This is a genomic window from Mycobacterium sp. NPDC050441 (genome assembly GCF_040655355.1).
GTDB lineage: Bacteria > Actinomycetota > Actinomycetes > Mycobacteriales > Mycobacteriaceae > Mycobacterium.
The window spans coordinates 280,811-332,310 of record NZ_JBFAJS010000008.1 but is presented as its reverse complement, the minus strand read 5'-3'; the positions used below and the strand labels follow the sequence as shown (position 1 = coordinate 332,310).

56 protein-coding genes and 1 tRNA gene (1 of these 57 cut by a window edge) are annotated in these 51,500 nt (G+C 66.6%); 30 read left to right on the top strand and 27 right to left on the bottom strand.

The annotated features are described in order from the left end of the window. A partial coding sequence (locus AB0I14_RS24870) for an MspA family porin (RefSeq protein WP_207544394.1) occupies positions 1–97 on the top strand: 97 nt, incomplete at its 5' end. 78 nt (positions 98–175) lie between these two features. Here the strand turns inward: AB0I14_RS24870 and mscL are convergent. The 3 genes from mscL to AB0I14_RS24855 form a co-directional block, all read right to left on the bottom strand. Beyond that, entirely contained in the window at positions 176–640 is a 465-nt protein-coding gene (mscL, locus tag AB0I14_RS24865) for a large-conductance mechanosensitive channel protein MscL (protein WP_358027275.1), read from the bottom strand. Between the two features lie 135 nt (positions 641–775). Next, the gene (locus AB0I14_RS24860; protein ID WP_358027273.1) at positions 776–1,435 is read right to left on the bottom strand and encodes an SAF domain-containing protein; all 660 of its coding nucleotides are present in this window, start codon (positions 1,433–1,435) and stop codon (positions 776–778) included. 70 nt (positions 1,436–1,505) lie between these two features. Then, positions 1,506–1,838: an FmdB family zinc ribbon protein gene (locus AB0I14_RS24855; RefSeq protein WP_358027271.1), complete on the bottom strand. Its 333-nt coding sequence runs from the start codon at positions 1,836–1,838 to the stop codon at positions 1,506–1,508. Positions 1,839–1,979: 141 nt separating this feature from the next. On the opposite strand from AB0I14_RS24855, the gene AB0I14_RS24850 reads away from it, so the two are divergent. Further along, a complete protein-coding gene (locus AB0I14_RS24850) occupies positions 1,980–2,684 on the top strand; it encodes an HNH endonuclease family protein (RefSeq protein ID WP_358027268.1) in 705 nt (234 codons plus the stop codon). Here the strand turns inward: AB0I14_RS24850 and AB0I14_RS24845 are convergent. The 4 genes from AB0I14_RS24845 to AB0I14_RS24830 all read right to left on the bottom strand — a co-directional run bounded on the left by AB0I14_RS24845 (position 2,681) and on the right by AB0I14_RS24830 (position 7,391). Continuing rightward, entirely contained in the window at positions 2,681–3,568 is an 888-nt protein-coding gene (locus AB0I14_RS24845) for a universal stress protein (protein ID WP_358027266.1), read from the bottom strand. The genes AB0I14_RS24850 and AB0I14_RS24845 overlap by 4 nt on opposite strands. Further along, positions 3,565–5,412, bottom strand: a complete 1,848-nt coding sequence (locus tag AB0I14_RS24840; protein WP_358027263.1) for an amino acid permease — start codon at positions 5,410–5,412, stop codon at positions 3,565–3,567. The genes AB0I14_RS24845 and AB0I14_RS24840 overlap by 4 nt, the downstream gene beginning before the upstream one ends. A gap of 124 nt (positions 5,413–5,536) precedes the next feature. Then, positions 5,537–6,772 (bottom strand): helix-turn-helix domain-containing protein, encoded by a 1,236-nt coding sequence (locus tag AB0I14_RS24835; RefSeq protein ID WP_358027260.1) that lies wholly within the window; start codon positions 6,770–6,772, stop codon positions 5,537–5,539. Between the two features lie 19 nt (positions 6,773–6,791). Further along, on the bottom strand, positions 6,792–7,391 hold the full coding sequence (locus AB0I14_RS24830) for a 5-formyltetrahydrofolate cyclo-ligase (RefSeq protein ID WP_358027258.1): 600 nt from the start codon (positions 7,389–7,391) through the stop codon (positions 6,792–6,794). Between the two features lie 27 nt (positions 7,392–7,418). Between AB0I14_RS24830 and AB0I14_RS24825 the strand changes: the two genes are divergently transcribed. From AB0I14_RS24825 to AB0I14_RS24800, 6 genes are all read left to right on the top strand, one after another. Continuing rightward, a complete protein-coding gene (locus AB0I14_RS24825; protein ID WP_358027255.1) occupies positions 7,419–8,348 on the top strand; it encodes a UTP--glucose-1-phosphate uridylyltransferase in 930 nt (309 codons plus the stop codon). Positions 8,349–8,413: 65 nt separating this feature from the next. Further along, positions 8,414–9,652, top strand: a complete 1,239-nt coding sequence (gene glp / locus AB0I14_RS24820) for a gephyrin-like molybdotransferase Glp (protein ID WP_358027252.1) — start codon at positions 8,414–8,416, stop codon at positions 9,650–9,652. Between the two features lie 46 nt (positions 9,653–9,698). Continuing rightward, positions 9,699–10,352, top strand: coding sequence for a GNAT family protein (locus AB0I14_RS24815; RefSeq protein WP_358027249.1), 654 nt, complete (start codon positions 9,699–9,701; stop codon positions 10,350–10,352). A 246-nt stretch (positions 10,353–10,598) separates the two neighbouring features. Beyond that, positions 10,599–11,831 carry a gephyrin-like molybdotransferase receptor GlpR gene (gene glpR, locus AB0I14_RS24810; protein WP_358027246.1) on the top strand — a complete coding sequence of 411 codons (1,233 nt, stop codon included), beginning with the start codon at positions 10,599–10,601 and terminating at the stop codon, positions 11,829–11,831. A gap of 55 nt (positions 11,832–11,886) precedes the next feature. After that, positions 11,887–11,959, top strand: a tRNA-Ala gene (locus AB0I14_RS24805). Positions 11,960–12,183: 224 nt separating this feature from the next. Further along, positions 12,184–12,654 carry an SRPBCC family protein gene (locus AB0I14_RS24800; RefSeq protein ID WP_358027243.1) on the top strand — a complete coding sequence of 157 codons (471 nt, stop codon included), beginning with the start codon at positions 12,184–12,186 and terminating at the stop codon, positions 12,652–12,654. A 19-nt stretch (positions 12,655–12,673) separates the two neighbouring features. On the opposite strand, the gene AB0I14_RS24795 is transcribed toward AB0I14_RS24800, so the two are convergent. Beyond that, positions 12,674–14,110 (bottom strand): cytochrome P450, encoded by a 1,437-nt coding sequence (locus AB0I14_RS24795; protein ID WP_358027325.1) that lies wholly within the window; start codon positions 14,108–14,110, stop codon positions 12,674–12,676. A gap of 205 nt (positions 14,111–14,315) precedes the next feature. Here AB0I14_RS24795 and AB0I14_RS24790 point away from each other — a divergent pair, with 205 nt between their 5' ends. Further along, positions 14,316–14,972, top strand: coding sequence for a TetR/AcrR family transcriptional regulator (locus AB0I14_RS24790; RefSeq protein WP_358027241.1), 657 nt, complete (start codon positions 14,316–14,318; stop codon positions 14,970–14,972). Positions 14,973–15,117: 145 nt separating this feature from the next. On the opposite strand, the gene AB0I14_RS24785 is transcribed toward AB0I14_RS24790, so the two are convergent. From AB0I14_RS24785 to AB0I14_RS24775, 3 genes are all read right to left on the bottom strand, one after another. After that, the gene (locus AB0I14_RS24785) at positions 15,118–15,942 is read right to left on the bottom strand and encodes a hypothetical protein (RefSeq protein ID WP_358027239.1); all 825 of its coding nucleotides are present in this window, start codon (positions 15,940–15,942) and stop codon (positions 15,118–15,120) included. Next, a complete protein-coding gene (locus AB0I14_RS24780; RefSeq protein WP_358027237.1) occupies positions 15,939–16,547 on the bottom strand; it encodes a TetR/AcrR family transcriptional regulator in 609 nt (202 codons plus the stop codon). Before AB0I14_RS24780 ends, AB0I14_RS24785 begins: the two co-directional genes overlap by 4 nt. A gap of 68 nt (positions 16,548–16,615) precedes the next feature. Beyond that, positions 16,616–17,533, bottom strand: coding sequence for an alpha/beta hydrolase (locus tag AB0I14_RS24775; RefSeq protein ID WP_358027234.1), 918 nt, complete (start codon positions 17,531–17,533; stop codon positions 16,616–16,618). Between the two features lie 138 nt (positions 17,534–17,671). Here AB0I14_RS24775 and AB0I14_RS24770 point away from each other — a divergent pair, with 138 nt between their 5' ends. Further along, a complete protein-coding gene (locus AB0I14_RS24770) occupies positions 17,672–18,541 on the top strand; it encodes a helix-turn-helix transcriptional regulator (RefSeq protein WP_358027230.1) in 870 nt (289 codons plus the stop codon). Positions 18,542–18,612: 71 nt separating this feature from the next. Then, positions 18,613–19,236, top strand: coding sequence for a TetR/AcrR family transcriptional regulator (locus AB0I14_RS24765; protein ID WP_358027227.1), 624 nt, complete (start codon positions 18,613–18,615; stop codon positions 19,234–19,236). A 15-nt stretch (positions 19,237–19,251) separates the two neighbouring features. Here the strand turns inward: AB0I14_RS24765 and AB0I14_RS24760 are convergent, their stop codons facing one another. Next, positions 19,252–20,064, bottom strand: coding sequence for an enoyl-CoA hydratase/isomerase family protein (locus tag AB0I14_RS24760; protein WP_358027225.1), 813 nt, complete (start codon positions 20,062–20,064; stop codon positions 19,252–19,254). 165 nt (positions 20,065–20,229) lie between these two features. Here AB0I14_RS24760 and AB0I14_RS24755 point away from each other — a divergent pair, with 165 nt between their 5' ends. The 3 genes from AB0I14_RS24755 (at position 20,230) to AB0I14_RS24745 (ending at position 21,933) form a co-directional block, all read left to right on the top strand. Then, positions 20,230–20,967, top strand: coding sequence for an SDR family oxidoreductase (locus AB0I14_RS24755; protein WP_358027223.1), 738 nt, complete (start codon positions 20,230–20,232; stop codon positions 20,965–20,967). Positions 20,968–21,166: 199 nt separating this feature from the next. Next, positions 21,167–21,382, top strand: coding sequence for a hypothetical protein (locus AB0I14_RS24750; protein WP_358027220.1), 216 nt, complete (start codon positions 21,167–21,169; stop codon positions 21,380–21,382). After that, positions 21,379–21,933 carry a hypothetical protein gene (locus tag AB0I14_RS24745; RefSeq protein WP_358027218.1) on the top strand — a complete coding sequence of 185 codons (555 nt, stop codon included), beginning with the start codon at positions 21,379–21,381 and terminating at the stop codon, positions 21,931–21,933. Before AB0I14_RS24750 ends, AB0I14_RS24745 begins: the two co-directional genes overlap by 4 nt. 12 nt (positions 21,934–21,945) lie before the next feature. Here the strand turns inward: AB0I14_RS24745 and AB0I14_RS24740 are convergent, their stop codons facing one another. Then, positions 21,946–23,403, bottom strand: coding sequence for an aldehyde dehydrogenase family protein (locus AB0I14_RS24740; protein ID WP_358027216.1), 1,458 nt, complete (start codon positions 23,401–23,403; stop codon positions 21,946–21,948). Between the two features lie 143 nt (positions 23,404–23,546). Between AB0I14_RS24740 and AB0I14_RS24735 the strand changes: the two genes are divergently transcribed. From AB0I14_RS24735 to AB0I14_RS24720, 4 genes are read left to right on the top strand one after another with little or no spacing between them, the layout of a single operon-like run. Beyond that, on the top strand, positions 23,547–23,954 hold the full coding sequence (locus AB0I14_RS24735) for a helix-turn-helix domain-containing protein (RefSeq protein WP_358027214.1): 408 nt from the start codon (positions 23,547–23,549) through the stop codon (positions 23,952–23,954). After that, positions 23,951–24,742, top strand: coding sequence for a molybdate ABC transporter substrate-binding protein (gene modA, locus AB0I14_RS24730; RefSeq protein WP_358027211.1), 792 nt, complete (start codon positions 23,951–23,953; stop codon positions 24,740–24,742). The genes AB0I14_RS24735 and modA overlap by 4 nt, the downstream gene beginning before the upstream one ends. 33 nt (positions 24,743–24,775) lie before the next feature. Next, a complete protein-coding gene (locus AB0I14_RS24725) occupies positions 24,776–25,777 on the top strand; it encodes a GNAT family N-acetyltransferase (protein WP_358027208.1) in 1,002 nt (333 codons plus the stop codon). A gap of 11 nt (positions 25,778–25,788) precedes the next feature. Beyond that, positions 25,789–26,640, top strand: coding sequence for a shikimate 5-dehydrogenase (locus tag AB0I14_RS24720; protein ID WP_358027322.1), 852 nt, complete (start codon positions 25,789–25,791; stop codon positions 26,638–26,640). Here AB0I14_RS24720 and AB0I14_RS24715 read toward each other — a convergent pair. Continuing rightward, a complete protein-coding gene (locus AB0I14_RS24715) occupies positions 26,630–27,322 on the bottom strand; it encodes an LpqN/LpqT family lipoprotein (RefSeq protein ID WP_358027205.1) in 693 nt (230 codons plus the stop codon). The genes AB0I14_RS24720 and AB0I14_RS24715 overlap by 11 nt on opposite strands. A 148-nt stretch (positions 27,323–27,470) precedes the next feature. Further along, positions 27,471–27,722, bottom strand: a complete 252-nt coding sequence (locus tag AB0I14_RS24710) for a hypothetical protein (RefSeq protein WP_358027203.1) — start codon at positions 27,720–27,722, stop codon at positions 27,471–27,473. 98 nt (positions 27,723–27,820) lie between these two features. On the opposite strand from AB0I14_RS24710, the gene AB0I14_RS24705 reads away from it, so the two are divergent. Then, positions 27,821–28,588: a DUF5642 family protein gene (locus AB0I14_RS24705; protein ID WP_358027200.1), complete on the top strand. Its 768-nt coding sequence runs from the start codon at positions 27,821–27,823 to the stop codon at positions 28,586–28,588. Between the two features lie 47 nt (positions 28,589–28,635). Next, on the top strand, positions 28,636–29,310 hold the full coding sequence (locus AB0I14_RS24700) for a DUF5642 family protein (RefSeq protein ID WP_358027198.1): 675 nt from the start codon (positions 28,636–28,638) through the stop codon (positions 29,308–29,310). A 9-nt stretch (positions 29,311–29,319) separates the two neighbouring features. On the opposite strand, the gene AB0I14_RS24695 is transcribed toward AB0I14_RS24700, so the two are convergent. Then, entirely contained in the window at positions 29,320–29,916 is a 597-nt protein-coding gene (locus AB0I14_RS24695; RefSeq protein ID WP_358027195.1) for an alpha-ketoglutarate-dependent dioxygenase AlkB, read from the bottom strand. Between the two features lie 34 nt (positions 29,917–29,950). Continuing rightward, entirely contained in the window at positions 29,951–30,382 is a 432-nt protein-coding gene (gene soxR, locus AB0I14_RS24690; RefSeq protein ID WP_358027192.1) for a redox-sensitive transcriptional activator SoxR, read from the bottom strand. Positions 30,383–30,415: 33 nt separating this feature from the next. On the opposite strand from soxR, the gene arcA reads away from it, so the two are divergent. Next, positions 30,416–31,621 (top strand): arginine deiminase, encoded by a 1,206-nt coding sequence (gene arcA, locus AB0I14_RS24685; RefSeq protein WP_358027189.1) that lies wholly within the window; start codon positions 30,416–30,418, stop codon positions 31,619–31,621. A gap of 69 nt (positions 31,622–31,690) precedes the next feature. Here the strand turns inward: arcA and AB0I14_RS24680 are convergent, their stop codons facing one another. After that, positions 31,691–32,530: a hypothetical protein gene (locus AB0I14_RS24680; RefSeq protein WP_358027186.1), complete on the bottom strand. Its 840-nt coding sequence runs from the start codon at positions 32,528–32,530 to the stop codon at positions 31,691–31,693. Between the two features lie 126 nt (positions 32,531–32,656). Further along, positions 32,657–34,207, bottom strand: a complete 1,551-nt coding sequence (locus AB0I14_RS24675) for a phospholipid carrier-dependent glycosyltransferase (RefSeq protein ID WP_358027184.1) — start codon at positions 34,205–34,207, stop codon at positions 32,657–32,659. A 24-nt stretch (positions 34,208–34,231) separates the two neighbouring features. Here AB0I14_RS24675 and rsmI point away from each other — a divergent pair, with 24 nt between their 5' ends. After that, positions 34,232–35,068 carry a 16S rRNA (cytidine(1402)-2'-O)-methyltransferase gene (gene rsmI / locus AB0I14_RS24670; RefSeq protein ID WP_358027182.1) on the top strand — a complete coding sequence of 279 codons (837 nt, stop codon included), beginning with the start codon at positions 34,232–34,234 and terminating at the stop codon, positions 35,066–35,068. On the opposite strand, the gene AB0I14_RS24665 is transcribed toward rsmI, so the two are convergent. From AB0I14_RS24665 to metG, 5 genes are all read right to left on the bottom strand, one after another. Continuing rightward, positions 35,038–36,270, bottom strand: a complete 1,233-nt coding sequence (locus tag AB0I14_RS24665) for an aminodeoxychorismate synthase component I (RefSeq protein ID WP_358027179.1) — start codon at positions 36,268–36,270, stop codon at positions 35,038–35,040. The two genes, rsmI and AB0I14_RS24665, sit on opposite strands and share 31 nt — an antisense overlap. A 20-nt stretch (positions 36,271–36,290) precedes the next feature. After that, positions 36,291–37,217 (bottom strand): RNA polymerase sigma factor SigJ, encoded by a 927-nt coding sequence (gene sigJ / locus AB0I14_RS24660; RefSeq protein WP_358027176.1) that lies wholly within the window; start codon positions 37,215–37,217, stop codon positions 36,291–36,293. Continuing rightward, positions 37,214–38,407, bottom strand: a complete 1,194-nt coding sequence (locus tag AB0I14_RS24655) for an FAD-dependent oxidoreductase (protein WP_358027174.1) — start codon at positions 38,405–38,407, stop codon at positions 37,214–37,216. The genes sigJ and AB0I14_RS24655 overlap by 4 nt, the downstream gene beginning before the upstream one ends. Before the next feature lie 104 nt (positions 38,408–38,511). Beyond that, complete coding sequence (gene gdhA / locus AB0I14_RS24650) at positions 38,512–39,861, bottom strand: NADP-specific glutamate dehydrogenase (RefSeq protein WP_358027171.1); 1,350 nt, start codon at positions 39,859–39,861, stop codon at positions 38,512–38,514. A 1-nt stretch (position 39,862) separates the two neighbouring features. Continuing rightward, a complete protein-coding gene (metG, locus tag AB0I14_RS24645) occupies positions 39,863–41,410 on the bottom strand; it encodes a methionine--tRNA ligase (RefSeq protein ID WP_358027168.1) in 1,548 nt (515 codons plus the stop codon). A gap of 24 nt (positions 41,411–41,434) precedes the next feature. Between metG and AB0I14_RS24640 the strand changes: the two genes are divergently transcribed. The 3 genes from AB0I14_RS24640 (at position 41,435) to rsmA (ending at position 44,419) form a co-directional block, all read left to right on the top strand. Then, complete coding sequence (locus tag AB0I14_RS24640) at positions 41,435–42,289, top strand: TatD family hydrolase (protein ID WP_358027165.1); 855 nt, start codon at positions 41,435–41,437, stop codon at positions 42,287–42,289. A gap of 82 nt (positions 42,290–42,371) precedes the next feature. Further along, positions 42,372–43,499 carry a transglycosylase family protein gene (locus tag AB0I14_RS24635; protein WP_358027162.1) on the top strand — a complete coding sequence of 376 codons (1,128 nt, stop codon included), beginning with the start codon at positions 42,372–42,374 and terminating at the stop codon, positions 43,497–43,499. Next, on the top strand, positions 43,496–44,419 hold the full coding sequence (gene rsmA / locus AB0I14_RS24630) for a 16S rRNA (adenine(1518)-N(6)/adenine(1519)-N(6))-dimethyltransferase RsmA (RefSeq protein ID WP_358027320.1): 924 nt from the start codon (positions 43,496–43,498) through the stop codon (positions 44,417–44,419). Before AB0I14_RS24635 ends, rsmA begins: the two co-directional genes overlap by 4 nt. Positions 44,420–44,476: 57 nt before the next feature. Here the strand turns inward: rsmA and AB0I14_RS24625 are convergent, their stop codons facing one another. Then, the gene (locus tag AB0I14_RS24625; protein ID WP_358027159.1) at positions 44,477–45,343 is read right to left on the bottom strand and encodes a serine/threonine-protein kinase; all 867 of its coding nucleotides are present in this window, start codon (positions 45,341–45,343) and stop codon (positions 44,477–44,479) included. Positions 45,344–45,398: 55 nt separating this feature from the next. On the opposite strand from AB0I14_RS24625, the gene AB0I14_RS24620 reads away from it, so the two are divergent. The 3 genes from AB0I14_RS24620 (at position 45,399) to AB0I14_RS24610 (ending at position 49,120) form a co-directional block, all read left to right on the top strand. Continuing rightward, entirely contained in the window at positions 45,399–46,367 is a 969-nt protein-coding gene (locus AB0I14_RS24620; RefSeq protein WP_358027157.1) for a 4-(cytidine 5'-diphospho)-2-C-methyl-D-erythritol kinase, read from the top strand. A 434-nt stretch (positions 46,368–46,801) separates the two neighbouring features. Continuing rightward, on the top strand, positions 46,802–48,436 hold the full coding sequence (locus AB0I14_RS24615; protein ID WP_358027154.1) for a fatty acyl-AMP ligase: 1,635 nt from the start codon (positions 46,802–46,804) through the stop codon (positions 48,434–48,436). A 252-nt stretch (positions 48,437–48,688) separates the two neighbouring features. After that, positions 48,689–49,120 carry a DUF4189 domain-containing protein gene (locus tag AB0I14_RS24610; protein ID WP_358027151.1) on the top strand — a complete coding sequence of 144 codons (432 nt, stop codon included), beginning with the start codon at positions 48,689–48,691 and terminating at the stop codon, positions 49,118–49,120. Between the two features lie 375 nt (positions 49,121–49,495). Here the strand turns inward: AB0I14_RS24610 and AB0I14_RS24605 are convergent, their stop codons facing one another. Further along, positions 49,496–49,630 carry a hypothetical protein gene (locus tag AB0I14_RS24605; RefSeq protein WP_358027148.1) on the bottom strand — a complete coding sequence of 45 codons (135 nt, stop codon included), beginning with the start codon at positions 49,628–49,630 and terminating at the stop codon, positions 49,496–49,498. Continuing rightward, positions 49,630–50,157: a DUF6611 family protein gene (locus tag AB0I14_RS24600; protein ID WP_358027145.1), complete on the bottom strand. Its 528-nt coding sequence runs from the start codon at positions 50,155–50,157 to the stop codon at positions 49,630–49,632. The genes AB0I14_RS24605 and AB0I14_RS24600 overlap by 1 nt, the downstream gene beginning before the upstream one ends. Before the next feature lie 108 nt (positions 50,158–50,265). Between AB0I14_RS24600 and AB0I14_RS24595 the strand changes: the two genes are divergently transcribed. Next, positions 50,266–51,300, top strand: coding sequence for a 4Fe-4S binding protein (locus AB0I14_RS24595; protein ID WP_358027142.1), 1,035 nt, complete (start codon positions 50,266–50,268; stop codon positions 51,298–51,300). A gap of 69 nt (positions 51,301–51,369) precedes the next feature. Continuing rightward, positions 51,370–51,500, top strand: the 5' end (the start) of a protein-coding gene (locus AB0I14_RS24590; RefSeq protein ID WP_358027139.1) for a hypothetical protein. The gene runs 955 nt beyond the window's last position; only the first 131 of its 1,086 coding nucleotides appear in the window; its start codon is at positions 51,370–51,372; its stop codon lies off the right edge, out of view.

Sequence of the window (51,500 nt, the reverse complement as noted above, 5' to 3'; positions counted from 1 at the left end):
TGCGGCCGGTGGTGTGTTGCTGCGTCCGTTCGCCCGCCTGATCGCCTCGACCGGTGACAGCGTCACCACCTACGGCGAGCCCTGGAATATGAACTAGGCACCATGAACGCCACGTTCTAGGTCCGACAAAAAGCAGCCCCTGGAGAAATCCAGGGGCTGCTTTTGCGTACGGCGCCTACTTGTCGCGGTCGGCGCTCGTGTACTTGGCGGTGTCGGGGCTCGGGCCGGTGCCGGGGCCGGTGACGTGCTTGCCGGCGGAGCCGTTCTCGGACAGCAGATCGCGGATCTCGGTCAGGAGGCTCAACTCGGTGTCCTGGGCCTGTTCCACCTCGCCGCGCTCACGCAGCTTCTTGTACGGCAGGACGATGACGAAGTAGATGACGGCGGCCACCAGGATGAAGTTGATGAACGCCGACAGGACGGCGTTGAAGTCGATGAACGTCTCGGGATCGCCGCCCAGTGAGATCTTGAGGACGCCGTACTCCTGGCCGGGGCCGGCGCCGATACGGTCGATCAGCGGCTGCACCACCTTTTCGGTGAACGCCGTGACCAACCCGGTGAAGGCGGCGCCGATGACCACAGCAACCGCAAGATCAATGACGTTGCCGCGAGACAGAAACTCTTTGAAGCCCTTCAACATGCGGGGACCCTTCCTGCAGTGTGGTGTTTTCGGTGCGACAAGCAAACAGTAACCGAGTTGGCCGAACGGCTGGGTGATTGTGGGTCAACAACTTCGCAACGCGCGAATCATATTGTCCGGCAGGGGAACCCGGGTTCAGTGGATCGTCAGCGTGACGGCCTGCACCAGGCTGGTGGCCGCGACCTCGTTGGCTGAGCGGGCCGGCAGCGCCACCAGCGCCACCCGGTCGCTGCCCACCCCGGCTCCGCGTGCCTTCTCTGAAACGAGCACCACCACGGCCCCGGAGGCCAGCACGACCGGCCGGGCCGGACCCTTGTCGGACTGGTCGGCTGTCACCGTCAGCACGTCGACCACGTCGCCAGGGCGGATCAGATCCAGCAGCGCGGTGTCGTTGAGTTTCACCGGCACGATGCGGGCATCCGGGCCCGCTGCCGTTTCGGCCAGCCGCGACCCGAGCAGTCGGACATCGGTGATCACCTCGCCACGACGGGCCGGGGCGGTCAGCGTCGCGCCGATCACCGGTGCCACGTCGCGCTGGGCGCCGTCGGGCAGGGTGGCGGTGCTGCGGCGTTCCAGGCGGACGTCGTCGGCGGTCAACGCGACGCCGGGAGACAGGTCATGCGCCGCGACTGCGATCTCGGTGTAGTCACCGTGTGGATCGGAGCGCAGGGCCGTCACGGCCGCGAGAAGCACCAACCCGGCTGCGGCAGCGCGGCGTGCGGCCACCGTGCGGGTCCAATCGGGCCGGGCAGCCGTCAGCCGACGCCAGGGCGGCGGGTTGAGTGATTGGGCCATGGCGCCACGCTAGGCGCGCGAAGGCCGGGTGAGAACGGCGTATTTGCCGTCCTGTGGATAACTTCCGGAGCTAGCTCGAGGCGGCCGCGGCGGGGGCGGCGCTGGAGCTGCTCGACGAGGAACTGCCCGACGAAGCTGAGGAAGACGACGACGAGTCGGAGGACGAGCTCGAAGAGCTGCTTTCCGAGCTCTTGGCGGGCGAGCCGTTGGACGCGCTCTTGCCCGATTCGCGGTTGTCGGTGCGGTAGAAGCCGCTGCCCTTGAACACCACGCCCACCGAGCCAAAGAGCTTGCGCAGCTTGCCGGAGCACTTGGGGCAGGTGGTCAGCGCATCATCGCTGAAGGCCTGCACCGCGTCGAACCGATTGCCGCACTCAGTGCATGCGTAGGAATAGGTAGGCACGAAAACCCTCCGAGTTGGTCAAACTTGTTAGCACTCTACCGGCTCAAGTGCTAGAACCGCTACGTGGGCCATGTCATTCCCGCGGGCCGCCGGCGCCGGCGCTCCGGAAGGCTAGCGGTACTGCTCGTCGTGGCGGTAATCGTGGCGGTAATCGTGGCGGTGCTGGCCGTGCTCGTGGTGGCCCGGATGCGTGCGGAATCCCCGGCCGGGGATTCCGCCGCGCACCCGTCCGCGCCCCCGACCACCGGTCCGAGGCCGGCGCCGGCGCAGCGGACCCCCGGCTACGACCGGGCCCGCACGTTGTTGGCGGGTCTGCCGGTCAAGGGCTGGGATCGCGACACCGACTACGCCCGGTCCCGCTTCGGTGAGGCCTGGAGTGACGACGTGAACGTCGAGTTCGGCCACAACGGCTGCAACACCCGCGACGACATCCTGCGCCGCGACCTGGCTCAGCTGACCGTCCGCCCCGGCACCTGCTACGCCGCCACCGGTGTCCTGCACGACCCCTACACCGGTGTCGAGATCGCGTTCACCCGCGGGCCCGACACCTCCAGCACGGTGCAGATCGACCATCTCGTGTCCCTGTCGGACGCCTGGTACAAGGGGGCGCGTACCTGGGACCCGCAGCGGCGCAGGGACTTCGCGAACGATCCGCGCAACCTGATCGCGGTTGCCGCGCAACCCAACTTCGACAAGGCATTCCGCGACGCGGCCAGTTGGCTGCCGCCCAATGTGGCCTTCCGCTGTGAGTTCGTGGGCCGCCAGGTCGAGGTGAAAGCCGCCTACCAGCTGTGGGTCTCGGCGAAAGAGCAGCGCGCCATGGCGGCGGTGCTGGACAACTGCTAGCCGCGCCGGTAGCTCGGCGCGATCATCACGGGTACCGGCGAACGGCGCAGGATCTTGCCCGCTGCCGAGCCGAGGAACACCTGGGCGCTCGGGGCGGCCGCACCCGAACCCAGCACCAGCATGTCGCCTGCGTCCCACCCGACGCTCTGCACCGCCGTATTCCAATCGTGACCCGCGCCCACCACCACATCGACGTCGGGAACGGTCATCCGGTCACGAATAGCCTTGAGCTGCTTGGTGATCTCGGCGATGGTTCGCCTGGACCACTGCTGCACCACCAACTCCTCGGCCGAGGATTCGATGGTTCCGGCGAACGCCGCGGTGTTGCGGACCGTGAACGAGACGATGCGTAGCTTGGCCGACCATGACGCCGCCAGTTCGGCGGTAGCGGGGATGAGTCCGTTGACGTCGGCCTCCCCGCCGTAGGCCGCGGTGAGTCGGCTGATGCGCCCGTCATTCTGGGCGTACCCGCGCGGCGCGAACGCCACCGGCACCCGGGCGGTGTGCACCAGACGCTCGGTCACGCTACCGAGTGCGACCCGGCCGAGCATGCCCGACGAGGACGAGCCGACGGACACCATGGTCGCCCGGTGGGCGTCGGCAAGCTCGATCAAACCCGTTGGTATCGAGGTGGATTCGTGTACCACCGGGGTGACGTCGAGATCGATGGGTAGGACGGCGACCGCGCGCTGCAACGCCTGGGTGGCCTGCGCGCGAACGTAGGCCAGGTACTCGCCCTCGACCATGTCGTCGCGTGCCGCCCATGACCGTTCCACCACCGCTGCGGCGATCACCGGCTCGCCTGTGGTGCGGGCGATCTGGATCGCCAGGTTCAGCGGTGCGCTGCTGTGCCGGCTCGCGCTGAACGCTGCCAGAATGGTCACGACGCGTGCTCCTGGGTACGCACTCTCGAGACCACGTGGGTCACCGGGATCTGATATTCGGAGCGGGCCCGGTCGACGACATCGAAACGATGCCACACCGAATCCTCCGGCGGCAGAGTTGAAATCACGATCTGGTCGGGCCGGAACGCCTCGACGGCATGGGCCAGGGCCCGCAGCGGACGGTAGTCACCCAACTCGCCGTCGGCCTGCAACTGCTCTGAGCGCAGCGTGTTCAGCGTCTGATCGAGGCGACGCTGGGCCGCTCGGGTGGTGGCCTCGGAGATGTCGAGCGGGCCGTGGGTGGCGGCCACCCCGGTGTCGATCGGACTGGCCGGCACCACCACCTGATAGACGGCGTCGCGGTCCGCGCCGATGCGGCGCAACTCGTCGAGCAGTTCATTGGATTCGACGGTCTCGTTGGCCAGCACCAACACTCGGTGCGGATGGGCGGCCCCGGCCGCCGGGGCGACCCCGGCCACCTCGGGCCGGTGGCCGATGAACCACCGGTTGGCCAGGAACAGCAGGATCACCACCGCCCACGACGCCACGCTCAAGGTCAGGGCCTTCCGGTTATCCCCGCCCTGCACATACATCTGGATCAGGATCGCGAAGATGGCCACAGCGGTGAGTATCGACAGCACCGGGAACAACCACATCTTCACCTTGAGCTGGTCCGGGGAACTGCGGTAGCGCAGCACGATCTGCGAGATGCAGATGAGCAGGTAGACGAACAGGATCACCGCACCGCTGGAATTCAGCAGGAACGCGAAGATGGTCTCCGGCCAGAACGCTGCGGCGATCACGCACAGGAAACCGATGACCGAGGAGGTCAGGATCGCCGGCGCCGGGACGCCGCGGCGGGTCACCGCGACCAACTGTGGCGGCGCCTCGCGCCGGGCGGCCAGCACGAACAGCATGCGCGACGCGGTGTACATCCCCGAGTTCAGACAGCTCAGCACCGCGGTGAGCACCACCGCATTCATGATGTGATCGGCGTAGGGGATCCCCATTTCGGTGAACACCGAGACGAACGGCGACGCGACATTGCCCGCGGCGTCCTTCTTGAAGTGATCCCACGGCAGGATCGTCGTGATCAGGAATGACGAGCCGACGAAGAAGATCGCGATGCGCATGATGACCGAGTTGGCGGCCTTGGCCACCGCCCGCTCGGGATCCGCGGACTCGGCGGCGGCGATGGTGGCGATCTCCGCACCGACCATCGAGAAGATCACCGTCACCACGCCGACGGTGACGGCCATTGCGCCCATCGGGAAGAACCCGCCGTGAGAGGTCAGGTTCGAGAAGTCCATGTCCTTGTTCGGCCACAGCCCGAAGACGAAGAGCGCGCCCAAACCGATGAACGCCAGGATCGCCGCCACCTTGATGCCGGCGAACCAGTACTCGAATTCACCGAAGGACGACACCGAGAACAGATTCGTCGCCGTCATCGCGATCAACAGGAGCAGTGCCGTCAGCCAGATGGGTACGTCCACCCAGAACTGGATGATCTTGGCGCCCGCGATGGCTTCGAAGCCGACGACGATCACCCAGAAATACCAGTACAACCAGCCGACCGAGAACCCCGCCCAGTTGCCCAGCGAGTTGCGCGCGTAATCGGCGAACGATCCGGTCGACGGATTGGCCACCGCCATCTCCGCCAGCATCCGCATCACCATGATGACCAGGACCCCGGCCAGCGCATAGGTGATGAACGAGCCGGGCCCGGTAGCACCGATCACCACCCCGGAGCCGACGAACAGTCCGGCGCCGATCACGCCGCCGATGGCGATCATCGTCAACTGTCGCTGACTGAGCGCCTTCTTCAATGCGGGTGTTTCACCCATTTGCGCACCGACTCCTCCGTGATGTGTGACTCAGGTCACAAGCGGCCAGAAGAAACGCTATGCCCGGGGGCCGGTTGATGGAGCCGAAATAGGTTCGAAACTGTAGGAAACTGAGCCGGCTCGTTCAGACAGTTGTCGAATCGGGGCGGTACACCCCGGCCAGACGAGCCAGGCGCAAGCTCAGCATCAGATCGAAACGGATCCCGCCGTCGCTGAGATCGCTGCCGACAGCCTCGGTGAGCTTCTCCAGCCGGTAGTACAGCGTGGACCGATGGAGGTACATGTCCTCGGAGGTGCGTCGCACGTCGCCGCCGTTGGCCAGGTATGTCTCCAGCGTGCGGAGGAGGTCTTCGCGACCCTGCTCGATCAGGCTGACGATGCCGGGGTGGACCAGCTCTCCGAGCCGGTCCGGGCCGTAGGCCTGGCCCAGCAACGCCAGGGTGCGCCACGAGCCGAGTGTGGACCAGTCGGTGACCTGGGCGTTGCCCGCACCGACCCCGGCCAGCGTCAGCGCCAGGGTTGCCTGGCGAAACCCAAGGGCTGCTTGCGTTATCGGCAGGGCAACGCCGGAGACGCCGATGGCCGGTCGTGTTCCGTAGCTGGCCCGGACGGCCCCGACCACGGCTTCGGCGGTCGCGGCCGACTCCGCGTCGGGACGCGACACCGCGAGGATCGTGGTCGGCGATCCGGCCAGGGTGTACCACTGCCGCGTCCGGTCGGTTGCCGTCAACCGCAGACGCAGCGCCATGCTCTGATCGACCGGATCGACCGCGCCGTCAGCGTCGGGCTCGAACCTGAAGACCTGGACCACGTCGTGCGGCTCGGCCATCGCCCTGGCGTGCAGTTCGCCGACGACCGCCTGTGCCTGCCCAGGCTCGTCGACGGCAATCAGCCGCATCAAAAGGCCTTGCCGCGCTGACTCTTCGGCGCGCAGTGCCGCGTTGCGGCGGTCGAGGATGGCCAGCAAGTCGGCACCCGCTCTCTCGGCCAGCTGCTGACCGTGCTCGGACAGCGCGGCCTCGGGGGCGATGATCCACAGGTAGCCGAACCGCTCGGACGCCGATCGCACAGGCACGCAGAACCGCGGCATCAGGCCGTATTGCGGTAACGCCGGGGTCCACACCGCCGAGTCGGCCGAGCCGATCCCGAATTCGAACAGCGCCTCCTTGACCTCCGCGCGGGTCTCGCGCTGCAGCACGCTGTGGACCCGCACGTCATCGAGTTCGCCGAGCTGACGGCTGTGCGTGATCGGGGTCAGCTCCTCGTCATCCAGGAGCACGGCCCGATCCAGGGTTTGGGCCAGGACATCGACGATCAGCTGCATGCGGACACCGAAGTCAGCGCTCACCGGATCGGACACCTGACGATTCTGGACCAGCTCAACGCTGCAACGTCACGATTCCGCCCGACGGCGTCAGGCCATGCGTCATCCGCACGTCGTGAGGGTCGGCGGGCAACGCGTCGACCAACTCGTCGTCACGCACCACCGCGACCAGTCGCGCGTCTGGCGAGGCGTAGATCAGGCTGCGGTCGTAAAAGCCGGCACCCCGGCCCAGCCGGTTCCCGTTGCGGTCGACGGCCAGGGCGGGCACCAGCACCACCTCGGCGTCTGCGATCGATCCGGCGGGCAACCACGGCGGCGGAGGCTCGCGCAGACCGAACTCGGCGGCCACCAACGTGCCCGGCTCATAGGCGCCCCACTGCATCGGCATTGCGCGGCCGTCCGCGTCGTTGCGGGCAACCGGAAGTAGCACGCGCACACCGAGTTCCAACAGGGCGTCCAGGAGGGCCGGTGACCCCGGTTCGGAGCCCACCGGAACGTAGGCGCACACGGTCTGCCCGCCACGGACGAGGGCGGGCAGCCAGTGGCAAAGTGCCTGCGTCTCGCGGTCGCGGCGGTCGGCCGGTACGGCCCGTCTTGCACGTAGAACGCCAGCTCGCAACTCGGTCTTGGTCGGCGGGGTCACGCCCTCCACCATTTCAGAACGGACGTTAGTGTGTGAACGATGAGCACGTCTCACAAGGCGCCTGAGGTGCCGTTTCCCTACACGGCCGTGGTCCCGGCGGCCGGTCTGGGTACGCGGTTCCTGCCTGCGACCAAGACGGTCCCCAAGGAATTGCTGCCGGTGGTCGACACCCCGGGCATCGAACTGGTCGCGGCGGAGGCTGCCGAGGCCGGTGCCGAGCGGTTGATCATCATCACCTCGGAAGGCAAAGACGGCGTCGTCGCGCATTTCGTCGAGGACCTGGTGCTCGAGGGCACGCTGGAGGCTCGCGGCAAGAAGACGATGCTGGAGAAGGTCCGTCGCGCCCCGGCGCTGATCAAGGTCGAGTCTGTGGTGCAGGCCGAGCCGCTGGGCCTGGGACATGCCGTCGGTTGCGTCGAGGCCGCGCTGGCTCCGGACGAGGATGCCATCGCCGTCCTGCTGCCCGATGACCTGGTGCTGCCCACCGGCGTCCTGGAGACCATGTCCAAGGTGCGGGCCAAGCGCGGCGGTTCCGTGTTGTGCGCCATCGAGGTGCCCGGCGACGAGATCAGTGCCTACGGCGTCTTCGACGTCGAGACCGTGCCCGACGCGGCCAACCCGAACGTGCTGCGGGTCAAGGGCATGGTGGAAAAGCCCAAGCCCGACGATGCGCCGTCCCCGTACGCCGCGGCCGGCCGCTACCTTCTCGACCGGGCGATCTTCGATGCGCTGCGTCGCGTTTCACGCGGGGTGGGCGGGGAGATTCAGCTGACCGACGCCATCGCGCTGCTCATCGAAGAGGGCCACCCGGTACATGTGGTTGTGCACCGCGGAGCCCGACACGACCTGGGAAATCCCGGCGGCTACCTGAAGGCTGCGGTTGACTTTGCGTTGGAACGTGACGACTACGGCCCCGAATTGCGGCGGTGGTTGGTCGAACGATTGGGTCTGACCGGACCGGAGGGCTAGCAACGCGTCGGGTCGTACGCCGCGCGTTGTCCGGTAGGCGGGGCCCGTAGATAGGAAGGCGTGTTGTGCGTTCGGTCGAGGAACAGCAGGCTCGGGTAGCGGCTGCCGCGGTGGCGCCCCGGCCGGTGCGAGTGGCCATCGCCGAGTCACAGGGCCTGATGTGTGCCGAAGAGGTCGTGACGGAACGGCCGATGCCGGGATTCGATCAGGCCGCGATCGACGGCTACGCGGTGCGCAGCGTCGACGTGTTGTCTGTGGGCGACGGTGCCGGTGAGGTCAGCCTGCCGGTGATGGGCGCGATCGAAGCCGGGGCGCGGACCCCGAGCCGCTTGCAGCCCCGGCAGGCTGCGCGCGTGCAGACCGGCGCGCCGATGCCGACACTGGCTGACGCGGTATTGCCGTTGCGGTGGACCGACGGTGGCGAGAGCCGGGTCAAAATCCTGCGCAGCGTGCGCTCGGGCGCCTACGTCCGGCGCACCGGTGACGATGTGCAACCGGGTGACGTCGCGGTGCGGGCCGGCACCATCATCGGTCCGGCTCAGGTCGGTCTGCTCGCCGCGGTCGGACGGGACCGCGTGCTGGTGCACCCACGGCCCAGGCTGTCGGTGATGTGCGTGGGCGGCGAACTCGTCGACGTATCCCGCACACCGGGAACCGGGCAGGTGTACGACGTGAACTCCTACGCACTGGCTGCGGCCGGCCGGGATGCGGGCGCGGAGGTCAACCGCGTCGGCATCATCAGCACCGACCCGCGGGAGCTGCGGGAAACCGTTGAGGGCCAAGTCAATCGCAATGAGATCGTGGTCATCGCCGGGGCAGTGGGCGGGGCCGCCGCGGAATCGGTACGCACCGTGCTCTCCGAACTCGGCGAGATGGAGGTGGCCCGGATCGCGATGCACCCCGGGTCGGTGCAGGGCTTCGGGCAGCTCGGCCGCGACCGCGTTCCGGTCTTCCTGCTGCCCGCGAACCCGGTCAGCGCGCTGGTGGTGTTCGAGGTGATGGTGCGCCCGCTGATCCGGCTCTCGCTCGGCAAGCGGCAGCCGATGCGGCGCGTGGTGAAGGCCCGCACGCTGGCGCCGATCAGTTCGGTGGCGGGGCGCACGGGATACCTGCGCGGGCAGTTGATGCGCGACCAGGACACCGGCGAATACCTGGTGCAGGCGCTGGGCGGGGCGCCCGGGGCGTCGACGCATTTGCTGGCCACTCTCGCCGAGGCGAACTGTCTGGTGGTGATTCCGAGCGAGGTCGACGAGGTCCGCACCGGAGAAACCGTGGATGTGGCATTCCTGGCTCAACGCGGCTGATAAGACTTCATTCGATGAATGACGGTGTGACGAATCGACTGTGTGGATGAGCCTGCTGCGGTCCAGTGCCTTTCACCCGGGTTGGCCCGGTCCGATCGGGCCGTTACGGGTGCAGGCCGGCGTCGTGCGACTACGTCCGGTGCGGCTGCGCGACGCCGCGGTGTGGAGCCGGATCCGGCTGGCCGACCAGGCTCACCTGGAGCCCTGGGAGCCGGTCAGCGGTGTGGATTGGCGTGTCCGCCATGGAGTTTCGTCATGGCCCGCGATCTGCTCGGGTTTGCGCAGCGAGGCCCGGCGTGGACGGATGCTGCCATATGTGATCGAGCTCGACGGGGAGTTCGCCGGCCAGCTCACGATCGGCAACGTCACCCACGGCGCACTGCGATCAGCCTGGATCGGTTACTGGGTGGCCAGTGACAAGACCGGCGGCGGGGTGGCGACGGGTGCGCTGGCGCTGGGGCTCGACCACTGCTTCACCGGGGTGCAGTTGCACCGGGTCGAGGCCACGGTGCGGCCGGAGAACGCCGCGAGCCGGGCCGTGCTGGCACGGGTGGGGTTCCGCGAGGAAGGCCTGCTGCGCCGCTATCTCGAGGTCGACGGTGCCTGGCGGGACCATCTCCTGGTGGCGGTCACGTTGGAGGAGCTGAAACATTCGGCGTCCCAAGCTCTGGTTTCAGCCGGACGGGCCAATTGGTGCTGAGCTGTCCGGCGCGGATTTCCGGCGGCGACGCGCCGCGTTGAAATTGCGTCCCCGATCGGCGATTTCGCCGGATTCGCAGCCCTGGAAGCAATCTCGACGAAAACCGGCCTACGAACTGTTACCAATGTGACACGTGTGACTGATGGTGCTTGTATCGATCGAATTACAGGTGTGTAATTGTGTCGGCGCGCCATCCATGGATGCGCTGGTCACAGACCTAGCCTGAAGGGGAAAGGAGCAGGCGTCATGCCAAGCATCCCCCAGTCACTGCTGTGGATTTCCCTAGTCGTTCTCTGGCTTTTCGTGTTGGTTCCGATGTTGATCAGCAAGCGCGACTCGGTGCGTCGCACCAGCGACGTCGCCCTGGCGACTCGAGTGCTCAACAGCGGCCGCAACGCACAACGGTTACGACGCGGCCCGGCCGCCGGGCATCACAGCGATCCGCACTGGCAGCACACAGCCGACCACCTCGACGAGAAGCTCGATGAAGACTTCGAAGAGGATGAAGAGCCCGCCGAAGTGCGCGTGCACACCACCGTGCAGCGCACCGTGGTGGTGGCCGCGGTGCGCGTCGAAACTTCCGAGCCCGACTATCTCGATGTCGACATCGTCGACGAGGATTCCGGCGCGCTGCCGGTCGGTGCGATGGCCGAGGCCGTCGCACCCGCCGTCGCACCCGCCGCCGCGCCTGAGGAAGTGCCCGAGCCCGAGCCCGAGCTTGAGTTGGAGTTCGAGACCGAGCCTGAGCCGGAAGCGGAGCCAGAACCCGAACCCGTCGCGGTCGAGGAGCCGGCCGAGCCCGTTACCCCCGTCCAGGCCGTCGAGTCCGAGATGCAAACCGACCGGATCGCACTGGATCTCGACGAGGCCGAGGTCGACGAGACCGAGCAAGCCGAGGAACTGGAGGACGTCGAGGACCCCGACGATCTCACCGACGCCGAGTACGAGTACGTCGACGACTCATCGGGTCTGGAGCCCGAGGCAGAGGACGAGCCGGTCGAAACGGAATCGGCCGAGCCGCCCGTGGCGTCGCTGAGCGCCACACGGCAGCGCCGGTTCGAGTCCAAGACCTCCGCAGAGGTCAGTGCCCGCAAGTTCCGGTTCCGCAAGCGCGTGCTCGCGGTGCTGGCGGTCACGCTGCTGTTCTCGGCGGGCGCTGCCTTCCTGGTGACGCCGTCGGCCTGGTGGGTGTGTGGCGGCGCCGGCACGCTGACCGTGCTGTACCTGGCCTATCTGCGTCGCCAGACCCGCATCGAGGAACAGCTGCGGCGTCGTCGTGCGCAACGGCTGGCGCGGTCCCGGCTGGGCGTGGAGAGCACCGACGACCACAAGCTTGACGTGGTGCCCGCCCGGCTGCGGCGGCCCGGTGCGGTGGTGCTCGACATCGACGACGAGGACCCGATCTTCGAGCACCTGGCGTATGCGTCGTACGCATCGATGTCCCGCGAATACGACCTACCGCGCGCCGCCGGGCAGTAAGGCGGCCGGTTTCCGGTTACCGGCCGGGGACTGGTAGCCTTTGCTTCCGGTATCAGGGGCTATAGCGCAGTTGGTAGCGCGTCTCGTTCGCATCGAGAAGGTCAGGGGTTCGATTCCCCTTAGCTCCACAAAATTTGAATAGGACAGACCCGCCGGAGACGGCGGGTCTTTCTCTTATCTGGAGAACGCACCGGTGTAGTACGTCGGTAGTAGTTCGGAGGGCGGACGAGACGTGTCCGATGCCGCACTTCGCCAACGGTTAGGAAACCGGGTAATTGGCTAATCCGTCAGCGAGGATGAACGATCACATACTGGTCGTCGAACAGCGAATGCGAATCGAAGGACACACACCATGACCGTCAGCATCGTTGACGCGGGTCCGAATCAGGTCGGCCGCTCGGTGGAGGTCAATGCCCCTGCGGCCGAACTTTTCGCCATGATCGCCGACCCGCGTCGTCACCACGAGATCGACGACTCGGGCACCGTCGGAGACAACGTGAAGTGTCCAGACGACATCGCTCCGGGTGCGAAGTTCACGACCGGGATGCGGATGTACGGGGTGCCCTACCGGATCACCAGTGTCGTCACCGCGGTAAGACCCGACGAACTCTTTGAATGGCGACATCCGTTGGGGCATCGTTGGCGCTGGGAGTTCACCGCACTCACCCCCACCCTCACGCGCGTGACAGAGACATTCGACTACCGCGACACCGGGCCTATCAAGGACACGCTGAAGTACTACGAGCGAATGGGCTTCGCCAAGGGCAACGCGAAGGGTATCGAGTCCACGTTGACCAAGTTGCACGACCGCTACGCGACTTGATCCGCGTCGAAGGCGTTGCTTACGTCAGCGCGCGCGATCGCAGGGTGATCGGTAGGTCATCGGCCGGCGTCGGCCCGGTGCCCCAGGTCAGCTGGGGTCGGTAGTTGCCGGGCACGCTCCATTCGAACCGTCTCAGCATCTGGTGCATGGTGGTCTTGACCGTCATGTCGGCGAACTGCTGGCCGATGCACTTGTGTGCACCGCCGCCGAACGGAGCGAAGACGTAGCGGCTCACCGCGGCGCGCGACTCGGAATTGTTCACGAACCGTTCCGGATTGAACGTGTCCGGGTCGGGCCACCAGTCGGAAAGTCGCATGGAGGCATAGACATTGATGGCCACCTGGGTCTTGCGCGGGACGAAATGGCCGAGGATCTCGGTGTCGCGGACGGTTTGACGGAAGAGTGCCCCCGCAGGCGCGTACATCCGGAGGATCTCCTTGAACGCGGCGTCGAGCAGGGGATAGGCGTCCAGGTCCAGGACCGTGGGGGTGTCATTGGGCCGGGTGATCGCTTCATCACGAAGCGCGTCCTGCCACTGCCGGTTTCGGCCCAGCTCGTAGGTGAGCATCGACAGTGCGATGGCAGTCGTGTCGTGTGCAGCCATCAGCAGGAAGATCATGTGGTTCACGATGTCGGTCGGCGTGAACCGGGCACCGTCTTCGTCCTCGCTTCGGCACAGCATCGAGAACAGGTCTGCGCCGTCGCCGCGCTGACGGTCGGGAACCTGGTCGGCGAAGTAGCGTTCGAGCCGCTCCCGTGCACGTAGTCCTTTGGCCCACACGCCGCCCGGTACATCTGCCCGCACCAGGGCCTGCCCGCCGCGGACTGTGGCGCGGAAATCCGCCGACAGTTGATCGGATTCGGGGCCGAGGTGGGTGCCGACGAACACCTCAGCGGCCTGTTCGAGCAGTAGATGCTTGATGGATGGGTAGAACGGAAAACCTTCCGTTGACGGCCAATTGCCCAACGTGCGATCGATACTGGGCCGCATCAGGTCCAGATATCCGTCCAACGCGCTACGGGTGAACGCCTGTTGCATGATTCGGCGGTGGTCACGGTGTTCGTCGAAGTCCAGCAACATGATTCCGCGGTGGAAGAACGGTCCGATGACCGGTGCCCAGCCGCGAGTGCTGGAGAACACCTTGTCCCGGTTGATCCATGCGGCCTCCAACGCGTCCGGGCCCATCAGGCCGACAACGCGGAACCCGACGCCCCCGGCCCATGACACCGGGCCGTATCGCTCGTACCGATCCCGGGCGAAGGCCAGTGGGTCGGCCAGCGAGCTCAACACGTGCCCGAGGAACGGGAAACCATAGTTGCCCATGACCGGCTTGAGATTCGATCCCGGGGGCGGCGTGGCCAGAGGGTGCTCACGACTCGGAAACCGTGAGGTGACGGCCGCGCCGAATGCTTGGAGGCGGTGCGTGTTCGCCGGGGAGGTGAGGCAAGTGGCCAATGTTGTCACCCGCCGATCCGATTCAGATAGTCGCGGCGACGGTTTTCGTCGAAATGGCCGGCAACACCGACGCTTTGGTCACGTCCTTTGGGGGGCAGGCATCGGGAGTCTTTGTGTCTGCAGTGCTCATGGGCGCCTCTTTCGAATATTTGGTACGGAATCGTGCCTAATATCTGGTACGAAACCGTGCCAGAATGTGTTGGTGGTGTCAACGACCAATCGCGCTTACGGTGGCCAGTCGGCGGAGGTTCGCCGCCGGCAGCGGCGCGAGCGTCTGCTGGATGTGGCGATGGATGTGATGGCCCGCAACGAATGGCGCGGAGTGACGCTCGAGAAGCTCTGCGTTGCGGCCAGTCTCAACAAGAGGTACTTCTACGAGAGCTTTGCCGATCTCGACGCCTTGTCAGCCGCGGTCGTGGACGACATCGCCGAGGGCGTACGCACCGCAGCTGTTGCCGCAGCGGGTGTAGAGGCGCACCAGTCGTTGGAAGTCCAAGCGTTGGCGAGTGTCTCGGCCGCGGTGCGGGCCCTCGTCGACGACCCGCGTCGCGCCCGCGTCCTACTCGGTGGGATGGCAGCGTCGCCCGAGCTCGATGCGCACCGCACCACGGTCATGCACCGGCTGACCGACGTGCTCATAGACCACGGGCGCACAGTGCACGGCGTCGAGTTGGAGAAAGATCCGTTGGCCAAGGTCGCGCCGGCGTTCATTGTCGGCGGGACGGCGGATGCGATCCTGGAATTCGTCAATGGCGGCGTCGGCCTGTCCCTCGACGACTTCATCGCTCAGCTCGCCACGCTGTGGTTGATCACTGGAAACGGGGCCGCACAGGTGGCGCGTGCCAGGATTTCTCCGTCTTAGCGCCTCGCGCGGAAGCCCTGCCTGCTACCGACACGGTCTCTCTATCAGGCCCTGCGGCGAATGCGTCGCTTATCGACGCAAAATCGTGAATCTGTCTCGAAAACCTGGACATTCGCCACGGGCTGCTGGATGGGCAGTCTCTACCTCAAGGGTGCGTGACGAGATACGTCTCGTTGTCCAGACCTGCGGTCAGTTCCTCGACATCGAAGGGGCGATCGAGGCGCGCGTGCAACGCCTTGGGGTCGATCAGCAGGCTGATCTCGGCGGTCTGGCGGGCGAAAAACCGTCCGATGAGCGGGTATGCCCGGCGCATGACCGCCCGTTCGGCCGATGTGCAGCGGGACGCGCAGTAGCCGACATGGCCGATCTCATCGGTGAGGATCTCGCTGTAGAGCAGTTCGATCCGTTCGGCGACTTCGGGCTCGTCTGCGAAGAGTTCGGCGCCGGCGCGGCGAAGTTCGTCAAACATGATGCAGCCCGCCATCTCTGCGGCCCCGACGAACATGAAACCCAGCCGCTCGGGGAGGAACACGCCTGTCTTGACGAACTGGCGCATCACGAATGGTGGCGGGACGACCTGGAATGTCAGGTCGAAGACGTCGAGCGCGTATGCCAGCAGCCGGGTGTGGTAGTGCTCTTCGAGTTCGAGGTAGACGTTCTCGGGCGGCAGATTCTCGTCGCTGTTGCGCCCGTAGGTTTCGCCGAGCCCCACTCCGAACCGTTCAGCCTGATTGAGTTTGGCGGTCGCCAGCAGAAACAGCATCTTGCGGTCCAGACCGGGTTCGGGCTGTCGGCGGCGAAGATTGCGAAGGAAGACCGTCCGGTCGGCGGGTTGGGCTGAGCGGACGGGATCTTCCTCCAGTTCGACGAAGAACCGCTCCCGATTCGCCAACCGCCTGTTGAGCAGGTCGGCTTCGCCGTCACGCTTGGCCAGGAAATCCCGGTAGCCCTCGATGCCTGTGCGATTCATCGGTTCTCCATCCCTTTGACAATCGTTGTGACATAACGGTTCAGCAGTGCGGCGTCGAATATCCCGGTGGCGAGTAGGGCGAATAGCCCGGTAAGGAAGAACGTCGCGAGTTCGTTCGCATTTCGGTCGGCAGACACCCGCCCTGCGGCTTGCGACCGGCCGATCACCCCGACCAGAAACTCTGCGAGCGGGTGCAGCGCCAGTTCGTCTTCGACCGGGCGGGTCGAGGTGAAATGCAGGCCGAGCATGTCCCGGAAAACCACTCCGCCCAAACGACGTTCGGCGCTGAGGACGCGTCGGACGACTTGCGTGAGTACCGACTGCAGATCGCCCTTGGCGTTGTCGAGCTCGCGCACGATCCGGGTTTCCTCGTCGCGCTCCGCCTCGATGAGAACGTGCTCCTTTGTTGGGAAATGGAAATAGAACGTTCCCCTCGCCACGCCGGCCGCTGCCGCGATGGCGCTGACATCGGCGGCGGCCAACCCGCGGTGCGAAATCTCTGCCAGCGCAGCCTCGAACAGGCGTGCTCGGGTTTCGACCCGACGCGCCTCCCGGACGCCCCCGGCCGGTGCTTCAGTCCCGGACGGTGCGGGTCGCGAAGGCATGGCGGCAACCGTACGCCCAATTGCTGACGGTCGTCAATGACGAGTGTCAGCGAAATTGAGCTCCGGGATCACTTGACGTGTTTGTCGAACCATTCGATCGGAACCTCGGGGTGCACGCCGAAGTAGTTGTAGCCGTCGAACCGGCGGTCGGTGCCGGCGATCCAGTGCAAGTCCTTTTCCTCGACAGGGATGGCGTCGAAGATGTCCTGGACGTCCTGCGGGCGCGTCATGACATCGTCGTGGACCTGGGCCACCAGCGTCGGCACGGTCACTGCTTTCACGTGCTCCAGAGGTGACTGCTCGGCGAGGTGGAATCCGGTGCGCTCGTGGACGGCCTTGTCGAACTTGGCGTATCCGTCCTCCATGCCGATGCCTTTGACGAACTCCTCGACGATGTAGTTGCCGGATACGGGTTGCAGCATGACCATGGCCTGGATCTCGGAGAACTCCTCCGGGTGCTTGGACCAGGCGACGGCCGTCGAATCTGCGCCCAGGCACACCGACAGCAGCGCCTTGTTCATGTTCTTGGTGTCCGGGCGGGCCGCCGCGTAGCGCAGCGATCCGATGACGTCGCGGTACTCGGTCAGCCCGATACCGGCGATACCGCCGTTGCCCTGTCCGCTCATGCCGTGATTGCGGATGTCGTAGGTCAGGACGTTGTAGCCCGCGTCGTGCAGGGCTTTGTACTCCGGCAGGAAGTTCACCTCGAAGCCGCCCAGGCCACCGAACTCGGGCAGGTGGCCGGGGTAGCCGTAGCGGTTGCCGGGCAGGAAGTGGTTGTGGATGATCAGCCGGTCGGAGTCGGCAGGGATGAACCAACCCTCAAGTGGCACACCGTCCATCGACGGAAACGTCACGTCCTCGTACTGCAGGCCCACCTCGTCGGGTCGACGGAGCACGGGGGCCCTCCGGCCCGCGGTCGTGCCGGTGGTCCACAATTCGACGAAACCGTCGAATGCGTCCTGCGCTGCGTTGTTGTCAGACATCTCGGTAGCCTCGTTTCGCTGTTCGAATCTCTGTCTGTCCCCGACGCTACGAGCTTGCTGAGGCGTAGGGGAGACGCTGTTTATAGGGGGTACTGGCAACCCCTGCCTACCGGTGGGGTTCTTCCCTACTGTGGGGGAATGGACATCGCGAAGGACATCAGGGAATTCCTGATGAGCCGTCGCGCCAAGATCACCCCTGAGCAGGTGGGGCTGAGCCCCGGCATGCGACGCCGGGTGCCGGGCTTGCGGCGCGAGGAGGTCGCCCAACTGGCCGGGGTGAGCACCGAGTACTACACACAGATCGAGCGTGGCAACGTCGCCGGTGTCTCCGACGAGGTTCTGCAGGCCGTCAGCAGGGCCCTGCGGCTCTCCGACGACGAGGCGGCCCACTTCTTCAACCTTGCCCGCGCCGCCGCCGGAACCCGCACGCCGACGCGAATCAAACGCGCCACGGTGAAAAAACTGCCCGAAGGTGTCCAGGCGCTGATCGACAGCATGACCAACTCGCCGGCGATCGTGATGGACGGCAACCTCGACATCCTGGCCGCCAATCCGCTGGGGCGCACCCTGTATTCACCCCTGTTCGACCGATCGATCGGGCCGCCGAACTTCGCGAGGTTCATCTTCTTCGATTCTTCTGCGGCACAGGTATTCCCAGAATGGGAGCGCAGCGCCGACGAAGCGGTGGCCCTGCTGCAAGCCGAGGCCGCCCGCGATCCCCATTCGGCGGCCATCACACAGATCGTCGGGGAACTCGCCACCCAGAGCATCGAGTTCCGCACCCGCTGGGCGGCCCACAACGTGACCGGGCATCGGCACGGCGTCAAGAAGTTCGGTCATCCCGAGTTCGGCGACCTCACGCTCACCTACAACGTCTTCGAGGTCACCGCGGCACCGGGACTTTCCCTGGTCGGGTACACGGCAGAACCGAACAGCCCGTCCGCACAAGCGTTGAGCATCATGGCGAGTTGGAGCGTCACCAGCCCCGCGCGGTCGAACGAACCTTGATCACCTCCATCGTCGACCAGTTCTGAGCCTTTTCGTCCATGCGGTCGAGTAGCCGACCGTGCCTGGCTAGGATGGGGGCCGTGGAGGATCAGGCTGCGGGCTCCAGTCGAGTGGCGCGCCGCCGTGACCGACGCAAGGCCGAGATCGTCAAGACGGCCACCCGAATCCTGACCGAGTCCGGCTACCAGGGCATGAGCCTGGAAGAAGTCGCCGAGCAGACCGACATCGCCAAGGCCACGCTCTACCACTACTTTCCGTCCAAGGATGCCCTGGTTGCCGCCGCACTCGAGACCCTCACCGAGGAAGTGCTGCAGCGGCTCGCGGCCCGCGAAGAGGCCCTCGGAAAGGTCGGTGCCCGTGAGCACCTGGCGGCCCTGATCGATGAACAGATCCGCATCCTCACCGAGACCGCGCCCGAGGTGGCCGCGGTGTTCTCCTGGCCGCGTGGCTGGCCGGAGGTGTTCGACGAGCCGATGAAGAACATGCGGCGCCGCCACGACGCGGTATTCCGCCGGGTGGTGGACCGCGGTGTCGCCGGTGGTGAATTCACCTGTCCCGACGTCAATGTCGCTATGCAGTGCCTGCACGGCATCCTCAACCAGTCCTCGGTGTGGATCGGACCCGGGATACACGACGACGACCGCGCTGAACTACGCGCGGCGATCGTCGACCGTGCGTTATGCCTCTTCGGCTGATACCCGGCCGCCGTATCACCCGTCCTGCGTCGGCTGCGCGGACGGGAAACGGGGCGGACGCTTTTCGCGCAGTGCGGTGTAGCCCTCCACCACGTCCGGCCCGAGGAAGGTCAACATCTCGTAGGCCGCGGACTGGTCGAAGATCGGTCCCGCGTTGCGCAACCAGTTGTTGAGCGCACGCTTGGTCAGTCGGATCGCCTGTTGGGCGCCGGTGGCCAGGTTGTCGGCGATCCGCAGTGCCTCGTCCAGAACCTCCTCGCGTGGAAGGGCTTTGGCGACCATCCCGATCCGCTCGGCCTCAGTGCCGCCGATCATCTCACCGGTCATCAGGTAGTACTTCGCCTTCGCGTTCCCGGCCAGCAGCGGCCAGATGATGGCGGCATGGTCGCCTGCGGCCACCCCAAGTTTGACGTGTCCGTCGCCGATCTTGGCGTCCTCGGCGATGATCGCGACGTCGGCGAGCAGGGCGGCCACCGCGCCGGCCCCGACCGCGACACCGTTGATCGCGGACACGATCGGCTTGTCGCAGTTGATCATGTTGTAGACCAGGTCGCTCATTTCGCCGAGCATGTGTGACACCCGGTCGTAGTCGCCGGCCATCCGCTCCACCATGGCCAGATCGCCGCCCGCGCTGAAAGCCTTTCCTGCCCCGGTGATCACCGCGACCCGGGTCTGCGGGTCGGCTGCCACGTCCTTCCAGATGTTGGCCAGCTCGGTGTGCATGCCCTCATCGGCGGCGTTGTACTTCTCCGGCCGGTTCAGCGTGATGAGTAGGACGCCGTTGTCCCGGCGGGTCAGTGTCAGCTGTTGGTAGGCGGAGAAATCCATGGGGAGCTGTCCCTTCTATCTGCACGCCAGGCGCGCACCCAATTCAACCGAAGCTACGGTTTTTCGACCATATAAGTCAATTACCGACCGAATGGTTGATTTTCCTCACCACGCGGCCGATAGTGGCCGTAGCGTCCACATCACCGCAGATCGGGAGGTCAGATAGTGCGATTCGACAACAAAGTCGCCGTTGTCACGGGTGCAGCCTCGGGGATCGGTCGGGCCATCGCGATCGCGCTGGCACAGGGCGGCGCCGTCGTCGCCGCCGTCGACCGCGATGAAGAGGGCCTCGCCCAGACAGTCCAGAACTGCGCGAACGCCACCGCGCACGTGGTCGATCTGGCCGATCCGAAGGAGGTGAGCACACTGCGCGACGACGTCGTGGCCGCGCACGGACCGCCTGCCGTCATCGTCAATGCCGCGGGCTTCGACAGGGTCGAGCCGTTCATGTCCAACGACGACGCTCTGTGGCAATCCTTGGTCGCGGTGAACTTTCTCGGGCCGGTCCGGCTCACCCACGCCTTCCTCGAAACCGTCCTCGCCGAGGGAAGCACGGCAAAGATTGTCAACATAGCCAGCGATGCAGGGCGGGTGGGCAGTCTGGGGGAGACGGTGTACGCCGGCACCAAGGGCGGCGTGATCGCCTTCACCAAGTCGCTCGCGCGCGAGATGGCCCGTCATCAGATCAACGTCAACTGTGTTTGCCCTGGACCGACCGACACCCCGCTGTTCGATTCGCTTCCCGACAAGGTCCGTGACGGGCTGATCAGAGCCATCCCGTTCCGCAGGGTAGCCAAACCCGAGGAGGTCGCCAACGCTGTGCTCTTCTTCGCTTCCGACGATGCCAGCTTCATTACTGGCCAAGTCCTTAGTGTCAGTGGAGGCTTGACGATGGCCGGTTGATGGCCAACCGGTGACCGCCAGACGTCGAACCCGCCCTTGGTCGACGCCAGTTTGCAATGGCATACTTGCTCAGCCCCTGGGCTCAATCCAGCCAGTTCGGTTAGCCTCGGGGAGCAGATTGGCCAGTTGGGGGATTGCTATGGCAAACGATCTGAGAGTGGACCCGGGGGCGCTTCGTGCGGGGGCCACTAGCAGCGAGATGATCGCTACCGAATTGGGGGTGCCGCCTGCCCGTCCCGATGCCGGGGGCTACCCGAGCAGTACCGGTGTCGTCGCGATGGATGGTGCGGTGATCACTGCGCGAACCTCCCAGTCGAGTCGCGTGAGCGTGCAGGCGGGGGATCTGTCTGCGGCCGCGCTGCGCTACGACGCGGTCGATGAGCAACACGCCGGAGGCCTGGCGGAGTTGATGTGAATGATCCGTCCGCCACCGGCCAGTCTGGTGGAGCCCTGACTCGTTCTCAATTAGAGGGTTGGGACACAACGTATCTGGCGGAAGCTGCGGCCCGATGGCGGCAGTTGGCCGCCGAGTCGGAGGCGCTGTTCGAGTGGCATCGGCAGAACGTGTGTGCGCCCGGTGGTGCCGAGTGGTCCGGCGATGCCAGCGAAGCCGCGGGGGAGCGGGTCAGCGCGGATGCTGTAGTGGTCCGCAGACAGGGCGACATTCAGCGTGAGGCTTCAGAGATCGCCGAGAACGGCTGCCGGGACATCAGTCTGGCCGTGGGCCAGGTGCTCGACGCCATCACCGCCGCCGAGGACGACGGCTTCCAGGTGGCCGAGGATCTGAAGGTGCGCGATACCCGGCGCATCGACGTGACGACCATGGCGACGCGCTACACGGCGTCGCGGGAGCATGCCGAGGACATCCGGTGGTACTGCGAGCGGCTCATGCAGGCCGAGATCTACCTGGGGCAGCGGCTCGAGGGTAAGGCCCTCGAGCTCGCGGCCGTCCGGTTCTCGGTGTGACGGGTTCGCCCGCTACAGCTGCGCCCAGATTGTCTTGGTCTTGAGGTAGCCGTCGATCCCCTCATAGCCGAACTCGTGTCCCCACCCGGACTGCTTGTAGCCGCCGAAGGGCACGTTGTGGTCAAAGACCAACTGGCAGTTGAGTGTTACCGTGCCGGCCTGCAGTCGCTTACCCAGATTGTGGGCGCGCGCGAGGTTGGAGGTCCAGGCGGTGGCGGCCAGGCCGTAGGTGGTGTCGTTGGCCAGCGCCACGGCCTCGTCGTCATCGTCGAACGGCAGGATGGTGACCACCGGCCCGAAGATCTCTTCCTTGTAGAGCCGGCTGGTGGCCGGGTCGACATTGGTCAGCACGGTCGGCTTCACGAAGTAACCCTTGCGGTCGAGTCGGTATCCGCCGGTGACGATTTCGACGCCGTCGCGCTTTCCCTCGTCGATGTAGCCCATCACGCGCTCGAGTTGCTTGGCGCTGATCAAGGGGCTGATCATGGCCCCCTCATCCTTGGGGCCGCCTAGCTGCAGATTGTCGGCGATCATGGCGATGCCCTCGACCACGCGCTCATACACGCTGCGCTCCACGAAGATTCGTGACCCGCACACGCACCCCTGTCCGGAATGTACGAAGATGCCCATTGCGGCCATCATGATCGCCATGTCCAGGTCGGCGTCGGCGTAGATCAGCACCGGCGACTTACCGCCGAGTTCGAGCATGACCTTCTTGAGGTTGCCCGCCGCGGCGCCCACGATGGCCTTCCCGACCTCGGTGGAACCGGTGAAGGCCACCTTCTCGACGTCGGGGTGGGCGGTGATCGCGGCGCCCGCGGTGGCGCCGTATCCGGTGAGGAAGTTGGTGACCCCCTCGGGTACACCGGCCTCGTGGATCAACCGCTCCAGCAGGATCGCCGAAAGTGGTGTTTCCTCAGCGGGTTTCACGATGCTGCTGCAGCCGGCCGCCAGCGCGGGCGCCACCTTGGCCGACGCGTTGAACAGTGGGCCGTTCCAGGGGAAGATCAGGCCCACCACGCCGTAGGGCTCTTTGACGGTGTAGGCGTGCATGTTGGCGTACGTGCTGTTGACGCCGCCTTCCATCTGCACCTGGTAGGCGGTGCCGTTGAGCTTGGTACACCAGCCCGCGTAGTACCGGAAGAACTCCGCGCAGGTCGAGACGATCATCTCGGCCTGCATCGGGGGCATGCCGGCATCCAGCGACTCCAGTTCGGCGAACGCCGATGCGTGCTCGTCCATGAGATCGGCGATCTTCCACATGATCTTGGCGCGTTGGCGGGCCGGCATGTCGGTCCACACGCCGGACTGATAAGTCGCCTTCGCCCGCGCGACCGCTTCGTTCACCGCTTCCGGGCCGCAATCACGGAACTCGGTGATCTGCTCCTCGGTCGCCGGATCGATGACCGGAATGACCTCGCCCGTACCGGGCCGGTTGCGGATGTCGTCCAGAACTGTCTGCAGCGCCATGCGGTTCCCTTCGTCGTCACAAATGCTGAGCATCTGCTTAGCATTCGAAGGGGAGGCGGTCAAGACCGCACCTGCGGTTCAACTGCCGCAATCTCTCTGTATTTGCGGTTGTTGGTGGCCGGTGGTGTCGATACGCTGACGCGGTGCCAGACATCCGGGTCCGCGACGCCGCCGAACTGCTCGGGGTCAGTGATGACACCGTTCGACGCTGGATCGACGACGGATCCCTACCGGCCCATCTCGACGGCTCCGGCCGCAAGGTGATCGACGGGGCGGCATTGGCGGCGTTCGCGCGGGCCAACGCCGCTGCGGCGCCGAAGGATCCGCTCGGCATCGGAAGCTCGGCGCGCAACCGATTCACCGGGCTGGTCACCAACGTCATCGTCGACGAGGTGATGGCGCAGGTCGAGATGCAGTGCGGGCCGTTCACCGTGGTGTCGCTGATGAGCAGCCAGTCGGTGCGCGATCTCGGCCTGGCCCCCGGCAGCATCGCCGTCGCCGTGGTCAAGGCCACGACCGTCATCGTGGAAACCCCGAAAGGAAAGTCATGACCCGAGCCCGGATGTTCGCCCTGGCACTGACCGCGGTCGCAGCGACCGCCCTGATCGGCGGCTGCAATTCGGACAAGGAGTCCGCCCCCGCGTCTCCCCCCGGCGCTGCCGCAGGCGGCTCCATCACCGTGTTCGCCGCCGCGTCGCTGAAATCGGCGTTCACCGAGATCGGCGAGCAGTTCAAGACCGACAACCCGGGCGCCTCGGTCGAGTTCTCGTTCGCGGGATCCTCGGATCTGGTCACCCAGCTCACCCAGGGTGCCGGTGCCGACGTATTCGCCTCCGCCGATACCCGGAACATGGACAAGGCGGTGGCCGCCGACCTCGTCGAGGGTGCCCCCGCCAACTTCGCCACCAATACCCTGACCATTGCCGTCGCCCCGGGAAACCCCAAGGGCATCAAGTTTTTCGCCGATCTGGCCAAACCCGGAACCAGCGTCGTGGTGTGCGCCCCGCCGGTGCCGTGCGGCGGCGCCACCGAAAAGGTCGAGAAGGCCACCGGGGTCACGCTGTCCCCGGTGAGTGAGGAAACCTCGGTCACCGACGTGCTCGGTAAGGTGACCAGCGGGCAGGCCGACGCGGGCCTGGTCTACGTCACCGACGCTGCCGGAGCCGGGGACAAGGTCAGCAGCGTGGCATTCCCCGAGGCAGCGCAGGCAGTCAACACCTACCCGATCGCCGTGCTCAAACAGTCCAAGCAGGCCGACCTGGCGCACCGTTTCGTCGACCTGGTCAAGGGTGAGGCCGGCCAAAAGGCGCTCGCCAAGGCTGGATTCGCCAAGCCCTGACCGAGCCCGCGGCGGCGCCGTAGCCTTGGGAGCGTGGCCGATCTGACCGAGATCAGGGCCGACGACCTGGCGGCGCTGGAATTCTTCGCCGGATGCCGGCCGTCTGTACTGGCGCCGTTGACCGCCCTGCTGCGGCCGCTGTCGGTCGCGCCGGGGCAGGTGCTGATCCGGCAGGGTGATCCGGCTCTGACGTTCATGCTGATCGCCTCCGGGCGCACCCAGGTGGTCCATGACGGGCCCGACGGTCAGGCCGTCGTCGCCGATCTGGAGCCGGGTCTGATCATCGGTGAGATCGCGCTGCTGCGCGATGCGTCGCGCACGGCCACGGTCACGGCTCTCGAATCGGTCACTGGCTGGGTCGGTGACCGCGACGCGTTCGAGGTCATCCTGCACCTGCCGGGAATGTTCGACCGCCTGGTGCGCATCGCCCGCCAGCGGTTGGCCGGGTTCATCACGCCCATCCCGGTGCAGGTCCGCAGCGGTGACTGGTTCTATCTGCGGCCGGTGCTGCCCGGCGATGTCGAGCGCACCATGAACGGGCCGGTGGAGTTCTCCAGTGAAACCCTCTACCGGCGTTTCCAATCCGTGCGTAAGCCGACGAAGGCCCTGTTGGAGTATCTCTTCGAGGTTGACTACGCCGATCATTTCGTCTGGGTGATGACCGAGGGTGCGGTGGGCCCCGTCGTCGCCGACGCCCGCGTGGTCCGCGAGGGCCACGATGCCACGACAGCCGAGGTGGCATTCACCGTCGGCGACGACTATCAGGGCCGCGGTATCGGAACCTTTCTGATGGATGCCCTGGTGGTATCCGCGGATTACCTTGGAATTCAACGTTTTACCGCACGGGTGTTGAGTGACAATTACGCGATGCGGCGCATCCTGGACCGGCTCGGTGCGGTATGGGAGCGTGAGGATCTGGGTGTGGTGCTCACTGACGTCCCGGTGCCTCCCGTCGACACGCTCAGCCTGGAACCTGAACTGGCGGCGAAGATCAAGGACGCGACCCGGCAGGTGATCAGGGCGGTGAGCCAGTGAGCCAGACCCTCCTGACGGCCGGTGGCCGGAGGCCACCATTGAATAAAGACACGACCGTGTGCATCTCCCTGGCGGCGCGGCCCAGCAACATCGGCACCCGGTTCCACAACTACCTGTACGACGAACTCGGCCTGGATTTCCTCTACAAGGCTTTCACCACAACCGATATCGCCGCGGCGATCGGTGGCGTGCGGGCCTTGGGCATTCGAGGTTGTTCGGTGTCGATGCCGTTCAAGAAGGCCGTCATGGACCTCGTCGACGAGGTCGAACCGTCAGCCCTGGCCATCGATGCGGTCAACACGATCGTCAACGACCTGTCGGTGCCAGGCGGTCGTTTGGTTGCCTCCAACACCGATTACCTTGCCGTGCAACAACTCGTCGAGCGGTTGAACCCGGACGACGCGGTGCTGATCCGGGGCAGTGGCGGCATGGCCAAGGCGGTCGGTGCGGCATTGCGGGACAAAGGGTTTCGCAGCGGCACGGTCGTAGCGCGCAACGCCGACACCGGACGTGCGCTGGCCGAGACGCTCGGCTACGGCTATGCGCCCGAGGTCGGCGCACTGACGGCACCCATCCTGGTCAACGTCACCCCGATCGGGATGGCCGACGGACCCGACGGGCATCGCAGTGCATTCGAACCGGCCACCATCGCGGCAGCCGGCGCTGTCGTCGACGTCGTGGCGATGCCGGCCGAAACCCCGTTGATCATCGCGGCCCGGGCGGCCGGCGTGCCGGTCATCACCGGCGCCGAGGTGATCGCGCTGCAGGCCGCCGAACAGTTCGAGCGTTACACGGGAGTGCGGCCGACGCCGCAGCAGGTGGCCGCGGCGTCAGCCTTCTCCCGGCAGGTGTCTACGGTGTGATGACCGTCTGGTCGTCGATCGCCGAGGTGGCATCCATCAGCGGACCCATCTGATCCTCGGTGCCATCTGCGTTGAACTGCAACACAAACAGCCCGTCGGACCCGGGGATCACCACGGTCTTCTGGGCGATCAGCCGGGTGGCGCCATCCTTCACGTAGGTCGCACCGATCTGGTACGCATCGAATCCGCTCAGCTGTCCCGCGGAGCCGTCGCCCTGGTTCTGGTAGCCCGGCAGGTTCCTGATCTCGTTCGGTGCGTACTCCAAGATCTTGGCGGGGTCGACGTCGCCGGTCAGCTTGGACATCAGCGCGATGATCGACGGCGGATCTGCTTCGAACGCCGGATCGGTGGATACGATTGCGGCCCAGGCCCATTCGGGAGCCGACGAGGTCGCATCCGTCCAGCCGTCGGGAATCGGCAGGTCCAATGTTGGTGTGCCCGGATCGCCCCGGTGCACCGGGGTTTCGGTGATGTTGTTGTCGCGGATGTAGTCCACGATCGTGTACTTGTGCCCGGCCGTGGGCGTGTCGTTGGCCTTTGTCGTGGTCGGTTCGCTGCTGGCGCTGGCCCCGGTCGCCTCGGTGGCGGTACCGGATATCGTCTTGTCGCCGCAGCCGGCCAGGGTGACCCCGAGTGCGACGGCAGCGATGGCGATTCCGCCGGCCCTCATTGAGGTGGTCATCGGTCTCCAATCGGTTGGACGCCCCCGGCGAGGCGCAACTGATCTGCACGATAAACGCTTTCCTGGGCATTAGCTGGCAGAAGCCGCAGTCCTGGGACGCCATATTTTGCACAGTGAAACGTCCGGTGTTGTCGCCGGGCGGTCGGGCTCAGCAATTGGCGGACAGATACACCGTCTGCCGCAGAATCTGCGCCGGCCGTACCGATGAGACGGTGCACCGATCGAGTGCGGCCGTACCGGCCCGGTAGATGATGACGTCGAAACCCTGGCGTTCCAGTTCGTCGGCAGTGTCCTGCGCGGACCCGACCCCTGACGGAGCGGCCTGGGTCGGGGCGGGAAAACCCAGGGCCAGGGCCGACAGCGCGCCGCCGGCCAACACAGCTCCAGTCAATCCGTACACCTGTTCTGCCCCTTGTCTTTGTGGACGCTCTGTTGGTGTGAACCAGCCCTGCCACGATTAAATTCCGCTGTATCGCAACACTTGTCGTGCTTGCGGCCATGAAAAACAAGTTGACAAAGAGCGCCGCGACCGTCCTCGACAGCAAACCCGGGCTGTGGTATCAACACGCCGTGCGCCTTTTCGACGTCGCGACGGTTCTCCTGGTGTGCACCCTGGCCTGCGGGGTGGCATGCGGGCCGCGGCCGGCACCGGAACCGACGCCGGCGTCGTCAGGGCCTGAGACCACCGGCAGTGCGACCACGGTGAATCCGGCCCGCATCGACCGGGTGCGCGAGGACCTGCCGCCCGGCTACGAGGTGGTGGCCATCGACCCGCGTGCGACCCCGGTGTCGCTGTGGGGATTCGGGCCGGACTGGACGGCCGACCCGGCGGAGTGCGCCACGGCGGCCGCCCCCGGAACCGAACCGGGGCGGGGTTGGTCGGCCTCGGGTCCGGGCGGCATCGTGTACGCGGCGGTCGCGAAGGTGAAAGCGGAGGCGGGCGTGCCCGAACCGGGTCCCGACGCGCCGTGCGAACAGTGGAGGGTGTCGGGTGGGCACTCCACCGGGACCGTGACGAGGGCGGCGGCTCCGGTGGTCGAGGGCGCGGTGACCGCGGGGATGTCCACAGCCGTCACCACGGTCGTCGAAGGCGGCACCGAAACCAGATCTCACGCCGACACATTCACCGCCGATCTGCATTCTGAGGACGCCGACTACCACCTGTTCATCACCGTCGTCACCGATCCCGGCTCACCCAATCCCGCGCTCGACCCCGCGTTCACCTCCGATCTCCTGGTGAAATCGGTTTCGGCGTTGCGTGGCTGAGTCGGTCGTCCCGGGTATGTCGACGGGCCCAGGTATGTTGACTTGCGATGTCGAACCGCAACGTCTTACTCGCCGCCGCGGGCGTCCTTGCCTGCGCCACCGGATTGGTCGCCTGCGGTCAATCGGACCAGTCGACGTCCGCCGACGCGGACATCGCCAACATCGCCAAGGTGCGCTCCGGCTTCGGGCCGGAGTTCAAGGTCACCGACGTCCCCCCGGCCGGGATCGACCCGAAAAAGCTGGCGCCGCACAAAATGCCGCCCGGGGTGAAGGTCGAACCCGCCGATTGCGCGAAGTTCGCCGAGGGGCAGTCCCTGCCGGAGGGGCTGAAAGGCAACATGGCCGCCATCACGGCCGAAGGTGCGGGTAACCGGTTCATCGTGCTGGCCGTGGAGACCTCTGAGCCGGTCCCGCTGAACGACCCGGGCGACGCGTGCAAGCAGGTGAAGTTCCTGGGCCCCGGCATGCGCGGGCAGGTGGATGTGGTCGAGGCGCCGCAGATCGACGGGGCCAGGACGATCGGCACCCATCGCATCGTGCAGACCGTCATGGGCGGCCAGCCGCGTACCGGAGAGTTGTACAACTACGTCGCCAGTTTCGACACGTTCATGGTGATCGTCACGGCCAACCCGCTGGTGGCGCCGGACAAGCCCGTGTCGCCGGTGGACGACAAGCGGGCCCGCGACCTGCTCGGCAGTGCGGTCGCCGCGGTACGGGGCTAGTTCGGCGCCTCAGCGCACGTCGTGCGGGCGGAACTGGATGCTGATGCGCGGCCCGACCAGGCTGGTGGTCTTCGGTATCGAATGCTCCCAGGTGCGTTGACACGAGCCGCCCATGACCAGCAGGTCGCCGTGGCGGTGCTGTAGCCGCAGCGCGTGACCGCCGCCGCGTGGGCGCAGCGCGAAAACCCTTGTGGCGCCGAGGCCGATGATGGCCACCATGGTGTCCTGGGTGCGGCTGCGGCCGATGGTGTCGCCGTGCCAGGCGACGCTGTCGTTGCCGTCGCGGTACAGACACAGGCCCGCGGTGGTGAACGGTTCGCCGAGCTCACCGCCGAAGGTGTCGTTGAGCTTGCGGCGGATCTGCTTGAGCCGGGGGTGTGGCACCGGGTCGTTGATGAGGTGGTGGAAGCTGACCAGCCGGGGCACCGCCACCACGCGGTCATACATCTCGCGCTCCTCGGATCGCCACGGAATCCCGTCCATCAACTCCTCGAACAGCGAGTCGGCATCGGGCAACCAGCCCGAGCGCAGTTCCACCCAGGCGTCGTTGCCGAGCCGCCGACGTTCAGCGTGCTCGAACAGTGAGCCTTGCAACGCCAGCTCCATGCGCGCGAGTGTATCGCACAGACGTTCGACTGCGTTAGAGGCGGGAGGCTCCCGGACCACGTTCGGCGAGGACGTCGCCGGGGTTGGTCAGCATGCACGTCTTGAGGCTCAGGCAGCCGCAGCCGATGCAGCCGGTCAGGTTGTCGCGCAACCGTTGTAGATGCAGGATGCGGTCATCGAGGTCCTGGCGCCAACCGGCCGACAGCTTGGCCCAGTCCTTGCTGCTCGGAACCCGGTCGGCGGGCAGGCCGGCCAGTGCCTCGCGGATGCGGGCCAGCGGAATGCCCAAGCGTTGCGACATCCGGATGAAGGCCACGCGGCGCAGCGTCTCGCGGGCATAGCGCCGCTGGTTGCCAGAGGTGCGGCGACTGGCGATCAGGCCCTCGCGCTCATAGAAGTGCAGGGCGGACACCGCCACGCCACTGCGCAGCGACATCTCGCCGGGAGTTAGCTCGTGCGTCTCCATACACCTCAACCATAGTTGAGTTAACGTCATGGGGTGGAGACTGCCGGGTTCGGTTCCAACTCTGAGGTCGGCACGCTGCGCGCCGTGATCCTGCACCGGCCGGGCCCGGAGCTGCAGCGACTGACGCCGCGCAACAACGACGCCCTGCTGTTCGACGGCCTGCCCTGGGTGGCCAAGGCGCAACGTGAGCACGACGCCTTCGCTCAGGTGCTGCGTTCCCGCGGCGTCGAGGTGTTGCTCCTGGCCGATCTGCTGACCGAGGCGCTGGACAGCGGTGCGGCGCGTATGCACGGCATCTCCGCTGCCGTCGACGCGCGACGGTTGGGTGTGCCACTGGCCCAGGAACTTTCGTCCCATCTGCGTACCCTGCCGCCGACCGACCTGGCGCACATCCTGATGGCCGGTATGACCTTCAACGAGGTGCCCTTTCACGGCGCCGAACTGTCCCTCGTGCGTCTCATGCATCACGGCGGCGATTTCGTGATCGAGCCGCTGCCCAATCTTCTGTTCACCCGGGATTCGTCGTTCTGGATCGGCCCGCGGGTGGCCATCACCTCGCTTGCCCTGCCGGCCCGGGTGCGTGAGACCTCGCTGACCGACCTGATCTACGCGCACCATCCGCGGTTCCTCGGGGTCCGGCGGGCGTACGAATCGCGATCGGCGCCCGTCGAGGGCGGCGACGTGCTGCTGCTGGGACCCGGTGTGGTGGCGGTGGGAGTGGGGGAGCGGACCACGCCGGCCGGTGCCGAAGCGTTGGCGCGCAGCCTGTTCGACGACAACCTGGCCCACACTGTGCTCGCGGTGCCGATCCGGCAGGAGCGCGCCCAGATGCACCTGGACACCGTGTGCACGATGGTCGACGTCGACGCGGTGGTGATGTACCCCAACATCGTGGACTCGTTGTCGGCGTTCACCATTCACCGCACCGAGGCCGGGATCCGGATCGATGACGAAGTGCCTTTCGTGCAGGCGGCCGCCGATGCGATGGGGATCGAGCAGCTACGGGTGATCGACACCGGGCTCGACCCGGTGACCGCCGAACGCGAGCAATGGGACGATGGCAACAACACCCTGGCTTTGGAGCCGGGGGTGGTGGTGGCCTACGAGCGCAACGCCGAAACCAATGCACGGCTGGTGGATTCGGGAATCGAGGTGCTGCCGATCGAGGCTTCGGAGCTGGGCACGGGCCGCGGTGGGCCCCGCTGCATGTCGTGCCCGGCGGCGCGGGACCTGCTCTAGAGTTCATTGGCGGCGGTTTGACGCCATCCTTTCGTCGAGATTGCGTCCAGGGCTGTGGTCGGTGCGTTTTCACGACCCTGCGCGCAATTTCAACGCGTTGCGCACGCGATGCAGGATGAATGCCTTGCGGTGTTCGGCCACCACGTGAATGTCGATCCATCCCTGCCGTTCGATCAGCTCGTTTCGACCGATGTCGTGGACATACCGCGGACGGTCGGTGGCATGGTGTTTGCCGTCGTAGTCGAGGCCCACCATGGCGTCGTCATAACCCATGTCCAGGAATGCCTCGCTGAAACCGTCGGTCACCCGGATCTGAGTGCGGGGCCGCGGCAGGCCGTCGTCGATGAGGACGAGCCGAAGCCAGGATTCTCTTGGCGATTGCGCTCCGGAGTCCATGAGGTCGAGCGCGATCTCTGCTCGGCGCAGGCCCCGGGCCCGTGGGTGGCGATCGGCAAGCAGCAGCGCATCGGCCGCCTTGACATCCGTGGCGCGGGCAAGTGAGTCGAGATTCGGAACGGCCAAGTCCCGGTGCAGATGGCGTGCCAGATCCAATGCCGTCCGAGCCGGCGCCGTCACCGGTAGACCGGCTACGACCGCGATCTCGTCGGAGTCGATTCGCTCGTTGCGGACGACGATGCCATCGGGCGGGCGACCGTTACGCCAGATCATCTCGACCGGCACGGTGTCGGGAACCCACAAAGCGCCGTGCAGCGCGGCAGCGGCTCGACCGGCGATCACGCCGTTGCGGCCTGACCACAGCCAGGCTCCAATGACTCTGTGCCGCAGCGCCAATGGTGCCGATTTCGGGACATAGACATCGGGAAAAATCGACTCGTAGCTCCACCGCAACTTGCTACGCGTCAATGCGCCACGCCTGAGCATCTCACTGCCGATGAAGACTTCGCGCATGCCGTGATGCTGGGACGTTGGACCGACAAATCCAGCCGTCATTCGTGAAATTGCACTCAGGGCTGTGGATAACTCGAATTCACGACCTTCAGCGCAATTTCAACGTGCCGCTCGGCGCAAACCGCGCTACCGCCAGGAAGGCAACCAGATCTCCAGATTCCAGGTCGACTGTGAAATCGGAATGCCCGTCAGGACCGGGTACAGCCAGGCGAAGTTCGCGATCACCAACGCCACGTAGAAGCACACCACCAGCAGCCCCAACGTTCGACGCTCGGGGTTCTGCTTGGGCTGATACAGGATGTCGCCGAGGATCAGCGCGATCGCCAATATCAGGAACGGCGCCATCACCGTGGCGTAGAAGAAGTACATCTGCCGGTCGATGTCGAGGAACCAGGGCAGGAAACCGGCCGAGTACCCGACCAGAACCACGCCGTAGCGCCAGTCCCGTCGCACCACGGCCCGCCACAGGGCCCACCCGAGCACCGGCACTGCGATGAACCACATCGCCGGAGTGCCCACCAGCATCACGGCTTTCACGCAGGACTGCGTGCCGCAGCCGGCCACATCGTGGTTGTCGATCGCGTAGAGCACCGGCCGCAACGACATCGGCCAGGTCCAGGGCTTGGATTCCCAGGGGTGGTGGTTGCCGTCGGCGTTGGTCAGCCCGGCGTGGAAATGGTAGGCGGCATAGGTGTAATGCCAGAGCGAGCGCAGCGCGTCGGGCAGCGGGATGATGCTGTTCTCGCCGATGGACTGGCCGGCCTCGTACCGGTTGATGCCGGTCTCGGAGGCGAACCACGGCCCGTAGGACGCCAGGTACACCGCGATCGGGATCAGCCCGAACACGTACGCGGCCGGCCCTAGGTCGCGGCGCAGCATGCCCCGCCACGGCGCCTGCACGTGGTACTGCTTGCGCGCGATCGCGTCGAGCACGAGCGTCATGACGCCGAAGAACGCCACGAAGTACAGGCCGGACCACTTCGTCGCGCAGGCCAGACCGAGCAGCACGGCTGCACCGAACCGCCACCACCGCACACCCAGCCGCGGACCCCAGGGAGTCTCGGCGATCCGGCCCTCCATGAACGCGTTGTGCATGCGATGACGCACGTCGTCGCGGTCCACCATCAGGCAGGCGAATGCCGCCACCACGAACACCACCAGGAACACGTCCAGCAGCGCCGTGCGGGCCGAGACGAAGCTGACCCCGTCGGCGATCAGCAGGAGCCCGGCGATACCGCCCACGAGGGTGGAGCGGCTGATCCGGCGCGCGATCCGCACCACCAGCAGCACGATCACCACACCGCACAGCGCCCCGGAGAACCGCCAGCCCAGCCCGTTGTAGCCGAACAGCGCCTCGCCGATCGAGATCAGCTGCTTGCCGACGGGCGGGTGCACCACGAGCCCGTAGCCCGGGTTGTCCTCGATCCCGTGGTTGTGGAGCATCTGCCAGGCCTGCGGCGCGTAGTGCTTCTCGTCGAAGACCGGGGTGCCGGCATCCGTCGGCGAGCCAAGATTCAGGAACCGGCTTATCGCGGCCAGGCCGGTGATGACTGCCGTCATCAACCAGCCCTGCAGCCGGTCCGTCGGGCCGAAATCCGGGGCCGGAATCAGCGGCGCGGGGCTGATCAGAGGGGCCGAGCGACCAGCCGTCGGCGTTTCGGTGGCGGTGGCGGTCACGCAAGCGATCGTAGGCTGTCGGTCGTGACACCCGGCAAACTACTGATCGGCGCCACGCCGCTGGGTCGGCCCGACGACGCGTCAACACGACTGGTTGAGGCGTTGACGACGGCGGACATCGTGGCGGCCGAAGACACCCGGCGCGTGCGTGCGCTGGCCCAGTCGCTGGGCGTGCAACCGTCCGGCCGGATCCTGAGCTTCTTCGACCAGAACGAGGCGAGCCGCGTGCCCGGTCTGGTCTCCGAGATCGCGGCGGGAGCGACGGTACTCGTGGTCAGCGACGCCGGCATGCCGCTGATCAACGATCCCGGCTACCGCCTGGTGGCGGCCTGCGCCGAGGCGGATCTGCCGGTCACCTGCCTACCGGGCCCCTCGGCGGTGACGACGGCGCTGGCGGTGTCCGGGCTGGCCTCGGACCGGTTCTGCTTCGAGGGGTTCGCGCCGCGCAAACACGGGGCCCGGCTGGCCTGGCTGCAGACCCTGGCCGCCGAACCGCGCACCAGCGTGTTCTTCGAATCCCCGCGCCGGTTGCCCGAGACCCTGCGCGACGCGGTCGAGGTGCTGGGCCCGTCGCGTCGGGCCGTGGTGTGCCGGGAGCTGACCAAGACCCACGAGGAGGTCCGCCGCGGCAGCCTGGCCGAGCTTGCGGAGTGGGCTGCCGACGGCGTGCTGGGGGAGATCACCGTGGTGCTGGCCGGGGGCACCCCGACCGTCGAACTGCCCGCCCTGGTTGCCGAGGTCGAGGAGCTCGTCGCCGATGGGGCTCGCGTCAAGGATGCCTGCGCCCAGGTGATCGCCGCGAACCCTGGGGCACCGTCCCGGCGGGAGCTCTACGACGCCGTGCTGCGCGCCCGGGACTGAACGATCGATGCTGCCTTGTGCAGGCATTCATCCCATTCCGCGTCGACGTCGGAATCTGCGGTGATGCCGCCGCCTACACCGAGGACCGCCGAACCGTCGGCACCGAACTCCACGGTGCGGATCGCGACGTTGAGCTCGCAGCCCGCCACGGGTGACGCCAAACCGACTGTCCCGCAATATACTCCGCGCCGCGCGGGCTCCCACTGCTGTAGCAGCCGGCGGGCTCGCAGTTTGGGGGTGCCGGTGACCGAGGCCGGCGGGAAGGTGGCGTCCAGCAGGGCACTCGTCGGCAGGTGCGCGGGAACTTCGGCGGTGACGGTCGAGACCAGGTGCCATACCCCGGGCGCCGGATGTATCGCGAGCAGCTCGGGCACCGTCACGCTGCCCGTGGTCGCCACCCGTCCCAGGTCGTTGCGGACCAGATCGACGATCATGACGTTCTCGGCGACATCCTTGACCGAGGCCAGCAGATCCGCTGGATCGGCCGAGCGCGGCAGCGTGCCCTTGATCGGGCTGGAGGCCACCGCGGTACCGGCCCGGCGCAGGAACAACTCCGGTGACAGGGAGGCCACCGCGCCCCAGTCCCCGGCCACATAGGCGGCTCGCGCGGGTGCGGTCCGGGCCACCGCCTCGGTGAAGAAGTCGATCGGCTCGCCGTCGAGGTGGCCGGTGAAGCGGGTGCACACGCAGGCCTGGTACACCTCGCCCGCGGCGATGGCTTCCAGGCAGGCCAGCACGCCGCGGCGGTGATCGTCGCGATCCGGTGCCGTCCAGGCGATGGCGCAGGCGTGCGGTGTTGCCGGGCGTAGGGCCGTGAGCCACGTGGGAAGTGCTGCGCCGCTGAGGCTTTCGAACCACCAGATGTCCTCGGAGTCCTGGCGCAGCACGCAGTCCGACCAGCCGCCGGCGGCCACCGGGATGCGCGGCGGGGTGCCGTCGGCTCCTGGATCCGGGTAGGAGAGGTAGCCGAACCACCCGCCCCCGACAGTGCCGGCCGGCCCCGAAGCGTCTTGTGCCACCTCGAATGCGGCCTCCGGGGCAACGGGGGTGACCGCCACCGACGGTGCGATCACCGCGCGTGAGGAGAACCAGTCACCGATCAGCGCGGCGGGGGGCGCCAGACCCGCGGCCCGGGCAGCCGCGGCGATGCCACACAGCACCGCCGGGGCATCGCCCAGCGCGCCGAGCCGCTCGATCCGCATGCCACCAGCGTGGCAGAACGTCAGCGGCTGATCACCCGCGGGATGTCGATGCCGGCGAGCTTGTCCGGATTGCGCATCGCGTAGAAGTGGGTGATCTTGCCGTCGATGACCTCCACGGTGATCACGCCTTCGAAATTGTCTTCGAGGTACAGCTTGAACGCAGGGGCGTTGTTGTACGTCGTGGGCTCGAACCGGCCGCCCTTCACGGTGAACCGCATGAGGCCCATCACCAGCTTGGCCACCGATTGTGCCCCGGACACCGGCCGGCGTGCGGCGCTGCGCTTGCCGTCGCTGTCGGCCGTCCACACCACATCCGGCGCGAGCAGTTCCAGTAATACGTTCATGTCGCCGGTGGCCGCCGCGGTGAAGAACCGCTGCGTCACCTCCGTAGACATCTGCTGGTCGACGGGATCGAACCGCTTGCGTCGCGATTGCACATGGTTGCGAGCGCGGTGCGCCATCTGACGTACCGCGCTCGCGGATTTGTCGATCGCCGTGGCGATCTCGTCGTGGCTGAATCCGAACACCTCGCGCAACACGAACACTGCGCGCTCGTCCGGGGTCAGTGTCTCGAGCACCACCAGCATGGCCATCGAAACCGACTCGGCCAGCACCACATCCGCTGAGGGGTCGCCGGCCTCTCCGAAACCGCCGGCCGTCAACAGCAGCGGTTCGGGCAGCCACGGGCCCACGTAATCCTCGCGGCGCCGCGACTGGGCGCGGAGGGCATTGAGCGCTTGGCGGGTGACGAGCTGGGCCAGGAACGCCTTGGTATCGCGGACCGTGTCCAGATCCACCTCGGCCCAGCGCAGGTAACTCTCCTGCAAGACGTCATCGGATTCCGTTGCCGTCCCGAGGATCTCGTAGGCAATGGTGAACAACAACGGCCTCAGCAGGGTGAACCGTTCGGCGTGTTCGTTCGAGTTACCTGCGCCAGGGGTGTTCATCGGACCAGTGTCTCCTGCTGTGCCTCGGCCAGCTGGCGCGCCCGGTTGCCACCCTTGAACCAGAAGTACGAGCCCGGCTTCACGCCCTCCTTGCGCAGGAACGTCAGCGTCGCCCGGCAGACCTGCTCCTTGAAGAAGGCGCCGGACCGGCCACCGATGAACACCCGGCGCGGGCTGTCGTCCGAGTGGCACAGCTGCACCGTCCCGGCGTTGCGGCCGACGCTCACGCACTGCCCGGCGAAGGCCTGGTTGATCACCTCGGGCTCGGCGCCCGCGATGCGGGCCAGCACGGTGTTGGCCGCCTGGACACCCAACGGGCCTGCCGACTGGCAGCTCATCCGCAGCGGAACCCCCGACGGTGAGGCCGCGTCGCCGGCCGCCACGATGTGCACGTCGTCGACGCTGGTCAGGGTTTCGTCGGTGAGCAACCGGCCCAGCTCGTCGGTCCGCAGGCGGCTCGCGGCGGCCAGGCCAGGGACCCCGAACCCGGTGGTCCACACCGTCACCGCGCTGGGCAGGCGGTTGCCGTCGGCCAGCGTGATGGCATCGGCTTCGACCCCGGTCACCAGGATCTCGGGTCCGTCGATGATCGAGACGCCGAGCTTGGTCAGCGCCTTGACGATCGAGCGACGGGCGCGGGCACCCACCGAGGCGCCGACCACATCGGTGACGAGCGTGACCTTGCGGCCCGCCTCGGCGAGCTCGCTGGCCGCCTCGATGCCGGTCAGCCCGCCGCCGACCACGACCACCGGTGCGGACAGCGGCACGTCCTGCAGCCGGGCGCGCAGGCGCCGGGCCTGCTCCAATTCCGAAAGCGGATAAGCGAATTCCGCGGCGCCGGGCACCGAGGCGGGCACCCCGCCGGTGCTGCCGACGGCGTAGACCAGATAGTCGTAGTCGAGCACCTCGCCGGACGTCAGCTGTACCTGACGGATGTCGGCGTCGATGTACTCGGCGCCGTCGACCAGCAGCCGCACCCCGTCGCCCAACAGCGTGTCGTAGGCCGCGGTGGCGTCGTGGTTGCCGGCCGCCAGCTGGTGCAGGCGGATCCGTTCGACGAACTCGGGCCGCGGATTGACCAGCGTGACAGCCACTCCCGGTGTGCCCTGCAGTCGGTTGGCCGCCAGCACTCCGGCGTAACCACCGCCGATCACGACCACTCGGGTGTTCTGCGCAGTTCTTTCGGTCATGGGAGCGTCTCCTGTTCTCAAAGGCTTGTGCCCTCAAGACACCGCGCAACGCGGGTTTGTGACAGGACTCCGGGTGATGTGACCTACATCACCCGGAGGTGTCGCTAGACCAGGCCCAGGGCCAGCATCGCGTCGGCGACCCGGATGAAGCCGGCGATGTTGGCGCCGGCCACGTAGTTGCCCGGCTGGCCGTACTCGTCGGCCGTGGTCAGGCACCGGTCGTGGATGCGCCGCATGATCTCGGCCAGCCGCGCCTCGGTGTCGTTGAAATTCCACGAGTCCCGCGAGGCGTTCTGCTGCATCTCCAGCGCGCTGGTGGCCACACCGCCGGCGTTGGCGGCCTTGCCCGGGGCGAAGCGCACCCCGGCCTCCTCGAAGTACTTCACCGCGTCAGGCGTACACGGCATGTTGGCGCCCTCGGCCACGATCTGGCAGCCGGATTTGATCAGCATGGTCGCGTCTTCGCCGGACACCTCGTTCTGGGTGGCGCAGGGCAGCGCGATGTCGCACGGCACTTCCCAGACGCTGCGGCCGGTCACCACATGTGCGGCGCCGCCACGGGCCTCGGCGTAGTCCTCGATGCGGCCCCGGCGCAGTTCCTTGACCTCCTTGAGCAGGTCGAGGTCGATGCCCTTGTCGTCGCGCACGTAGCCACCGGAGTCCGAGCAGGCCACCACGGTGCCGCCCAGCGCGTGCACTTTTTCGATCGCGTAGATCGCCACGTTGCCCGAACCGGACACGATCACCTGCTTGCCCTCGAAGGACTGCCCGGTGGAGCGCAGGATCTCGTCGACGAAGAACACCGTGCCGTAGCCGGTGGCCTCGGTGCGGACCTGTGACCCGCCCCAGGTCAGGCCCTTGCCGGTGAGCACGCCGGACTCGTAGCGGTTGGTGATCCGCTTGTACTGGCCGAACAGGTAACCGATTTCACGCATGCCGACGCCGATGTCGCCGGCCGGAACATCGGTGTACTCGCCGATGTGGCGGTACAGCTCGGTCATGAAGGACTGACAGAACCGCATCACCTCGGCGTCCGAGCGGCCCTTGGGATCGAAGTCCGATCCGCCCTTGCCGCCACCGATCGGCAGGCCGGTGAGCGAGTTCTTGAAGATCTGCTCGAACCCGAGGAACTTCACGATGCCGAGGTAGACGGACGGGTGGAACCGCAGCCCGCCCTTGAACGGTCCGAGCGCCGAGTTGAATTCGACGCGGAAGCCGCGGTTGATCTGCGCGGTGCCGGAATCGTCGAGCCAGGGCACCCGGAAGATGATCTGCCGCTCGGGCTCACACAGCCGGCGGATGATGGCCCCGTCGGCGTAGTCGGGGTGCTTGGCCACCACTGGCCCGAGGCTGGTCAGCACCTCGTAGACGGCTTGGTGGAATTCCTTCTCGCCGGCGTTGCGCTGCGCAACTTCCTCGTAGATCGCCTGCAGTCTCTCGTGTAGTACAGCCATCTCAGTCCATCTGGTAACGGGGGAAAACCCCTGTGGGCGCGGGCAATTCGGTGCCTGGCTTGAGCCGGGTCCCGATGGAGTCGAAGTCGCGTGCGTCGGTCGACTGGCCCAGCAGGTCGAGCAGCTTGGCCATCGAGTCCGGCATCACCGGCTGCGTCAACAGCGCCGCGATCCGCACTACCTCGAGCGTCGTGTAGAGCACCGTACCGAACCGTTGTTGGTCGGCAGGCGCTTCGGACTTTCGCAGCACCCACGGCTCCTGGGCGGAGAAGTAGCGGTTCGCCGCGCCGAGTACCGACCAGATCGATTCAAGTGCGAGATGCATCGCAGGCACATCGTAGTGCGCGCGTACCTGGTCGAGCAGGCCGTCGGCCGCTTTCAGCATCGCGGTGTCGTCGTCGTTGAACGATCCCGGATCGGGCACCACGCCGTCGAGGTTCTTGGCCACCATCGACAGTGAGCGCTGCGCCAGGTTGCCCAGCTCGTTGGCCAGGTCGGCGTTGATCCGCCCGATGATGGCTTCCTCGCTGTAGCTGCCGTCCTGGCCGAAGGACACCTCACGCAGGAAGAAGTAGCGCAGCTGGTCGAGGCCGAAGGTGTCGACGAGCGCGATCGGGTCGACTACGTTGCCGACCGACTTGCTCATCTTCTCGCCCTTGACGTTGATGAAGCCGTGCGCGAAGACCCGCTCGGGCAGCGCGATCCCGGCCGACATCAGGAACGCCGGCCAGTACACGCTGTGGAACCGGATGATGTCCTTGCCGATCATGTGCAGGTTCGTAGGCCAGTACTTTTGGAAGGTCTGCGACGCCTCGTCCGGAAATCCCACTCCGGTCAGGTAGTTGGTCAGCGCGTCCACCCACACGTACATCACGTGATCGGGGTGGTCGGGGACCGGCACACCCCAGTCGAACGTGGTCCGCGAGATGGACAGATCCTTCAAGCCGCCCGAGACGAAGCTGACGATCTCGTTGCGGCGCACGTCGGGGCCGATGAACTCGGGGTGGGCCTGGTAGTGCGCCAGCAGCCGCTCGGCGTAGGACGACAACCGGAAGAAGTAGGTCTGCTCCTCGGTCCAGGTGACCGGCGTGCCCGTCTCGATCGCGGTGCGGGTGCCGTCGGGGCCCTCGGTGGTCTCGTCCTCGGCGAAGAACCGCTCGTCGCGGATCGAGTACCAACCGGAGTAGGTGCCCAGATAGATGTCCCCGGCCTCGTTCATGCGCCGCCAGATCTCCTTGGACGCCTCATAGTGGTCGGCGTCGGAGGTGCGGATGAACCGGTCGAAGGAGATGTTGAGTTTCTCCTGCAGCCGCTGGAACACATCTGAGTTGCGGTCGGCCAGCTCGGCCGCCGAGATGCCCTCGGCGGCGGCCGTCTCGGCCATCTTCTGGCCGTGCACATCGGTGCCGGTCAGGTAGCGCACGTCGAAGCCGTCGAGGCGCTTGAACCGGGCGATCGCATCGGTGGCGATGTACTCGTAGGCGTGCCCGATGTGCGGCGCACCGTTGGGATACGCGATGGCCGTAGTTATGTAGAAAGGCTCACTCATTTGGTCCCACCTTATTGTGTTGCGGTGGGTTCCAAACGCTCAGCCAGGGAGAAGCCGCCGGCACCGGAGCCGTTGGCTCCGCTGGTGGATGCACACACGCACCTCGACGCCTGCGGCGCGCAGACCGCTGAGGATGTCCGCGCGATCATGGATCGCGCGGCCGCCGTCGGCGTGGGCCAGGCGGTCACCATCGCCGACGACCTGGACTCGGCACGCTGGGTGATCACGGCCGTCGAAGCCGATCAGCGGGTCTACGGGGCGGTGGCGTTGCATCCCACCCGGGCCAATGCGCTCACCGACGCGGCCAGGGGCGAGTTGGAGCGGCTGGCGGTCCATCCCCGCGTGGTGGCGGTGGGGGAGACCGGGATGGACCTGTACTGGCCGGGCCGGTTGGACGGCTGCGCGACGCCGGCCGAGCAGCGCGAGGGCTTCGCGTGGCACATCGACCTGGCCAAGCGCACGGGCAAACCGTTGATGATCCACAACCGGGACGCCGACGCCGAAGTGCTCGACGTGCTGCGCGCGGAAGGGGCGCCCGAGACAGTGATCTTCCACTGTTTTTCGTCGGGACCGGAGATGGCTCACACTTGCGTCGAGGCCGGCTGGGTGCTGAGCCTTTCCGGCACAGTCAGCTTCCGCAATGCCACTGAGCTGCGGGAAGCCGCCCGGTTGATCCCGCCCGGTCAGCTGCTGGTCGAGACCGACGCGCCGTTTCTGACCCCGCATCCGTTCCGCGGAGCGCCGAACGAGCCGTACTGCCTGCCATACACTGTGCGGGCACTCGCAGAGTTGCTGGACCGGCCCGCCCAGGAGGTCGCGTCCGAGACCGCAGCCACTGCGGCGCGGGTGTACGGACTTAACGGGAGTTGCCCGCTGTAGGCCTTTTCGTTACCGTCTTGTGATCAAAGCTCAACCGCCGGCGGTGAACTGTGCCGTCCGAACCGGGGAGAAAAGCGAAAACGTGGACGCGCTCAACAAAATTCATGAATCCCGATCTCCGCTGCTGCGCGGCGTGGTGGGGGCCCTGCTGGTCACGCTGACTGCGGCCGGGGGCTACGCCGTCGGATCGCACAAGACCGTCACGCTGAGCGTCGACGGCGCGCCGATGACCGTGACGACGATGAAGTCGCGGGTGATCGATGTGGTCGAGGAGAACGGTTTCTCGGTCGGCGATCGCGATGATCTTTACCCCTCGGCCGACGAGTCCGTGCACCAGGCCGACACCATCGTTCTGCGCCGCAGCCGGCCCCTGGAGTTGTCGTTGGACGGCAATGACAGCAAGCAGGTGTGGACCACCGCCTCGACCGTGGACGAGGCCCTGGCGCAGCTGAAGATGACCGACAAGGCGCCGGCCGCTGCCTCCCGCGGCAGCAGGGTTCCGCTGGGCGGCATGGCGCTGCCCGTGGTGAGTGCCAAGACCGTCCGGATCGAGGACGGCGGCGCGGTGCAGACGGTGCATCTGGCCGCCCCGAACGTGGCCGGTCTGCTGGCCGCGGCGGGCAACCCGCTTGAGCAGAACGACACGGTCGTTCCGGCCGCATCGACCCCGGTCACCGAGGGTATGCAGGTTCAGGTGACCCGCATGCGCATCGAGAAGGTCACCGAGCGGGTGGCGCTGGAGCCGGGCCATCAGCGCATCGAAGACGCCTCCATGAACATGAGCCGCCAGGTCGTCGAGGAGCCCGGCGCCCCGGGTACCCAGGACGTGACCTACGCGGTGGCCAAGGTGAACGGTGTGGAGACCGGCAGGCTGCCAGTAGCCAATGTCGTGATCAACCCGGCGCGCGACGGCGTGCTGCGGGTCGGAGCAAAGCCGGGCACCGAAGTTCCGCCGGTTACCAACGGTGGTGCCTGGGACGCACTTTCGCAGTGCGAAGCGGGAGGTAACTGGGCGATTAACACAGGTAACGGATTTTTTGGTGGCGTCCAATTCGACCAGAACACCTGGGAGCGACAGGGTGGTCTGCGGTATGCTCCGAGAGCCGATCTGGCGACTAGAGAAGAGCAGATTGCGATTGCTACGGTGACGCAGGCCCGGCAGGGTTGGGGAGCTTGGCCAGTGTGTAGTGGGAGGATTGGGGCGCGCTGACTATTCGACTGCTCGGGCGGACCGAGATACGACGCTTGGCGAAAGAAATCGACTTTCGACCACGCAAGGCCTTTGGCCAGAACTTCGTTCATGATGCCAACACCGTTCGGCGCATCGTGTCGGCCTCCGGGATTCACCGGAACGACCATGTGCTCGAAGTCGGACCCGGTCTCGGGTCGCTGACACTGCCCCTGTTGGACCGCGGTGCCAGGGGGACCGCAGTGGAGATCGACCCGGTGCTGGCCAAGCAATTGCCGGCCACCGTCGCCGATCATTCCCACAGCGAGATCAACCGGCTCACGGTGATCAACCAGGACATCCTGACGCTGATGCCGTCTGATCTGACCGATCAGCCGACCGCGCTCGTGGCGAACCTGCCGTACAACGTGGCGGTGCCCGCACTGCTGCACCTGTTGGCCGAGTTCCCGTCGATCCGGACGGTGATGGTCATGGTGCAGGCCGAGGTGGCCGAGCGCCTGGCGGCCGAACCCGGTGGCAAGGACTACGGCGTGCCCAGTGCCAAGGCGCGTTTCTACGGAAATGTGCGCAGGCACGGCATGGTGTCGCCCACGGTGTTCTGGCCGATCCCGCGGGTGTACTCCGGGCTGGTCCGCATCGACCGGCACGAGACATCGCCGTGGCCGACGGACGCCGAATTCCGCAATGAGGTGTTCAAGCTCATCGACATCGGGTTCGCGCAGCGGCGCAAGACCTCTCGTAACGCGTTCGCGGACTGGGCGGGTTCGGGCAACGAGTCGGCCGAGCGGCTGCTGGCCGCCAGCATCGACCCGTCGCGCCGTGGCGAGACGCTCGGCATCGCCGACTTCGTCCGGCTCCTGCAGCGGGCCAAGGAAGCCGAGGGTGAGGCTGCGGCCGAAGTCGAGGCTGCGGCCGAAGTCGAGGCGGCACAGCAGGCCTAGGGTTTGTCCCCGATGTGAAGAAGATCGCGAGATTGTTCGATAATCTCGCGGTCTTTTTCACGTTGGGAGCGTGAGCGTCTGGGTGATCAGGCCGACGAACTCCGAACATGAGTCGTGTCGCCGGTCCGGGTCCTTCGCCATCGCCCTGGCGATGATCGAGTCCGCCGAAGGTGGAATCCAACTGCACCGCTGCGATATTCGTGGCGGTCGGCTGTACAGCTGGTGATCGATCAGGGCTATCGCGGTATCGGCGGAGAACGGCGGCGATCCGGTCAGCAGCTCAACCATCGTGCAGGCCAGTGCGTACTGGTCCGTCGCCGCCAGCGGGGTCCGGCCGCTGAGTAGCTCGGGTGCCGAATAGGGCAGTGACGCTTGGATATCCGGGTGTGGTCGGGTTGCCTGGCGGGTGATGCGCCGGGCCGGGTCGAGGCTCATCCGGGCATGCCGGTCCTGGGAAAGCTTGGCGGCCACGTCCGCGGCCATCGAGTGGGCCACCCCGAAGTCGATCAGCACCGCTCTCGAAAATGGTTGATCGACAAGGATATTGGCGGGTTTGACGTCGCAGTGCACGATGCCGAGACGGTGGGCGTGATCGAGTGCCCCGGAGATCTGGGTCAGTGCGGTGAGCCGCTCGGGGATGCCGGGCAGGTTGTTCACCGTGCCGCCATCGAGGAACTCCATCGCCAGCCAGCCCGGGCCCGCCGCGTACACCGTGACGATGTTCGGATGGGTGAGCTGACGGGCGAAGTCGAACTCGCGTTGCAGCCGGGCCAGCTGTGCGGGTCGGCGGTGCTGATCATCGAGAATCTTGAGCGCGACGATGGCCCCGTCGGGGTCGCTTGCCTGATACACGACGGCTGAGCCGCCGTTCCCCACGACTTTCGTCGTGGTGTATCCCGCTATTTCCACCTCGGGTGAGGTCACCGTCTCAGCCTAAGTTCACCGACAACCGAGGGTGGGCGGCGATAGTGTCGTGGCCGTGTCAGCTTCCGACGGCAGAACCGCGTCCGAATGGGTCCCCACCGGTTCGGTGACCGTGCGCGTCCCCGGCAAGGTGAACCTGTACCTGGCCGTCGGTGATGTGCGCGATGACGGCTACCACGACCTCACCACGGTGTTCCATGCCGTGTCGTTGCTGGACGAGGTGACGGTGCGCAATGCCGACATGCTGTCGCTGACGGTCGAGGGTGAGGGCGTGGAGTCGGTGCCCACCGACGAGCGCAATCTGGCCTGGCGCGCCGCCGAACTGCTGGCCGAGCATGTGGGCCGGTCGCCGGACGTGGCGATCAGCCTCGACAAGTCGATCCCGGTGGCCGGTGGCATGGCCGGGGGTAGCGCCGACGCGGCGGCAGTGCTGGTGGCCATGAACACGCTGTGGGAGCTCGGGGTGCCCAGGCGCGATCTGCACGCGTTGGCGGCTCGGCTGGGCAGTGACGTCCCGTTCGCGCTGCACGGCGGTACCGCGCTGGGTACCGGCCGCGGTGAGGAGCTGGCCACGGTGCTGGCCCGCAACACCTTCCACTGGGTGCTCGCGTTCGCGCACAAGGGCCTGTCCACCCCGAAGGTGTTCGGCGAGCTGGATCGGCTGCGCGCGGACACCTCGACGGGAAGCCCGCCGCGGGCCGAGGAGCCCGAGCCCGTACTGGCCGCGCTGGCTTCCGGTGATCCGGCCGAACTGGCCGGGCTGCTGGCCAATGACCTGCAGCCGGCCGCGCTGAGCCTGTACCCGGATCTGCGCCGGACGTTGCGTGCCGGCGTGGAGGCCGGCGCCCTGGCCGGCATCGTGTCCGGTTCGGGCCCGACGTGTGCGTTCCTGTGCTCGTCGTCGACGTCTGCGGTGGACGTGGGTGCCGAACTGGCCGGGGCGGGCGTGTGCCGGACGGTGCGGGTGGCCAGCGGTCCCGTCAGCGGTGCCCGGGTTGTTCCGGAGCCGTCGACGTCGGCCTGACGGGCGGGTCTGGCGGTCGGGCTGCTCCGCCCGTCGTCCGCTGTTTTCGACGCCAGGGCTGCGAACTTTGCGCCTGAACAACCCCTGAGTGGAAATCCGCGCAGTCCGAACCGACGCCGGCCTGAGAATGTGACGCAGACCTCAATTAACGCGAGGGTTTGGCAGTTACTTAAGGGTCTCTTAAGATGAGCGACGGTGAATGCTAGCGATCTTGCATCGGATGCGACTTGTGCGCCCGCCGTCCACGACGGTGGGTGGTCGCCCAGACGTACACCCGGTTCTGGGGCATCACCTTTTCGAGACATAACTGCTCCCCAATCGTGTGCGCGCGCCTACCCAAAAGCGGTGCGCAGCGGGCGGAGCATGGATAACCGGGCAACTGCACCTGGCGCACTGTCGCCGGTGCCGGGGCCGCGGAAGCCAAGGAGGTCGTCGTGAGCAGATTCACCGAGAAGATGTTCCGCAATGCTCGTGAGAGCAAGCGCGGCATGGTGACCGGTGAGCCGCATGAGCCGGTTCGCCACACCTGGGGTGAGGTTCACGAGCGGGCCCGGCGCATCGCGGGCGGTCTGGCCGCCGCGGGTATCGGTCACGGCGACGCCGTCGGCGTGCTGGCCGGCTTCCCCGTCGAGATCGCGCCGACCGCGCAGGGCGTGTGGATGCGCGGCGCGAGCCTGACGATGCTTCACCAGCCGACGCCGCGCACCGATCTGGCGGTGTGGGCCGAGGACACCATGAACGTGATCGGCATGATCGAGGCGGACGCCGTCATCGTCTCCGAGCCGTTCCTGGTCGCCATCCCGGTGCTGGAGGAAAAGGGCATCAAGGTGGTCCAGGTCTCCGACCTGCTGGCCGCCGACCCGATCGACCCGGTGGAAACCGGTGAGGACGATCTGGCACTGATGCAGCTGACGTCCGGCTCGACCGGGTCGCCCAAGGCCGTGCAGATCACCCACCGCAATATCCACTCCAACGCCGAGGCGATGTTCATCGGTGCGCAGTACGACGTCGACAAGGACGTCATGGTCAGCTGGCTGCCCTGCTTCCATGACATGGGCATGGTCGGCTTCCTGACCATCCCGATGTATTTCGGCGCCGAGCTCGTCAAGGTCACGCCGATGGACTTCCTGCGCGACACGCTGCTGTGGGCCAAGCTCATCGACAAGTACAAGGGCACCATGACCGCGGCGCCCAACTTCGCCTACGCGCTGTTCGCCAAGCGGTTGCGCCGCCAGGCCAAGCCCGGCGATTTCGACCTGTCCACGCTGCGGTTCGCGCTCTCGGGTGCCGAGCCCGTGGAGCCGGCCGACGTCGAGGACCTGCTCGACGCGGGCAAGCCGTTCGGGCTGCCGTCGTCGGCGATCCTGCCGGCCTACGGCATGGCGGAGACCTGCCTGGCGGTGTCGTTCTCCCCGTGCAACGCCGGCCTGGTGGTCGACGAGGTCGACGCGGACCTGCTGGCCGCGCTGCGCCAGGCCGTGCCCGCCACCAAGGGAAACACCCGCCGGCTGGCCTCACTCGGCCCGCTGCTGAAGGACCTTGAGGCCCGCGTCGTCGACGAGCACGGCGACGTCATGCTGGCCCGCGGCGTCGGCGTCATCGAGCTCCGCGGCGAATCGCTGACCCCCGGCTACCTCACCATGGGCGGCTTCCTGCCGGCCCAGGACGAGCACGGCTGGTACGACACCGGCGACCTCGGTTACATCACCGAAGAGGGCAACGTCATCGTGTGCGGTCGCGTCAAGGACGTGATCATCATGGCCGGGCGCAACATCTACCCGACCGACATCGAGCGTGCCGCCGGTCGCGTCGAGGGCGTGCGCCCCGGCTGCGCCGTGGCAGTGCGCCTGGATGCCGGGCACTCACGTGAGACCTTCGCCGTCGCCGTGGAGTCCAATGCCTGGCAGGATCCGGCCGAGGTGCGCCGCATCGAGCATCAGGTGGCGCACGAGGTGGTGTCCGAGGTCGACATGCGTCCGCGCAACGTCGTGGTGCTCGGGCCCGGCAGTATCCCGAAGACCCCGTCGGGCAAGCTGCGTCGCGCCAACTCGGTTTCCCTGGTCACTTAGCCTTTTGCACCGCGAGCGTGCGTGTCTGCTGCGCGACACGCACGCTCGCGGGCAGCACTTTGCGCACGCTCGCGCACCTTCGCTTCGCGCTCCATCGCGACAACTTAGATCCTGGCGTGCTTTTTCGTGATGCAGGCTGTGCCTTGCATCAGCGTGCGTGACCAAATGCGATGACAGCACGGTCAATTTGCCCATCGTTCACGTGATGTTTGCGTATTCTGACGCGGAAACCACTTTGACGAGAGGACCGGCATGGTCAATTCCCGATGGGTTTCGGCGATCCTCGGCGCGGGCGTTGTCGCCGCCGGGATTACCGCGGGCACCGCGTGGGCGGGTGGTCCCGGCGGTTACGTCGAAGACCCTGAAGACATGTTTGCAGCTGTGGGCACCGGCGAATTCGTCGACACCCTGGCTGGTTTCACCGCGACCGGTGACACCAGTGAAGAGGCGTCCGCGGCAGTGATCGCGGCCTGCCAGAACGCCGGTGGCGTGGAATGCACAGCCGACGAGGTGACCAACGACAACGTCTGCATCGTGTCCGTGGCCAGCCCCAGCAACCACGCGGTGGCCGGTGGAGCCGGGGCGACGGTGGAGGCTGCCCGACAGGATGCGTTCAACCGGGCGGCGGCAAACAACACGCCGCTCGATGCGGATTCCCACGTCGTTGTATCGGCCTGCCCCTGATGAGCGAGCGCATGCCGGCGGGTTCAGCGCATGACCATTCTGGTATCGCGGTCGTAGCCCGGAAGGGGAAGGACATGATGACAGGTCGCGGCAAGTTTGCCTTTGTGATGGTGGGTTTGGCTGCAGCATCGGTGATTTCGGCGCCCGTGGCGTCAGCTCGGCCGACCTGTCAGGACACGGCCACCAAGACCATCTGTACGACCAACGGCAGCACGTCGATCAAGGCGAGGCCCGGAACAACGGCGCCACCTGCCAACCTCCCGGTGTTCCCGTGGCTCGGTATGCCAGGAGCTCGCCGCTAGCGAATCGTCGCGCGGCACCGGCACCACCACCCGCGAGCGGGCGTGTCCTACCTGACACGCCCGCTCGCGGTGGTTATTGAGCCGTCGAGCGCGCGATGCGCTCGGCCGCGTCGGCGACCCGGTTCTGCCGAATGACGTAGCCGCGCAACGTCAACAGGATCGCTGCCGGCGCCGCCATCATCGACACCACCTCGAGCATGTCCGACATCAGCTGGCCTGCTTGGTATTTGCGCCGTGGTCCGAATCCATCCGGTCATAGACCTGCCACCAGATCAGCTCGTGATCGACGGCGGTGAGCTCACCGCGGTCGCGGTGTTCATCGGCCTGCAGAAGCGTCGCCGCGAGCACGACGAGGCGCTCGCGGGCAACCTGAGATCCCGGATCGTCACATCCGGCCAACGTCGTCGCGCACAGTGTCCGCACGCGGTGGAACGCACCGCCGGAGAGGCCGACTGCGATGGCCCCGGTGGCCAGGAACACCGCAGTAGACGCGCCGAACGCCGGCCAGGGGGACATCTGCCCGCCCAGCCAGAGCTGGCACAGCAGCCACACGAGCATCCCCCACAACGGCCAGCCCCGGGCCAACCGCACCAGGCGGCGCTCCGAGGTGCTCAGGCCGGGCGGATAGACCACCAGCCGGTAGTAGGTGATGCCGAAACGCCCCGGCCGGACCTGCACGCAACCCCACAGCCGCGAGCCGTCGAGCAGTGGGGTCAGTAGCCGGATGCCGTCCATATCTCGGGTGTACCCGCTGCGCGCACGCTCGCACCCGGCCTGAACGGTTTCTTTACGAGCGGAGGAGAGATCCTTGCACCCTAGGTATAGTTGTCTATACTCAGACACATGAAGCCCAAGCTTTCGCCCCGCCTGGCCGATCATCCGACGGTGCGTGCGGTGCGCGCCCGCGCCGATACGCCGGTTCCCGACGTGGTCGATGCGGACTGGCTGCGGCAGTTGTGTCTGGATGCCGGGGCCGACGACGTCGCGTTCGCGAGTGTGGACGACCCCGCCCTGGCCTCTGAGCTCGAACACGTCGAGGCCGCGCTGCCGGGGGTGCGCAGTTACATCTCGCTGGTGGTGAAGATGAACCGCGACAACGTGCGCTCGTCCACCCGCAGTGTGGCCAATCAGGAGTTCCACCGCAGCGGTGAGATCATCAACGAGGCCGCCCACCGGATCACCCGGGCACTGGAGGATGTCGGTCATCGCGCGGTGAACCCGTCGGCGACCTTCCCGATGGAGATGGACAGATACCCCGGGCGGATCTGGGTGGTGGCGCACAAACCGGTCGCGGTGGCCTCGGGGCTGGGCGTGATGGGAATCCATCGCAATGTGATCCACCCCAAATTCGGCAACTTCATCCTGCTGGCGACCATTCTGGTGGGCTCGCCGATCAGCAGTTACGGTGAGCCACTGGACTATTCACCGTGCCTGGAATGCAAGCTGTGTGTGGCGGCCTGTCCGGTCGGGGCCATCGGCAAGGACGGCGAGTTCGACTTCGTCGCATGCTCGGTGCACAACTACCGCGAGTTCATGGGTGGATTCACCGACTGGGCGCAGACCATCGCCGACAGCAGCGATGCCGAGGAATTCCGTTCCCGGGTCAGCGATTCGGAGAACGCCTCGATGTGGCAGAGCCTGTCGTTCAAGGCGAACTACAAGGCGGCCTACTGCCTGGCGGTGTGCCCGGCGGGGGAGGATGTGATCGAGCCCTACCTCGACGACCGCAAGGAGTTCATGGACCGGGTGCTCAAACCCCTGCGGGAAAAGCGGGAAACGCTGTACGTGCTGCCGAACTCGGCGGCCAAGGCGCACGCCGAGAAACGGTTTCCGCACAAGACCGTGAAAGTCGTCGACAGCGGAATCCGGGGGCTCTGACCGGCCGTTGAAATCAGCCTGAGCGCAAAGCCGGATCTCGCCGGGCCGCAACGCTAGCGTGTGGCGACGATGGCGACACAGCAGGGTGACTTTCGGCTCTGGACGTTCGGCGACGCCCACGTGGGCACCGACAAGCAGTTCGGGCGGGAAAGTCTGGCCGAGGCCATCGGGCAGTCGGAATTCGGTGGCGCGCAGGGTGG

Bases quoted from the DNA above. Each gene is read 5' to 3' on its own strand.
- glpR (WP_358027246.1), top strand. From the start codon at position 10,599: ATGCCAAGCATCCCCCAGTCACTGCTGTGGATTTCCCTAGTCGTTCTC.
- AB0I14_RS24775 (WP_358027234.1), bottom strand. From the start codon at position 17,533: ATGTCTGACAACAACGCAGCGCAGGACGCATTCGACGGTTTCGTCGAA.
- AB0I14_RS24695 (WP_358027195.1), bottom strand. From the start codon at position 29,916: ATGGAGCTGGCGTTGCAAGGCTCACTGTTCGAGCACGCTGAACGTCGG.
- AB0I14_RS24800 (WP_358027243.1), top strand. From the start codon at position 12,184: ATGACCGTCAGCATCGTTGACGCGGGTCCGAATCAGGTCGGCCGCTCG.
- AB0I14_RS24840 (WP_358027263.1), bottom strand. From the start codon at position 5,412: ATGGGTGAAACACCCGCATTGAAGAAGGCGCTCAGTCAGCGACAGTTG.
- soxR (WP_358027192.1), bottom strand. From the start codon at position 30,382: ATGGAGACGCACGAGCTAACTCCCGGCGAGATGTCGCTGCGCAGTGGC.
- AB0I14_RS24750 (WP_358027220.1), top strand. From the start codon at position 21,167: ATGATCGCTACCGAATTGGGGGTGCCGCCTGCCCGTCCCGATGCCGGG.
- AB0I14_RS24760 (WP_358027225.1), bottom strand. From the start codon at position 20,064: ATGGATTTCTCCGCCTACCAACAGCTGACACTGACCCGCCGGGACAAC.
- AB0I14_RS24860 (WP_358027273.1), bottom strand. From the start codon at position 1,435: ATGGCCCAATCACTCAACCCGCCGCCCTGGCGTCGGCTGACGGCTGCC.
- AB0I14_RS24665 (WP_358027179.1), bottom strand. From the start codon at position 36,270: ATGCGGATCGAGCGGCTCGGCGCGCTGGGCGATGCCCCGGCGGTGCTG.
- AB0I14_RS24765 (WP_358027227.1), top strand. From the start codon at position 18,613: ATGGGGGCCGTGGAGGATCAGGCTGCGGGCTCCAGTCGAGTGGCGCGC.
- AB0I14_RS24785 (WP_358027239.1), bottom strand. From the start codon at position 15,942: ATGAATCGCACAGGCATCGAGGGCTACCGGGATTTCCTGGCCAAGCGT.
- AB0I14_RS24740 (WP_358027216.1), bottom strand. From the start codon at position 23,403: ATGGCGCTGCAGACAGTTCTGGACGACATCCGCAACCGGCCCGGTACG.
- AB0I14_RS24830 (WP_358027258.1), bottom strand. From the start codon at position 7,391: ATGGTGGAGGGCGTGACCCCGCCGACCAAGACCGAGTTGCGAGCTGGC.
- mscL (WP_358027275.1), bottom strand. From the start codon at position 640: ATGTTGAAGGGCTTCAAAGAGTTTCTGTCTCGCGGCAACGTCATTGAT.
- AB0I14_RS24700 (WP_358027198.1), top strand. From the start codon at position 28,636: ATGTCGAACCGCAACGTCTTACTCGCCGCCGCGGGCGTCCTTGCCTGC.
- AB0I14_RS24610 (WP_358027151.1), top strand. From the start codon at position 48,689: ATGGTCAATTCCCGATGGGTTTCGGCGATCCTCGGCGCGGGCGTTGTC.
- AB0I14_RS24770 (WP_358027230.1), top strand. From the start codon at position 17,672: ATGGACATCGCGAAGGACATCAGGGAATTCCTGATGAGCCGTCGCGCC.
- sigJ (WP_358027176.1), bottom strand. From the start codon at position 37,217: ATGAACACCCCTGGCGCAGGTAACTCGAACGAACACGCCGAACGGTTC.
- AB0I14_RS24780 (WP_358027237.1), bottom strand. From the start codon at position 16,547: ATGCCTTCGCGACCCGCACCGTCCGGGACTGAAGCACCGGCCGGGGGC.
- AB0I14_RS24825 (WP_358027255.1), top strand. From the start codon at position 7,419: ATGAGCACGTCTCACAAGGCGCCTGAGGTGCCGTTTCCCTACACGGCC.
- AB0I14_RS24605 (WP_358027148.1), bottom strand. From the start codon at position 49,630: ATGTCGGACATGCTCGAGGTGGTGTCGATGATGGCGGCGCCGGCAGCG.
- metG (WP_358027168.1), bottom strand. From the start codon at position 41,410: ATGAGTGAGCCTTTCTACATAACTACGGCCATCGCGTATCCCAACGGT.
- AB0I14_RS24680 (WP_358027186.1), bottom strand. From the start codon at position 32,530: ATGCGCGAAGTCTTCATCGGCAGTGAGATGCTCAGGCGTGGCGCATTG.
- gdhA (WP_358027171.1), bottom strand. From the start codon at position 39,861: ATGGCTGTACTACACGAGAGACTGCAGGCGATCTACGAGGAAGTTGCG.
- AB0I14_RS24595 (WP_358027142.1), top strand. From the start codon at position 50,266: ATGAAGCCCAAGCTTTCGCCCCGCCTGGCCGATCATCCGACGGTGCGT.
- AB0I14_RS24600 (WP_358027145.1), bottom strand. From the start codon at position 50,157: ATGGACGGCATCCGGCTACTGACCCCACTGCTCGACGGCTCGCGGCTG.
- AB0I14_RS24815 (WP_358027249.1), top strand. From the start codon at position 9,699: ATGAGCCTGCTGCGGTCCAGTGCCTTTCACCCGGGTTGGCCCGGTCCG.
- modA (WP_358027211.1), top strand. From the start codon at position 23,951: ATGACCCGAGCCCGGATGTTCGCCCTGGCACTGACCGCGGTCGCAGCG.
- AB0I14_RS24655 (WP_358027174.1), bottom strand. From the start codon at position 38,407: ATGACCGAAAGAACTGCGCAGAACACCCGAGTGGTCGTGATCGGCGGT.
- AB0I14_RS24705 (WP_358027200.1), top strand. From the start codon at position 27,821: ATGAAAAACAAGTTGACAAAGAGCGCCGCGACCGTCCTCGACAGCAAA.
- AB0I14_RS24715 (WP_358027205.1), bottom strand. From the start codon at position 27,322: ATGACCACCTCAATGAGGGCCGGCGGAATCGCCATCGCTGCCGTCGCA.